Raw genomic sequence first — 55,023 nt, 5'->3', positions numbered from 1 at the left:
GATGGCCTCAGGCCACTCCCCGCTGATCTGCTGCAACAGGCGGCGACTACAGACCGGAAAGAGCCGCTCCTGATAGATAAGATCGTGACAGTAGCCTCGCCCGTGGGGTGAGACTGTGATAAAGCAGTCCGCCACTCTATCGGAGAGTTCGGGGTCTTCCGCCACCATCTCCAGACTCAAATCCAGCTCGGGGTAGAGCTGGCGCAATCCAGCCAACCGCGGGATCAGCCACTTCACCGCAAACGAGCTGTAGACCGCGAGGCGCAGCCGCATCTCGCCACCACCACGCAACTGTTCGCTGCTCTGGGCAATCTGGCTGAGGCCGGCGGCAATCCCTTCGAAGTAGCTCTCCCCCTGGGTTGTCAGCGAGAGCAGCCGACCCTGACGTAGCAGCAAGCGCTCACCCAGAAAATCCTCCAGCAGGCGGATCTGGTGGCTGACCGCACTCTGGCTGACGTTCAGTTCAAGGGCGGCGCGGGAGAAGCTGAGCAACCGGGCCACCACCTCGAAATATTGCACCGCACGCAGGGGAGGAAGCTTCACTATCTAAATATCTCATGTGTGGTCATTTTTTATCATTTTACTGGATATCAACCGGCACGCTACCCTCCCCGAATCTGAAGTGGGAGGTGGTATGAATGCAGTAGGGATCGGCATCCTTTATCTTGTGCTGGGCAATATGGTTGCGGTCTTTTCCGATGCGCTGGTCAAGGTACTGGAGCCGGATCAACCCATCTTCCAGTTTGTCTTTTTTCGCCAGCTCTCGGCCGCCATTCTGCTGATGCCTTGGCTGCTCTGGTCATGGCGCCGCAACCCACCGGTGGCCATCAAGTGGCACCTGCTGCGGGCCCATATCTGGGCGGTCGGCGTCTGCCTGATGGTGGTGGCCCTCACCCGCTTGCCGCTCGCTACCGCCAATGCCCTCTTCTATGCCGCCCCCCTGATGATGGTGCCGCTGGCAGTATGGATGGCAGGAGAAGCGATCTCGCGCCAGAAGGTGCTGACCGCAGTCATCGGATTTATCGGGGTTTTGATCGTGCTGCGCCCGACCGAAGTGAACTGGGCCGCACTGGCGGCGCTCGGGGTGGCGTTGTCGATGGCGCTCAACAATCTGCTGATCAAGCGGATCCCGCTCAAGCAGCCCATCGCCCAGACCCTGTTTTTCACCAACGTGCTGAGCATGCCCTTCATTCTGGCGCTGGCATTATGGGAAGGAGGCGACTGGCAGTGGCAGATGTGGTGGCCCGCCTTCGGCTCCTCGGCGCTGATCATGGTCTATGCGGGATTGTGCGTGGTGGCCTATCGCAAGGCGGAGGCGAGCAAGATCGCCTCGGCGGAGTACACCGGTCTGCTGATGGCCGTCGCCATTGGGGTGTGGCTGTTTGACGAGCAACCGGGCCTGCCGCTGCTGCTGGGCTGTATCTGCATCGTCCTGCCGCTCATCGCCATGGCCCGCAGCAAACCAAAACCGCTGGCCGAGCCAGCGGTCTAATACTCAGGGTCTCCCCAGAAGCGGGGCGACCCTTTGCTGCAGATGGGGGACGATCTCCTGCTCGAACCAGGGATTCTTCCTGAGCCAGAGGGTATTGCGCGGTGAAGGGTGAGGCAACGGCAGCCAGCCTGGGCCATAGTCGGCCCAGCTGTGCACCGTGTCGGTAAGCGATCCCTTGGCCGCCCCCCGCAGGTAATGGGCTTGTGCATACTGGCCGATCAGCAGAGTCAGTTCGATATTGGGTAACAGCATCAGTACCTTGTCATGCCAAGTGGGCGCGCACTCGGGTCTGGGCGGCAGATCGCCCGACTTGCCCTTGCCGGGATAGCAGAGACCCATCGGCATGATGGCGATGCGGGATTCGTCGTAGAAGGTGGTTTTATCGACCCCGAGCCACTGGCGCAGCCTGTCACCGGAGGGGTCATCCCACGGGATACCGCTGGCATGCACACGAGTGCCAGGCGCCTGACCGATGATCAGCAGGCGGGCACTCTCGGCCCCGCGGATCACCGGACGAGGCCCCAGCGGCAGATGAGCCTCACACAGACGGCAGGCCCTGATTTGCTCAAACAACTTATCGATTCGCTGCATGACGTTGATAGTACCAGCATTTCCCTGTTTTCCCTCTTGTGGAAACAGGGCGCGCCCCCTACTATCGCCATGGATGTTTAATTTAATAAACGGATAATGATGAAAAACTGGCTGGGTACCGGCACCGCAACCCTCTCCTTCATCCTGTGGGGGATGCTGCCGCTCTATTATCAATTCATGCCCGAGGTCAACATGTGGGAGCTGATCTCCCACCGGGTGCTCTGGTCTGTGGTGCTGCTGGGGGCCCTGTTTTTGCTGCTTGGCCACCAGGTGCCCTGGGCACAACTGCGCAGCGAGCCGCGCCAGCTCGGCCTCATTCTGCTGGCGGGCCCCGTGATGTCCATCAGCTGGTGCATGTTCACCTGGTGCCTCACTACCGGGCAGGTGCTGACCACCAGCCTCGCCTTCTTTATGACCCCGCTGTTCAATATCGTATTCGCCGTCATCTTCCTCAAAGAGCGACTCACCCCGCAAAAGCATCTGGCGGTCGCCCTGGCGCTGGCGGGTCTCGCCTACATGCTGTTCTGCTACGGCCAGCTCCCCTGGTTCTCCCTCATCATGGGGGCCAACTTCGCCTGCTATGGCCTTATCAAGAAGAAGATCCACTACGACACCGGCACCTGCCTCTATCTGGAAGCCATGGTGCAACTGCCCGTCGCGCTGATCATCATCGGCACGCTGGCGTGGCACGGGGAAGGAGCATTCGTGAACGGGGATCTGGCCGATAAGCTGCTGCTGATGGGCAGTGCCCCCGCCACCCTGCTGCCGGTGGGGCTGTTCTGCTACGCGGTGGCGAGAACCCGGATGAGCACGGTGGGACTGTTGCAATATATCGAGCCCAGCCTCGCCTTCCTGCTCGCCATCTACTGGTTTGGTGAGGCGCCGGACCCCATCAAGACAGTCGGTTTCGCCTTCGTCTGGTCGGGCTTGCTGGTGAGCCTGCTACCACTGCACCGGCTCAAGCGCCGCCCTCAGGGCGTACCGCGATAGGACTCCAGTACCTGGTGCCAGCGGGGATCCCGGTCCATCTGCTCGGCGATATCGTTGAGACGAGCATGGAGATCGGCACGAGATCTGGGCACCAGAATATGGCGGGTATAGCTGGATTGGGGAAAGGGCGAGACAAACAGCTTGCCCTCATAGGCCGGGACATGGGTGAAAAACGCGAGGGCCGACCCGGGCACCAGAGTCACATCGATGCGCCCACGCACCAGCAGATCCAGATTGATCTTCACCTTTTTGGCATCGTGGCGCACCAGCTCCCCCCGGCGGCCGCCTCATCAATCCCCTGATAGCGATAGCCCTCCACCCCGCCAAACACCAGCCCCTTGAGGGAGTCAGGCCCGCGATAGGTGACCGGGTTGTAAATGTTCGAGACCAGCTCGTTGGTGTCGCGCATCACCGGAAAGGTCCAGAGATAGCGCTCGCGTTGGGGATCCCCCACCCAGGCGGGATTGACCCAGACCACCAGACCGTCGAAGTCGGGATCCGACATCTCCAGCGCCAGCCGGGCGCGATTGACCAGCCAGAGCTCGATTCTGGGTTCACCCCCCAGCTTTTCATTGAGATACTTGACCAGCTCGCGGCTCAGCCCTGCATCCACTCCGGTGTTGAAGGGGGGATGCTGATGGTAATCGTAAAGACGGAGCGTCTCCCCCTGAGCCGGGACCGACAACAGTAACCACAACCAGAACCAGACTCTCATCGCACCTCCTTGAGCTGCTTTGAGTTTAGCACAGAGACGTTGAATGAGAGAGTCCGCGACCACCACTCCAGCGCCGCAACCATCCGCCCCTTCCCGCTGGTCTGTCTATATGGTGCGTACCGCCACCGGCCTGCTCTATACCGGGATCAGCACGGATCCGCTGCGCCGCCTGCGCCAGCACCAGAGTGGCAAGGGCGCTCGCGCCCTGCGCGGCAAGGGGCCACTGACGCTGGCGTGGCAACAGGAAGTCGGCGAGAAGGGGGCAGCCCTGCGCATCGAATATCGCCTCAAGCGGCAGCCGAAATCCTTCAAGGAGCAGCTGATCCACAGCCCGGCACTCTGGCAGAGCTGGAGCCCCCAGTGGTTACCCGAAACGACCCGACCTTAAGGGATGCAGGCAAAAAAAGGCCACTCGATGAGTGGCCGGAAAGGGGAAATCAGGGAGCATCACACAACGTCTTGCACAACCTCAGGCGGGTCAGAGGTAGGTATTGGAACGCTTGCTGCGGTTGCTGATCAGCCAGCAAACCGCCAGCACCAGCAGCAACCAGGGAGCCAGCTTGATGATCAGAGCAAGCATGCCGCCCAGCGCCCCAAGCAGCACGAACAGACCGCTCACCAGCAACATGGCTACCAGGGTAAAACCGGTCAGTGCCATGACCAGCAGCACCACCAGCAAGATGAAAAATTCCAGCATAACTTGCTCCTTATCAGTACCTTGTCTGCCGGCTTGGCAACCCTTCGGTCAATCCAGCCAGCGCTTCAATTCATAACGGGGCGGCATCACCAGCACCGCCAGCAGATAGGCGGCCAGTGCCAGCGGCGGCATCAGGATCAGGGCGAGCAGTGCCACCACCCGCACCGTGACTCTGGAGACCCCCAACCGCCTGGCAATACCGGCGCAGACCCCGGTCAGCTTGCGATGCACCAGATCCTTGGGCCAGGGGCTCATGATTACACCTCCGCCTTCTGGCCTTTGAGGCGAGCCAGCTCACGCTCGATCTCGTCATTGAGCTCCAGCTCGCGGAACTGGGCCTCCAGCGAGGGATTCTGCCCCAGGGTGGCCGCCTCCAGCTGGGCTTCCAGCTGATCGACCCGGCCCTGAAAACCGTCAAAGCGCGCCATCAGCTCATGCATACGCTGGTTGTCCACCTGAGCGCGGGCACGAATGCGGCTGTGGGCCGTCTGCTCGCGCAGGGTCAGCAGTTTCTGCTTCTCGCGCGCCTCGGTCAGCTTGGCAGCCAGCCGTTCGCTATCGGCGGTAAGCTGGGCCAGCACCTCGGCGACCCGAGCCTTGTCCTGCTCCAGCTGTTCACATTTTTTGACCTCCGCCAGCTTCTCGGTCAGCGCGGCGCGGGCCAGATCCTCACGTCCCTTCTGGATGGCGAGCTCGGCCTTGGCCGACCACTCCAGGATCTGCGCCTGCAACCCCTGCTGGTGACGCTCCAGCTGTTTCTGTTCGGCAATCACGCGGGCGGCCTGGGTACGCATCTCGACCTGCACCTGCTCCATCTCTTCGATCATCAGGCGCAGCATCTTCTCCGGCTCTTCACTCTTGTCGAGCAGGCTGTGCAGGTTGGCATTTATCACGTCGGTCAGGCGGCTGAATACGCTCATGGTCTGGCTCCTTGTTGATGGGATGGCTATCTCTTCCCATTGCATTACAAGAGCCGTGCCAAGAAAAATTATTGTTGTTTTACATATAGATGGGAATTTAATGAGGAAATTCAAGAAGGGTTTATTGGTGAAAATAGCCAACCTGGTGGTGATTTTTACCAACAAAAAAGGGAGCCTGTGGCTCCCTTGTCGATTCGTCTGCGCTATCCGTCAGGCGGCATGGCTGTGGCCCAGCTTGCTGTCCAGTTCGGCCAGCTTGGCCTCCATCCGGGCGCGGCAGGTATCGGAGAGATCGCGAATGCCGCTGGCACCGTGCTCCTTGCTGCAGACCGGCGCCATCACTTCCACCAGCACTTCGCCGTTGTCCCAGCGATTGAGATCGACCTGACCGAAGTAGCTGGAGCAGACAATGGGCACCACGGGCACTTCAGCCTGTACCGCAGTGTGGAAAGCGCCCGCCTTGAACGGCAGCAGGCCACGTCCCTGGGAGCGGGTCCCTTCCGGGAACATCCAGATGGAGGTGCCGCGGTTCTTGATGCGATCCACCACCTGACCTATGGTGCCGATGGCACGGGAGCGGTTGGAGCGGTCGATCAGCACGTTGCCGGAGAGCCAGAAGATAAGGCCGAACAGCGGCAACCAGAGCAGGCTCTTTTTGCCCACTGCCACCACGCCAGGCTGCACCGCACCGGTCACGGTGAAGATGTCGAAGTTGCTCTGGTGGTTGCAGACATAGACCGCCGGGCCGACCGATTTGACCTCGTCGGCCACCGTCACCTTGACTCGCAGCCCGATCAGCGGGCAGACCGCGTGATACATGCGGGCGAAGACATAGACGTTGTTGGGATGGCGCGGACGAACCAGACAGAGCAGCAGGCCGAACAGGAACCAGAAAATGAGCAGCAGACCAAGCAGCAGCACACGGGCAATTTTGAGCATCGAACACCTCGAGTTTTAACTCGGCGCAGTATACTGATCCCCCTTTTAGCGAACAAGCGTTCGCCAAACAGAACCGACCACCCTCCCCGTCGCGCCACTCACAGTCCTGCACATCAATACGCCGCCGACTTGCCCCACCCGCCATTGGTCGTTAGGATGGCCCCATCTTGATGGACGGGGCGAACATGATTTTGCAACAACGGGTAACGAAACATCTCCTGCTGCTGGTCTGCCTGCTGGTGCTCAATTGTGCGGCCCAGCCGCTGGCCCGGCTTGCCCTGCTCGATCACGCCCTCAGCTGTCAGGCGCAGCCCGTTCCAGGCTCGGCAACGGATCAAGAGGATGCCAAACCGGCCAGCCCGCAGCCCACCAGCTGCCAGCTCAACGGCAAGTGGCTAAGCGCCGCCACCCTGCTCTGCGTCGAACAGCTCTTCTTTGCCGTGGCCGTGCTGCTCGCCCTGCTGGCCCCCCTTTGGCGCTACACACCGCCACTGCCCCCTCCCAGAGTCATCTCGCCGCCCGAGCGGCGTCTGCACCTCACCCTCTGCGTCTGGCGGGAATGAGTTCGGCAGCATTCTTTCGTTAGCTGTCACTCATTTTTGCGAGACCAAAAAGATGTCGAATCTCTTCAAGACGGCCCTGCTACTGGGCAGTCTGCTGTGGCAATCCATGGGATTGGCCAGCGACACGGGCTGGCTCACCAGCCCACAGAATGATCACGCCCGGGTACGGCTGCAGGCCGACCGCGGCACGGCAGATCAGACCCGCATCCTGCTCGATGTCGAGCTGGAGTCAGGCTGGAAAACCTACTGGCACAGTCCGGGAGAAGGGGGCATTGCCCCCCAGATCCTGTGGGATGAGCCGGTCGGTGCCTTTCAGTGGCGCTGGCCGGCGCCACGCCACTTCGAGGTAGCCGGGCTCAGCACCCAGGGTTATCAGGGGGACGTGACCTTCCCTCTGAGCCTCAACTATCCCGCCGGGCAACCGCTCAAGGGGACTCTACGCCTCTCCACCTGCAGCAATGTCTGCATCCTGACCGACTTTCCCTTCACCCTCACGCTGGATGGGCAGGCCCCAGCCGACTTCGATTTTGCCTGGGCGAAGGCGATGAGTACCCTGCCCCAGCAATTGCCTGCCGAAACCCGGGTCGAGCTCGGTTATCAGCACAACCAGCTGCAACTGCGCGCCGAGCGGGCAGAGGGCTGGCAATCACCAGCGCTCTTTATCGACGCTCTGGAGGGGGCCGAGTTTGGCAAACCGGCGCTTGAGGTCGAAGGCAACACCCTGATCGCCCGGGTGCCGGTGAGCGATGGCTGGCAGGGAGATGCGCCGGATCTGCGTGGCCAATCCCTCGGCCTGCTGCTCACCAGTGGCGAACAGGCGTGGCAGGGCAAGGGGACGATCGGCGCGCCACTCGCACTGCCCAACCAGAGTCATTCGCTGTTCTGGCTGCTGGGAGCAGCGCTGCTCGGCGGCCTGATCCTCAACCTGATGCCCTGCGTGCTGCCGGTGCTGGCGCTCAAGCTGGGAACTGTGCTGCAACATCAGGATCGTGAACAGGGAACGGTGCGCAAGCAGTTCCTCGCCGCCAGCGCCGGGATCATCGCCTCCTTCTGGGTGCTGGCGGCCATGAGCAGTCTGCTGCGCGCCACGCAAGGGGCCGTCGGCTGGGGCATCCAGTTCCAGAGCGCCGGTTTTATCGGCTTGATGGTGCTGATCACCCTGCTGTTTTGCGCCAACCTGTTGGGGCTGTTCGAGATCCGCCTGCCCAGCGCCCTCAGCACCCGTCTCGCCACCAGCGGCGGCAACGGCCTCGGCGGTCACTTCCTGCAAGGGAGCTTCGCCACTCTGCTGGCGACCCCCTGCTCGGCACCGTTCCTCGGCACCGCGGTGGCCTTTGCGCTGGCGGCGCCGCTCGGCCAGCTGTGGCTCATCTTCACGGCATTGGGGATTGGCATGAGCCTGCCCTGGCTACTGGTGGCGGCCCTGCCAAAACTCGCCCTCTGGCTGCCGAAACCGGGGCGCTGGATGAACCATCTGCGCATCCTGCTCGGCCTGATGATGCTGGGCTCCAGCCTCTGGCTCACCAGCCTGCTCGACAACCATCTCGGCAGCTATGCCACCGGCTGGCTGATGGTTGCCATGCTGCTGGCACTGCTGGCTGGCATCATCTGGCGTTACGGCATGCGCGGCTTCACGCTGGCGATCGCCCTCGCCGCCCTGATTGGCAGCCCCCTGCTGCTGAGCGGCGCCTTTAGCGCGCAGGGCTCGGCCAGCGTTGACAAGGTGGTCTGGCAGCCGCTCTCCGAACGCGCCATCACAGATGCGCTGGCCCAGAACAAACGGGTCTTTATCGATGTCACCGCCGACTGGTGCGTCACCTGCAAGGCCAACAAATACAACGTGTTGCTGCGCGATGAGGTGCAACAGGCCCTCTCTGCCCCCGATGTGGTGGCCCTGCGCGGCGACTGGAGCAAACCGAACGACACCATCGCCGCCTTCCTGCGTAAGCGGGGCGCGGCGGCCGTCCCCTTCAACCAGATCTACGGCCCGGAGTTGCCGCAGGGGGTCACGCTGTCACCCCTGCTCGACAAGGACGATCTGCTGACCACATTGCACAAGGCTGGCCTGCTTCAGGCTGGCACCACCCGATTTTAAGGAGCAACCATGAAACCGACTCTGAGCGCCCTGACCCTGCTGGCCTCCCTTTCCGCAACCCTGCTGGCCCCGGCCCTGCACGCCGCCCCCTTCACCCCGGAGCAGGAGGCGCGCATCAAGGAGCTGATCCGCGAGACCCTGATCACCAACCCCAAGATCCTCGACGAGGCGGCCGAATCCTGGGAGAAGCAGAACGCGGCAGCCCAGGAGGCGCAGCTTGGCAACTTCATCAAGGGCAACAAGGATGTGCTGTTCAACAGCGCCACCAGCCCGCGTCTGGGAGCCAAAAACCCCAAGCTGACGCTGGTGCTGTTCACCGACTACAACTGCCCCTACTGCAAGCAGTTCGATCCCCAGCTGACCAAGCTACTCAAGGCCTATCCGGACGATCTGGGGCTGGTGATCAAGCTGCTGCCGTTCAAGGGGCAGACCTCCGCCAAGGCGGCCCAATACAGCCTGACCCTGTGGCAACAGGATCCCGCCCGCTTCCTCACCCTGCACGACAAGCTGATGAGCAAGCAGGGGATGCTGACCGAGGCGGATATCAACAAGGCGCTGGCCTCCACCGGCAACGTGGCGCTCAAACCGGCCGCCAAGGCGACCGAGGAGCTGCGCAACAGCCTGCGCATCGGCACCATTCTGGGGGTACAGGGCACACCGGCGACGCTTATCGGCAACCAGCTGGTGCCGGGCGCCATCCCCTATGAGGAGCTGGAGCAGCTGGTGAAGGCCGAACTGGCCAAGCAGGGGTAAGGGATGACCACCCATCCTCAACCCCGCTGGCGCCGCTGGGGCAAGGAGGCACTCTGGCTGCTGCTGATGGCACTGGTCATCTCGACCCTGCTGGATCTGTGGCGCAGCCCAACCCTGCCAGAGGGGGCGATGAGCGCCCCCGTCACCCTGCAGGATGGCAGCAGCACGGATCTCGCTACCTTAAGTCAGGGCAAGCCGCTGCTGGTCTACTACTGGGCCAGCTGGTGCGGTGTCTGCCGTTTCACCACCCCGGCCGTGCAGCAGCTCTGGCAAGAGGGGGAAAACGTGCTGACGGTGGCGCTGCGCTCCGGCAATTCGGAGCAGTTAGGCAAGGGGATGAGCAAGAAGGGGCTTACCTTCCCGACCCACAACGACGGGTCGGGAGCGCTGGCCGCCAAGTGGCAGGTAGGGGTCACCCCGACTTTCCTCGTTATCAAGGATGGGACGCTTGTGAGCAGCACCACCGGCTGGAGCTCGAAGTGGGGCTTGAAGCTGCGGCTCTGGTGGGCGTCGCTCTAGCCACGCAACAACGTTGCCTCAACAGGGCCATCCCACCGGATGGCCCTTTTTTATGCCGACATTTTTATCCCGACATCAGACGGGGAGCTGCATCCCGCGCACCTGCTCCAGCAGGGCGGCCACAGCCGCCGAGCGCAACGCATCGGGGGCGTAGCAGAGCCCCACCCGCCGCTTGAAGGAAGAAGCCGCCAGCTCGGCGACTGTACAGCCGGGCGGACAAAGCGAACGGGGCAACCAGGCGATCCCCGCCCCGGCGGCCACCATAGTCGCCGCCAGTCGCAGCGACCCCGCCCGCCGTGGATAGAGCGGCGCCTGATTACCGAGAATGGCGATCAGCCGCAGGTGGGAGTCGTGGCGCGGGCAGGTGACCCAGGGTTCGTCCGCCAGCTCAGCCGGCGTTAGCGCCCCCTTGCCCGCCAGCGGGTGATCCGGCGGCAACACCAGCACGAACTCCTCCTCCAGCAGAGGGATAAATAGCTCGTCACTGCAACGCAGGGATTCACAGCCCAGCCGCACATCGCCACAACAGCCCTCCTCCAGAGTCAGCAGGATCTCCTCGTGGGCGAGCGCTCCTTGCACCAGCGCCCCCACCACGCCATCACCCAGATCAGCCTCAATCCCCACCGTCACCTCGAGGCAGGGGGAGGTTTCACGGAATTCGCGGGCGAGGGAGTCGGTGTCGGCGATCAGCCGCTTGGCGCGGGGATAGAGCCGGTGCGCCGCTTCGGTCCCCTCCACCCCGCGCGCCTGCCGCACAAACAGGGTCACCCCCAGCTCATCCTCCAGCGTCTTGATGGTGGTGGAGAGGGTGGGCTGGGTAATGAAGAGGCGGGTGGCAGCCGCCGTGATGTTGCGCTCCTCGAAGACAGCAACAAACGCACGCAGGGTTCGCACATCCATAGAATTCACCTATACCAGACAGTCATAAAAGCCATTTTTCACGGCGACACGGGGCAAATATAGTGGCTTACCTGCCACAAGGCATCCAAATTTTCTATATCAGCGTCCATCAACACCGTCAGGAGCCATCATGCGCCATCTCTCTGTCATCGGCCTCGGAGCCATGGGCTCCGCCCTCGCCACCACCTTACTCAAGGCGGGCCATCCGGTCACCGTCTGGAATCGCAGCGCCGCCAAGGCGGCCCCGCTACAAGCGCTGGGCGCGACTCTCGCCCCCTCGGTTGGCGCGGCTATTGCCGCAAGCGATATCACCCTTGTCTGCGTCGATAACTACGCCGTCAGCCAGCAGCTGCTGGACGAGGCGAGCGACGCGGTGGCGGGCAAGCTGCTGGTGCAGCTCTCTACCGGCAGCCCGCAGGGGGCCAGAGCGCTGGAGAGCTGGTGCCACGCCCGCGGCGCCCGTTATCTCGATGGCGCCATCCTCTGCTTCCCGGATCAGATCGGCACCACTGATGCCAGCATCATCTGCTCCGGTGCCAGCGCTGCCTTTAGCGAGGCCGAGCCGGTGCTGCGCCTGCTCGCCCCCACCCTCGACCATGTGGCCGAGGCGGTGGGCGCCGCCGCGGCGCAAGATTGTGCCGTTGCCGCCTACTTTGCCGGTGGTCTGCTCGGTGCTCTGCACGGCGCGCTGATCTGCGAGGCGGAAGGGTTGCCGGTGGCCAAGGTGTGCGCCCAGTTCAGCGAGCTCTCGCCCATTCTCGGTGGCGATGTGGCCCACCTGGGCAAGACGCTGGCGAGCGGCGATTTCGATCACCCCTACGCCAGCCTGAAAACCTGGAGCGCCGCTATCAGCCGCCTCGCCGGTCATGCCACCGATGCCGGGATCGACAGCCGCTTCCCGCGTTTTGCCGCCGATCTGTTTGAGGAAGGGGTGGCGCAAGGGTTTGGCCAGCAGGAGGTGTCGGCCCTCATCAAGGTGCTGCGGGCACGCAATGGAGCGGCACAATGAACGAGCTGACCAACCAACCCCAAATTGCGCTGGTCACCGGCGCCGCTGGCGGGATTGGCCGCCAGCTCTGCATCGGACTGGCCGAGGCGGGTTATCGGGTGATCGCCACCGATCTGGCCCCTCACGCTTTCGACCATCCCGAGATCCACTTTCATCCGCTCGATCTGCGGGATGAGCAGGCCATCGCGCGCCTCTTTACCGAGGTGCGCGAGCAGCACGGCGGCATCCATCTGCTGATCAACAACGGCGCAATCAGCAAGTTCCACACCCGCTTCGAGGAGCTGAGCGCAGCCCAGTTCGATCAGGTGATGACGGTCAATGTGCGCGGCGCCATGCTCTGCGCCCGCGCCTTTGTGCAGGCCAACCGCGGGTTGCCCTATGGCCGCATCATCAATATTGCCTCCACCCGCTGGCAGCAGAACGAACCGGGTTGGGATGCCTATGGCGCCTCCAAGGGGGCGCTGGTCGCCCTCACCCAGTCCCTCGCCAACTCGCTGGCCGACTACCCCATCACGGTCAATGCCATCAGCCCGGGCTGGATCCAGGCAGAGGATTACCACACCCTGACCGAGGCGGATCACCGCCAGCACCCGAGCGGCCGGGTCGGGCGCCCCGACGACATCACCCGCGCCAGCCTCTTTCTGGCGGATCCTCGCAACGACTTTATCAACGGTGCCAATCTGGTGGTCGATGGCGGGATGAGCAAGAAGATGATCTACCACACCTCCGCCTCCTTCTGGGAGGAGTAACCCCTGCGGCGGCAGCCCGATTTGCGCTGCCGCCGCCATCTCACCCCACACTCGCCACTGACCATTTTTTCATCGCCTTCCCGTGCCCGCCCCTTGCACTGGCCAGACCGACTGGCAACAATAGACGCTCAACTGACACCTCTTCATCTCGCCCGTTAATTGATCGCCCAACTCATCGCGTTGGCGGGCTGTTTCCGTTAAAATGACGGGTTTTTGCCGTGCCTGGTTTGCCAATCCCCACCATCAGGCACTCGCAGCGTGAATCCTATGATGCCAGTGATGCAGGATCTGCCATGAACAACTACTTTCGGGTGCTGGGCGTCAAGTCCAACGCCAGCGAAAACGACATCAAGAAAGCCTATCGTCGGCTGTCGAACCAGTACCACCCCGACAAGCTGCACGGGGCCAGTGAAGAAGAGAAAGAGCAGGCAGCCATCAAGCTGCACCAGGTAAAGCAGGCCTATGAAGTGCTGTCCGATCCGAAACAGCGAGCCGCCTTTATCAAGGATTTCAACAACGTCATCGTGACCGACCCCGCCTCCGCCATGCAGGAGATGTGGGATCAGTTCTACCCCTGAAACAGCAGGCAGAAAGAGCAACTATGCAAAAGAGATGGGACCAGGCGCGGCTCAAGTCGCTGCAAAGCGATGCCAGCGAAAACATCGAATCCTACCGGGATCAGGATGACCCCAAGGGGCTGGAACAGTTCACCGACCAGATGAAGAGCCTGCTGCTGGCCGATATGAGCATGCTGGAGTTTATGCCCGAGTATCTGCCGCTGGCCCTCTATGGCCGGGTGCAGTTCCCGGCCAAGGCCAAGTCGCAGTGGAACAAGTGGCTCGCCAGCGGCGAGCAGCCAAGCTGGGACGAGTTCAAGGTAAGCGTCGGCTTCAACAACGCCGCCCTGCCGCTGGTCAAGGCGGTGCGGGCCCAGAGCGAAGATCAGCTGATGGAAGCCTGCGCCGTGCTGTTCCTGCTCGACAACCCGCTGCCGCGCGGTAGCCACCGCGCCGATGACGACTATGAGCTGCGCGACGAAGAAGAGGAAGACGGGGAAGATGCCGACGCCGACTACCATGGCGGCAGTGACCGCTATGGTGATGACGACGGCGATCAGGATATGTACGACGAAGTCCGTTTCTAATTGGGGCAAGGCATGAGCAACAGTCTGATAGAAATTACCGCCATCGAGATCAAAGAGCTGGCCGTTATCGAGCCGAAGCAGGCCAGCGAGAAGTTCGAGCTGATCGCAAAGACCATGTCTGACGACCAGCTGGCAGAAGTGATTGAAAACATTGATATCGTTACCCTGACCCAGATTAACGGCCAGCACGATATCTCCTTCCCCTCCATCATCTCCGAGCTGATGACCCCGGAGCGGATCCGCGACATCGTCTGCCAGCAGCCGCTCTACTGGGAAGAGGCGATCAAGAACAACGCCGACGAGCTGCAACAGCACACCTTCGACTTCCTCAACTACCTGATCCGCACCCAGGATAGCGAAGCCAAGCAGCGCGAGATCCTCGAGTGCGTGGCCGAAGATCCGGCCGGTCTCTTCTACCTCGCCATCCCCTTTATCGAGTTCTATCGCGGCGATCGCTATGAAGAGGACGAAGGCTATCGCGACGTGCTGCACGCCGAAGAGGAAGATCTCGAAGAGTCCTTGCGCTACAGCGAGCGCCAGCAGAGCGAAGATGTCCACGACTACGCGCTGGATGACCCGCGCAGCCTCTTGATGCTCATTCGCGAGCTGGCCCCCGAGGTGGAGAAAGCCATCAAGGCGCTGCTGCGCAACGAGCACTCAACCTGGGACGGCATCATCAACAAGTTTGCCGCCGAGCTGGTGATGCAGGCCAAAGAGAAGAACAAGGTCGAGGAAGACGAGTACGGCGACGTCGACGACATGTTCAGCTTTCTGGATTAAGGAGCCCATTCATGCAGTTAGTCATTCGCGATGCCAACCAGGGCCCCTTTCTGACCCAGGTGCTGCGCTTTGGCCGCGACAACGAACTCTTGAGTCAGCAACAGCTGGCCGCCATCAAGGGCAAGGCGGTGCTGATGAGCCTCAAATTCGCCGACAAGTACTACAACAAGTACAAGATGCACCTGCTGGAGCAGGCCGCCCACGACGTCATCGGCGTGGTGAGCCTCGGCCTGCAGGAGCTCTCGGCGCGGGATCCGGCCAAGGCGCTGGCGCTGCTGCAGGCGCCGGAAGGCCCCATCAAGCCGTTCCAGAAGGGCTGGTCGATGCTCATCACCGTCAGCCCCAAGCAGGCTGGCAACAGCCTATACGGTGACGTGGATGCCCGCCTGCTGGACAAGATCTCGAGCCCGCCCGATGTGGAGGAGTGGCAAGGGTGGCAGGAGTACGAGAAGGCGCTGACCGAGCACAACAAGAGCCGCCTGATGGAACTCATCGACCAGCACTTCTTCGCCTGCGAGAGCGACCACCCCACCATGGAGGACAAGCTGGCCGAAGCGCTGCTCTACCGCATTCTCTGCGGCAAGGGCAGTGGCGCCGCCCCGCTCAAGGTGAAGCAGGATCTCAAGCGCAAACTGGCGCGGGAGATTGAGCTCGACGAGGGCTGGTACGACACCGACTACCTCGCCGCCCAACTCGCCCTGATGCTGAGCGCGCTGCCTGCCGACATGGCCGCCGCCCTGCGTCAGGAGCTGAGCCCGGGCTTTGTGCCCAACCTGCTGCACACCCTCGGCTTTGTGCGCCAGTACCAGCTGCTGCAAAAAGAGAACGCCTCGCCGGAGAAGCTCGACAACATCGAGATGCGCGCCGGTCTCAAGCACCCGCTGCTCGGCTGGCCGCTCTACCACGACTTCTAAGGCAGCTTCGCCACCTATCAGTCGCACCACAACGCCCGGCCTGCCGGGCGTTGTTCTATCCTCCCCTCACCCTCTCCCAAGCAGATAGGTAACACGCGAAAGTCACCCCGGGGCTATCCCTTCTCTTACCGATATTTATTCACTCAATGCCCACAGATGAATAAACAACCTGCGATACAACGGCTTGGCGCCAGCTGCGTTTCGGGACAACAAAGCGCGACGCGGAATCCCGCTACAGCGCCAGAATCAGCACCAAATAGCCGACTGGATCACATCAACCGTGCCGCAGTCGCGTGGTAAATCGAGCTACAACCACGGCTCAATTCCGCATAAAAAGGCGGAATAGATCAATAAAAAGCAATTAATCGCGCCAGATTAAATTTCAGGTATGGCTATTTGCACCGCTTGGCCGCTAAATGACAGACCGGCCTTCAGACCAGCATGGAAGCGCACAAGGCTAGCCGGCAGCAGACCGGTACGCTCTCAGGACGAGTAATGACTTTCTTCTCTCACAGGAGACAGACCGTGAGCGCTTCGAATCAACACCCCACCATTCCCCCCGGCTCCGGGGCGCTGTTCTTTATCCAGACCTTCTCGACCCTGGGGTTTGCCGTGCTCTACTCCACGCTGGTGCTCTACGCCACCAAGCGGCTCGGCTTCAGTGAATCCCAGGCCAACGCCATGATGGGGGTCTTCGGGGCCTTCAACTATGGCCTGCACCTGTTTGGCGGTTATCTCGGCGGGCGCTACCTCAGCAACCGCAACCTGTTCGTGATGGGGATGGTGCTGCAGGTGATCGGCTGCTACTTCATCGCCGAGATGGGGATCACCGGCCTCTACTGGGGGCTCGCCATGTTCCTTACCGGCAGCGGCCTCAACGTCACCTGCCTCAACATGATGCTGACCCAGCGCTTCGCCCCGGATGATCACCGCCGCGAGAGCGCCTTCCTGTGGAACTACGCCGGGATGAATCTGGGCTTCTTTATCGGCTTCACGGTGGCGGGCTACTTCCAGCTCACCGAGGATTACCGCACCCTGTTCCTGTTTGCGACGCTGGGCAACATCATCGCCATCATCGCTACCTTCGCCTGCTGGCCGATTCTGGCGGATATCAGCACCCCGCTGCGCCATATCAAAGGGAGCGGCTTCTACCGCCGCATGCTGGCCGGGATCGCCATTCTGGCCATGCTGGTGCCGGCGCTGCGCCTGCTGCTGACCCACGCCAGCTTCAGCGGCAGCTTCGTGCTGATCCTGGGCGCCGTGGTGCTGGTGCTGCTCTGCGTGATGACCGCCCGCCACCCGGACGCCGCCGAGCGCAGCCGTATGGTGGCCTATCAGATCCTCGCCCTTGGCTCCCTCATCTTCTGGTCGCTCTACCAGCTTGCGCCCATGGGGCTGATGCTCTTCTCCGAGCACAACATCAACCTCAATGTGTTCGGGCTGCGGGTCGCTCCCCAGTGGATCCAGAACATCAACACCCTCGTCATCGTCATCGGCGGCCCCCTGATGGCGCTGCTGTTCAAGCGACTACGCGAACAGGGGTGGAATATCGACATCCCCTCCCAGTTTGCCGCCTCCCTGTTTTGCATGGGGCTCGGCATGCTGGTGCTGCCGATCGGCATCCATCTGGCGGGGGCCGACGGGCTGGTCGCCTTCAAGTGGATCGCCATCAGCTATGTGCTGCAGAGCTTTGGCGAGCTGCTGATCTCCCCCATCGGCTACGCCATGATTGGCAAACTGGCCCCCGCCAGCCTGCAAGGCTTGATGATGGGCTGCTGGATGATGGTGACCGGCGTCGCCTCTGTGCTGGCGGGCTATGTCTCCAGCGCCATGCCGCAGAATATCGGCAGCTCTCCAGTGGCCACCAACCCGGGCTACAGCTCGGTGTTCAATATGCTAGGCTGGGGTTCGCTGGCGGGCGGCGTGGTGTTGCTGCTGCTGGTGCCCCACCTGCGCCAGCTGATCGCCTCCAAGATCACCCCGCTACCGGCAGCGACCGCCATTCCTGTCTGATCGGGCTCGGGCCAGCCATTTCACCAGCCCCTGCCAGTGCGAACGGTTGAATCAGCAATGCTGCTGATAATGCAAAGGGCCCCGCCATCATGGATGGCGGGGCCTTTCTCTTTTGGCTGGATGGATGGCTCTTTTCAGGTTGGCAACCTTGCGCTTGTTATGGTGTTTACCCCTATCGTCGGCTCTCCTCACCCTCTCCCAAGGAGAGAGGGGATCTGCACCTGCCAACCTGAAGCCGTAGCTGTCACACTTCGCTGTCACGCCATACCACTGTCGCTATCAATGGCTGAGATCTGGGCTCCCTTCTCCCACTCTTTGCCATCGATAAGGGGAGAAGGGTCGGGGATGAGGGGGAGCAAGCCATCGACAAGCAGCAGAGCGTTAAATCAAGCAGGAGCACGTAGGGTCGATTAGCGCAGCGTAATCGTCCGCACCGCAATCTCGGTGGCTATGGACATAGAGAAGAGATCAGCTGGAGCACCGGCAGAATTACGGCAACCTGTTTTCGCGATCGTCTGATTACGCTTCGCTAATCAAACCTACGGCCATTAAAATAATAAGAACCATTACTTTAAATGACATTGTATTTATTTTTATTAAAACCACATTAACATTGAAAGTCATTCAATTAATTTACACTTATCACAAAGGGACTTGTTTGCACCCAACCAAATGTGTATGATATGTGCCCATACTGAATGATTTAGTTTCAATGCAATTTAAAACTAAGGCTGTATTTTGAAAAATCTCATTTTTATTTTCTTACTTATATTAACACAAAACACATTCGCAACTTCTCTGACACATATGCTACCTATTGCACCATTAAGTTATGATGTTATTAGCCAAATAGCTCAAGGGTATGAAGGTGTTGATGCAGACATTGAAATATTTAAGAAAAAATCTTTTGAATGTAATGGAGACCTTGACTGCCAAGCTAAAATAACAATACCTCTTTATGATAAGTTCTTTTTTGCTCATGGCTACTCTTACATGAAAACCATGCTTGAATACTCCCTATTTCTTTCAGAACTAAATCCATCTTCAATGCAATCAAACAACCGATATATACTACAAGCGATGGGGAGTTTAAATGAATTTTCTATGTACCCCATGTTATGTATAAAATCTGAAGTGTGTACCGAATGGCTTATTTCGCAAAACTACATGACTACTTCACAGGTAAAAGAATTTCATGAAATCGTAGCGAAATTCAAATAATGACATTCATGATATTATTTAACATCTGATGACAATCATCACTATTAAGGGTGCTTGCGCGCCATTTAATATTTATCTCCACTCCAAAAACTAACCTTGGACGCCTTGACAAGGTTAAGCAGGCGCTGATGGTTGGCCAGCAGAACGGCGGCACCCGGTTTTCGCGATTACCTGATTATACCTACGTCCCTTGCCAATCAAATATTTCACCATATACAGGATAGATACAACTTTGTTGTGGTAAATTACATCAACAATGAATTTATTTTGCAACTATTATATATCTAAAATGGAAAATACTTAATGAGAATGGTTTTATTTGCAATGATATTATCAAGTAGTAACTCTATGGCGACTACCATTGAAGTGCATACACCCAGAGGGGCGAAAGAAGCATATGCTCTTGAAGGTGCTTCAATATATTGCAAGGAGAATAAAAGCTTTTCATTTGAGCAAACTTTAGAAATAAATGCAATGTACTCACACTATAAAGAACAACGTGAACTTGCTGGATTACCATTTGATTACAAGCTAGCCACGCGCGCAGCAAGAGACGTCTTCAATATCACACTCAACCCGCCTCCTACATGGCAAAAATGCATTCAAGCACTGAAAAAATAATTTATAAAGATCGAAAAAAAAGGAAACTACATAAATGAATGTATGCATTAATGTTGAATATAACAAAGACTCTCCAGAATATGTTAGTAATGGTGTGTATTACATAGCAGGGATAACATGGTCTACCCTTTGGGCTTACAAAAAAACAAAGCCATACTTTTCTACCATGAATACACCTACGATAAACTCAAACCATTCAATACTCATGACAAAAATGGGTTACCCTAGTATCAATACAATCCCAGACATAGGTTCATATGAACAAGTCAAAGCCTTTCCTATTATGTCTATTGAATTTTTCCTTAATGATATAAAGACGATTTTATAAGGAAATAAATAAAGGTGGCTTTCGCCACCTTTATATTTTCCATTACCCTTCCTGATTTTCCTCCGCAACCGGTTCGGCACCGGCGGCGGGTTCAATCTCGATGCGATCCACGCGCTGCAAACCGCGGGGCAGCTTGGCGCCACGGCGGCCGCGCTCGCCGCGATAGTAGTCGAGATCAGAGGGCTTGAGGGTCAGCTTGCGCTTGCCGGCAAACAGGGTGACATATTGCCCCTGCGGGATAATGGCGGCCATCACCATAAACTCTTCCCGTGCCTTGACCCGCGCCGACGGAATGCTGATCAGCTTGTTGCCCTTGCCCTTGCCGAGTACCGGCAGGGTGTTGAGCGGGAACAGCAGCATGCGCCCTTCGTTGGAGATGGCCATGCAGAGATCAGTCTCTGGCGAGCCAATCTTCTGGGGTGCCATCACCTGACCCCCTTCCGGCACGGTGAGCAGCGCTTTGCCGTTCTTGTTCTTGCCGATGAGATCGTCATAGGTGCAGACAAAGCCGTAACCGGCATCAGAGCAGATGAGATACGGCTCACCCTCGTTGCCCATCACCAGATGGCGCACTTCCTCCCCTGCCCCCAGCGCAAAGCGGCCAGTGAGCGGTTCGCCCTGACTGCGCGCAGATGGCAAGGTGTGGGATTCGAGGGCGTAAGTTCTTCCCAACGTGGAGAGGAACACCGCCTGCTGGTTGCTGCGGCCGCAGGCGTGGGCCAGATAACTGTCCCCCGCCTTGTAGGAGAGCCCCGCCACATCGACATCGTGGCCCTTGGCGGCGCGCACCCACCCCTTGTCGGAGAGGATGACGGTGACCGGTTCGCTGGGAATAAGCTCTTTCTCAGTCAGCGCCACGGCGGTGGCACGCTCCACCAGCGGGGTGCGGCGATCGTCGCCGTACTTCTCGGCATCGGCCAGCAGCTCTTTCTTGAGCAGGGTGTTGAGGCGACGCTCGGAGCCCAGGATCAGCTCCAGCTTGTCGCGCTCTTCGGCCAGTTCGTTCTGTTCGGCGCGCAGCTTGAACTCTTCGAGCTTGGCCAGGTGGCGCAGTTTCAGCTCGAGGATCGCTTCGGCCTGGGTTTCGCTGATATTGAAGCGCTCCACCATCACCTTGCCCGGCTCATCCTCGGTGCGGATGATCTCGATCACCTCGTCGATGTTGAGGTAGGCGATCAGCAAGCCTTCGAGGATGTGCAGGCGAGCCAGCACTTTGTCGAGGCGGAACTGCAGACGGCGACGCACGGTCTCGCGGCGGAAGATGATCCACTCGCTGAGGATGGTCTTGAGGCACTTCACCTGTGGCCGGTTGTCGAGGCCAAGGATGTTGAGGTTGACCCGGTAGTTCTTCTCCAGATCCGTGGTGGCGAACAGGTGGGCCATCAGCCCCTCCACATCCACCCGGTTGGAGCGGGGGATGATCACCAGACGGGTCGGGTTTTCGTGGTCCGATTCATCGCGCAGGTCGGTGACCATCGGCAGCTTTTTCGCCACCATCTGGGCGGCGATCTGCTCCATGATCTTGGCGCCGGAGGCCTGATGGGGCAACGCTGTGATGACGATGTCGCCATCCTCCTCGCTCCAGACCGCCCGCTGCTTGATGGAGCCCTTGCCGGTCTCGTAGATTTTGCGGATGTCGTCACGCGGGGTGATGATCTCGGCGTTGGTCGGGTAGTCCGGCCCCTGAATGTGCTGCATCAACACATCCAGCCCCGCATTCGGGTTGTCGAGCAGCTCGGCACAGGCGTAGGCCACTTCCCGCGCGTTGTGGGGCGGGATGTCGGTCGCCATCCCCACCGCGATACCGGTCACCCCGTTGAGCAGGATGTGCGGCAGGCGGGCAGGCAGCACTACCGGCTCTTTCATGGTGCCGTCGAAGTTCGGCGTCCACTCCACCGTGCCCTGCCCCAGCTCGGAGAGCAGCAGCTCGGAGAAGCGGGACAGCCGCGCTTCGGTATAACGCATGGCGGCGAAGGATTTGGGATCGTCCGGCGCACCCCAGTTACCCTGACCATCCACCAGCGGGTAGCGGTAGGAGAAGGGCTGGGCCATCAGCACCATGGCTTCATAACAGGCACTGTCGCCGTGGGGGTGGTACTTACCCAGCACGTCACCCACGGTACGGGCGGATTTCTTGTGCTTGGAGAGGGCCGACAGACCCAGCTCGCTCATGGCGTAGATGATGCGCCGCTGCACCGGTTTGAGGCCATCGCCGATATGCGGCAAGGCCCGATCCATGATGACGTACATGGAGTAGTTCAAGTAAGCCTGTTCGGTAAAGGTGCGCATTGGCTGGCGCTCTACCCCGTCCAGACTGAGCTCGATAGCATCACTCATGTGGTTTTCTCTTTCGGTTCGGGAGCCGCCACAGGGCGACTCCGGCTAAATGCTTGCTGGCCCTGTGCGGGCCAGCCGACGGCTTAGATGATGGCGAGGTTGCCCGGATCGATCAGCCACTCCTCATCTAACAAAGGAATGACCTAGATGATGGCAAGGTTCCCCTTCTCCTCTAACCATTCACGGCGATCACCCGCCCGCTTCTTGGCCAGCAGCATGTCCATCAGTTGCAGGGTCTCTTCCCCTTGCTCATCCATGGTGAGCTGCACCAGACGGCGGGTATTGGGATCCATGGTGGTTTCCCGCAGCTGTTTCGGGTTCATTTCACCCAGACCCTTGAATCGGGTCACCATCACCTTGCCCTTCTTCTTCTCGGCCTCGACCCGCTGCAGCACGCCGTTCTTCTCGTCCTCGTCGAGGGCGTAGTAGACCTCTTTACCGATATCGATCCGGTAGAGGGGCGGCATGGCGACATAGACGTGGCCCTTGTTGACCAGGGTGCGGAAGTGCCTCACAAACAGGGCGCAGAGCAGGGTGGCGATATGCAGACCGTCCGAGTCCGCATCCGCGAGGATACACACCTTGCCGTAGCGCAGGCCGCTGAGATCTTCGGAGTCGGGATCGAGCCCGATAGCGACCGAGATATCGTGAACTTCTTGCGAGGCGAGCACCTGACCGGCCTCCACCTCCCAGGTGTTCAGGATCTTGCCGCGCAGGGGCATGATGGCCTGAAACTCGCGATCCCGCGCCTGCTTGGCACTGCCGCCCGCGGAGTCACCCTCCACCAGGAACAGCTCACCCTGCATGGGGTCGGCGCAGTTACAGTCGGTCAGCTTGCCGGGCAGCGCCGGGCCCTGGGTAATCTTCTTGCGCACCACTGTCTTGGCGGCGCGCAGTCGGCGCTGGGCGCTGCTGATACAGATCTCGGCGATCTGCTCCGCCAGCTCGGTGTTGCTGTTGAGGTAAAGGCTGAAGGCATCCTTCACCACGCCGGAGACAAACGCCGAGCTCTGGCGGGAGGAGAGGCGCTCCTTGGTCTGACCGGCAAACTGCGGGTCCTGCATCTTGATGGAGAGGATGTAGGCGCAGCGATCCCAGATATCTTCCGGGGTCAGCTTGACCCCGCGCGGCAGCAGGTTGCGGAACTCGCAGAACTCGCGCATGGCGTCGAGCAGCCCCTGACGCAGGCCGTTGACGTGAGTACCGCCCTGCGCGGTGGGAATGAGGTTCACATAGGATTCGGCGAGGCATTCGCCCCCTTCCGGCAACCAGCAGAGTGCCCAGTCCACCGCCGACTGTTCGGAGCTGAACGAGCCGATAAAGGGCTGCTCCGGCAGGCAGGTGAACTGCTTGACCGCATCGACCAGATAATCCTTGAGGCCATCTTCATAGCACCACTCCAGCTTGATGCCGGTGTTCTTGTCGAGGAACTTGATGGTGAGGCCGGGGCAGAGCACGGCCTTGGCTTTGAGCAGGTGCTCCAGCTTGGTGACCGAGAACTTGGGCGAATCGAAGTAGCTCGCCTGCGGCCAGAAACGCACCCGGGTGCCGGTGTTGCGACGGCCGCAGGTGCCGGTGATGGTCAGCTCCTGCACCTTCTCGCCACGCTCGAAGGCGATGTCATAGACCTGGCCGTCGCGGCGCACCGTCACCTCGACCCGATCGGAAAGGGCGTTCACCACCGAAATACCCACCCCGTGCAGACCGCCGGAGAACTGGTAGTTCTTGTTGGAGAATTTGCCGCCCGCGTGCAGCTTGCAGAGGATCAGCTCCACCCCGCACACCCCTTCCTCCGGGTGGATATCGACCGGCATACCGCGGCCGTCATCGATCACCTCGAGGGACTGGTCTTCATACAGGGTCACCTCCAGGGTACGGGCGTGGCCCGCCAGCGCTTCGTCGACGCTGTTGTCGATGACCTCCTGGCCGAGGTGATTGGGCCGGGTGGTGTCGGTATACATGCCGGGGCGGCGACGCACCGGCTCAAGGCCATTGAGGACCTCAATGGCATCCGCATTGTATTGAGTAGACATGGAGGGCCTTGCGAATTGACGTTTGGGGAGAATCTTACTCGTTGGGAGGGTATTGGACAAACTTGGCTGCGGGAAAGGGTGATCCGGAGGGGATTGTGCCCCTCCCAAGACTGTTTCAGCTCCCCTCGGCGGGGCCCGGCAGCGCCTGTTGCAGCTGGGAGAGCGAACTTTGCAGCCGCCACACCATGCCTGCCAGCTCTCGCGCCGTGCCATCGCCATGGTTGGCCAGCCCCTGACTGATCCGCTGCAGCTCGGCCAGCGTGCGGTCGAGGGAGGCGTGCTGCACCCCCTGCTCGGTGAGGATCCCCTTCAGGCTGCGGATACAGTTGTCGCGCACCAGATAGAGGGGGTGCTCGTCACCGCGCCACTGGCGCAGCTGCCAGACGATATGGCTGCAGTTGAGCAGCACCACGCCCCAGCGCAGCACCCAGAGACGGGCGGTCTGATCCTGACTCTGACCGAGCTGGCTGATGCAGTGGTAGATCAGCGACTCGAACTGGCTCTCGCTCTGGCGCGGGGCTGGCTCCAGTTGCTCCATGAAGTGGCGGCGCAGGGAGCGGATGAGGCGGCGGCTCTTGCGCCGATCCGAGCTGGGTCGCAGCAGCTGAAACGCCAGCGCGGCGCTCATCACCCCCAGCATCTGGGCGAGGCTGCTGTTGATGAACTGCTGATAGTCGTAGCTGGGCGGATTGGTGATGGCGAGAAAGGAGCCGAGCAGCACGATCATCTGGCCCCAGAGGCCCGCCTGCCGCACCTGCTGCTGTTTGCAGAGCTGCATGGTGAGCAGCGCTGGAAAGAGCAAGAGGCAGAAGACCCAGAAGTCGTCGATGCGGATCATCAGGCCAAACTTGACCGCAAAGCAGATGAGGCTGAGCAGCAGGATCGCCCTGAGCATGGTGTTGGCCCCCTGAGCCGGCGCCGGGGTCGCCGAGTAGAGCACGCAGCAGATGGAGAGCATGGTGAGCGCCGAGCTGCCCGCATCCCACTGACTGTTGATCCAGAAGGTGCAGCCGAGCAGCACGCAGAGGAAGGTACGCCCGCCGTTGTAGGCGGCCTCCAGCGTGTCGGTATGGCTGGTGAGAGAGGTGTGACGGGGCGGCGCCGGCCACTCCTGATCGTCGTAGCGGGTCAACCGGTCGAGCCAGCGCTGACACTCCAGATAGCTCCAGCAGAAGTGGCGCAGCCGCAGCAAAAAGGTGCGCAGCCGGTAATCATGCTCGCTGGTCGGCATCAGGGGAGCCAGCAACCTCGCGACCCGATACTTGTCGCACTCCGGTTTGCCAAGCTCGGTCAGCAGGGTGGCGAGCAGCGTCTGAATGCCTTCCGGTTGTTCCGGCCAGTTGTGCAGCATACGGCGCTGGCTGGAGATAAGACTGATGAGCCGCAGCTGGCGATGGAGCAGGAAGTTGAGCGGCCGGTTCTGGCGTCGCAGCCGGTGATGGCTCCAGACAGCCTGAATGCGCAGCACGTTCATGGTGAGGATCTGGCCGATCAGCCCTTCGTGGGAACTGCGAACCTCGGGCGTCATCTCCCCCAGCCAGAGCAGCTGGGCATGTTCCAGCAGGCGGGTCTGGCTCTTGCGCAGGGATTCCAGCAGGGTTTCGCTATCCGAGGTGCTGGGCAGGATCATCATCATCAGACCGCCGCAGAGGATACCGATGATCACCTCGCTCACCCGCGCCTGGGCAATATCGAAGATGTGGTGGAGATCCGCCACATTGACGCAGGAGAAGGCGATGATGGCGGCGGTGTAACCGCCGAGGGCAAAGGCGTAGGAGACGTTGTTCTGATAGTGGTTGGAGATGTAGGTGCACAAGCCCAGCCAGAGGGCGATAAGGAAGCTGAACAGCCAGGGATCGCTGATGCCAAGACCGGTGATCACCACCGCCGCCATCGCCCCCATCAGGCTGCCAACCACCCGCCCCAGACTCTTGCTGATCACCCCGCCCACGGTGGGAAAACTCACCACGGCAGCCGAGCTCATCGCCCAGTAGGGGGAGTCGAGCTGCAGCACGAAGGCCAGCCAGAGCGACAGGCACATGGCCAGCGCATTGCGCAGGGCATAGCGCCACTGCCCACCCTGTCGCCTTCCCCCAGGGGGTGCGCAGCCAGAACGACTCGCTCACCCTACTCGCCAATGGTGATGGTGCAGGTGGTGCCGGCGATCAGCGTCACGTCAGCCGGCACATCCAGCAGCTTGATCCGCACCGGCACCCGCTGGGCCAGCCGCACCCAGGGCACATTGGGTTTGACGTCGATCAGCAGACCGTTGCCGCCATCGACGCTCTGATCGTGGATGGCGCGCCCTATGCTCTCCACCTCGCCGCGCAACCGCTGTTCACCGCTGTATAGCACCACTTCGGCCGGTTTGCCCGGTGCTATGTGGCCGAGCTTGGTCTCTTCAAAGTATCCCTGTACATAGAAAGAGTGAGTATCCACCAGCGCCACCAGCGGCACACCGGCGCTGGCGTAGTTGCCGACCCGGGTCTGCAGGTTGGTGATGTAGCCATCGCTCGCGGCATGCACCCGGGTCTTGGCCAGCGACCACTCCGCCTTCTCCAGATTGGCCTGCGCCACCTGATAGGCCGCCTGCATCGCCTGGGCATTGAGGCGGGCCTCATCCATCGTCTCGGCTGAGATGACGCTGCGCGACAGACCGCTACGGCGGTTCGCCTCATGCTCCGCCTTGTCGAGATCCGATTTCGCCTTGGCCAGCGCCGCCCGGGCATTATCGAGGGCGATCCGGTAGGGCTCGGGGTCGAGCGTAAAGATCTCCTCCCCCGCCTTCACCAGCTGGTTGTCCTTCACCGCTATCTTGATGATCTTGCCCGACACCTCGGGGGTAATGCTGACCAGCTCGGCGCGCACCTTGCCATCCCGGGTCCAGGGCCCCTGCATGTAGTAGTTCCACAGCCACCAGCCCGCCGCCAGCGCCAGCGCACAGACCAGCAGGGTGGAGAAGTATTTAAGGGTCGCGAGAGGTGATTTAGCCATGTAACAGCATCCATAGAGCGCCGCTGACGGCGAGGATAAAGAGGGAGAGATCCATCAGCAAGGGGTGCCAGACATCTCCGCCATAGAGCCAGTCACGCAGCAGATGGTGCACCGGCAACCAGCAGAGCAGGCCGAGCAGCACCGCTTTGAACAGCGGCGGAAAGTAGAGAGAGGCGCCCAGTACCAGATCCGGCAGCGCAGAAGGAGTTGTCACAAACGTGCTCCCTGTTGGCAGTGAAGTTCAGAAGAGTCAGGCCATCCCCTGCCCCGGGAGAGGCAAAGTAAACAGGCCGCTAAAGATTAACACTGCCCCGCAGGGCGCAACAGAAACATATGAGCCCCTTTTGTTCAGACCTGTCGATCCGCTGGATGATGCACGCCATCGCGCGTCGGCACCTCCCCCAGCTCGAACGGGTTGACCCCTTCGAGACAGGCGAGGTTGTAGCCATACTCGGCTGGGTTGGAGCGACGCTGGTGGTGGGTATAGATGCCGCAGATGCTGCAGAAGTAGTGTTTGGCGGTGCGGGTATTGAACTGGTAGCAGCGCAGCACCTCCTCCCCTTGCAGAATGCGGATGCCGGACAGCGGCACCGAGGCGACGATAGCGCCCCGACGTCGGCATAACGAGCAGTCACAGCGGCGCGGATCAACCACCCCATCCGGCAGGGTCAGCTCCAGCACCACGGCGCCGCAGTGGCAGCTGGCCTTGTGTTTCTCTTGAATTGGGGTATTGCCGATACGCTTGATCATCCTGCCTCCTTGCAGACGGGTTCACTTCCTCAGATGTCAATCAAACAGGGTATCGCGCCGCCCCTGCAGCAAGTGCTCATGGAGGGTGCGCAACTGGGAGGCCACCACCCGATGGCAGGAGAGCGGGGGCAAGTCGTCGATGGGGAAGTAACCCGCCCCTTTGGTTTCATCGGTTTCGCCCAGCAGCTGGCCGCCGGCCACCTCGCACAGAAAGAAAGCCTTGTGCGCGTGAGGCAGCTGGGGCGGATGAGGATGTTTTAGCTTGTCGAACAGGGCCAGCAGTTGCACCGCACGGCACTCAAGGCTGGTCTCCTCCACCACTTCACGCACCACGGCATCCGCCGGCGAGTCACCGATATCGCACCAGCCACCGGGCAGAGTCCAGCAGTCGTCGCTGCGCTCCTGTACCAGCAGGATATGGCCCGCATCGTTCTGAATGAAGGCCCGCACATCGAGCTTGGGGGTGGGATAACCGCGATCGAGGGCAATCCAGTCGCTGATGGCTTCCGGCGCCAGCTCGCTCTGGCTGGCGATAAGGGCCACGGTGGCCGCTCGCAGCGCCTCGAAACGGCCGATATCGAAGGGGTCTTTGGAGTAGGTGAGGCCCGCTTGCGCCGTGACCAGTACCTGTTCCAGAAAGGCGGCCAACGGCGGTTGCATGATTAAAGCCCGAGGAAACGGATGATCTGGGCGGGGTAGCGCTCGAACGCCACAAAGGCGTGGTTGCCACCGCACTCCAGCGAGAGGCGGGCAAAGCGGTATTCATCCAGCGCCTTGCGATAGTCGAGCACCTCATCTCCCTGCTGTTGCAGGATCCAGAGTCGCTCCGGCGCCGTCACCGGTACCGCCAGTGCCCGCAGCTCATCCATATGTTCAGGCAGCAGTACATACTGCTCACCCGTATAGGGATTGGTCTGGGGGCCGAGGTAGTCACAGAGCAGCTCGTGCGGGCGCACCGCCGGATTGATCAGCGCAGCGCGGCAGCCGTACCGCTCGCTCACCCGGGTCGCCATAAAGCCGCCGAGGGAGCTGCCCACGGCGCCGAGCTTGAATTCACTACCATAACGACGCTGCAGATCGGCAATGGTCTGCTCGATAGCCGCCCAAGCCGCCGCTGGCGTATTGGGCTGGGCTGGAATGACCACCTCGATGTCGGGCCGATTGGCGGCCACCCAGGCAGCCATCTGCTGCGCCTTGGCGGAGCCCGGTGAGGAGTTGAAACCGTGCAGATAAAGGAGAACCGACTTCATGCAATGTTCTCCTCAATAACCGGTGGCGTTGGGGTCGGGCACAAACTGCCCCACCGGTAGGCGCCACACCTCGCTGGCCACCCGCCCATCCGGATAGAGGGTGAGATAGCGCCAGCCCGGGCCGGATTCATCCAGCGCGAAGCCATCAGAGAGCGGTTTGAACTGGATGCAAGTCGATGGGCTGGCAATCAGCCGCACCCCGCGGTGCACCTCGTCAAACTCCTGATGAACGTGGCCGAACAGGATGGTCTTCTGCTGCGGATGACGGGCCAGCACGGCAAACAGATCGTCGGCATTCTTGAGATTGTGTTGATCCAGCCAGGCACAGCCCACCGGCACCGCCTGATGGTGCAGGGTGATAAGGGCGTGGCGATCAGGATATTGGCGCAGGGCACGGTCGAGGGCGGCCAGCTGGTGATCGCCAATCATGCCGTGGGGTTTGCCGCGCACCTGGGTGTCGAGCAGTATCACCTGCCAGTGGTCGCCCACCAACTGTTTGGATTCGCTGATCCCGGCGGCATGGAGATATTCGGTCATCAGCGGGCTGTCATCGTGATTGCCGGGCAGCCAGTAGATGGGGCGGCCCAGGGGCGCCATCATGGAGGCGAAACGCTGATAGGATTCCGGGCTGTGATCCTGCGACAGATCGCCGGTCGCCAGAATCACCTCGTAGGGGTGTTCATTGGCCTGCACCTGTTCCAGCACGGCGGCCAGACTCTCTGCGGTGCGCACAGCCAACAGCCGCCCTTCGGCACTCGCGAAGAGGTGGGTGTCGGTAATTTGCAACAGGCGCACACTGCCGTCCTGCGCCTGGGGGAGCTCTGTTTCCAAAATCACGCTTCTTTTTATTTGTTCAACTGGAGATATTGATCGGGCTGGTACCATGTCTGAGACAAAATTTTAGCCATTCGGCCAGAAACAGATTTACCTGCTCCTTTTCGTCCCGCTGGTGCATCTTTTTATTGGGATAATCATAACGTGGTTGCAAACGGGAAATCTGTTGCGCTGCACACACTTCCGCCATCCGCACATCATGATACAAACGAATCTCTATCTGAGCTTGTAAATATTCGGGCAATTCGGGGTTGTGCTGGCTCAGGATCACCTGATTGGTGAAGCGACTCTCGCCAATGATGGTGAGCTGGAACTGCAGATCGTTGCCGACCCGATAGCGGCGCTCGGCGCCGACTTCCCCATCAGGCGGCAGCAGTTTCATCAATGCCATGTAGTTGACCTCGCAAGTTCTCTGCAAAGACATCAAATCCGGCACATAACGTTTGGTCCGGGATTGAACTAACGGCATCGCAAAGCTCCATCAATCAACACCCGTGAGTAGTTGACCTCGCAGGTACGCTGCAAGGACATCAGATCAGGCACATAGCGCCTGCTCTGTTGCAGGGTCAGCGCCACCTCAGCGATCCGCCAGCCAGCGGGCGCGCAGCTCGCCATGGTTGAGGGCCAGCCACTGCAGGGCGATGACCGAGGCGGCGTTGTCGATGCGCCCCTCTTTGAGCCAGGCATAGGCCTGCTCGCGGCTCACCACGTGCACCCGGATATCCTCGCCCTCATCAGCCAGACCGTGCAGACCACTCGCCTTGCTGGCATCCACCTCGCCCACAAAGACCTCGATCCGCTCGGTGCTGCCGCCCGGGCTCACCAGATAGCTGATGGCATGCTCGCAGCGGGCCACCTCGATCCCGGCCTCTTCCACCGCTTCGCGGCGCACCACCGCCTCGGCGGTCTCTCCTTCGTCAATGATGCCGGCCACCAGCTCCAGCAGCCAGGGGGTCAGGCTGGTCTCCATGGCGCCGATACGGAACTGCTCCACCAGCACGATCTGGTCGCGCACTGGATCATAGGGCAGCAGCGCGGCAGCATGGCCCCGCTCGAACAGCTCGCGCACGATGGGCTGGTTCCAGCCGCCCGCAAATAACCGATGCTGCAGACGATAGACATTCACCTTGAAGAAGCCGTTATATCCAGCTGATTTTTCAATGATTTTCACATCATCGGCGGCGTAATGCCGATCTTGCGGCAAGGGTTGCTGCGACATCCGGGGCTCCCGTCAGCTTGACTTGTATCAGTTTGACCATAAAATCCGAGGAACATGAATGAACGTTCATTCACTCGGCGTGCCATGGTAATGAGGGGTGGATTTTAGCAGCCACAGACCATTTGGCTAGGCGCGCGGGGAGAAAACTGCGTCCGGTTCTTGACGTTCCCGTCACCGGACCTGAGACTCTTAGCATTAAATTTTGCTTATAGTAGAGTGATTAAGCTGCAATCAAGCTTGGTCGGTGACAATATTTGCCTCTCCAGCAACCAGTTTGGGTTACTACATAAGGTTAAAACGATCTATGAAAAGAACACTTTTGTCAGTCATGGTGTTGCTGGGCGTCAGTGCCGGTGCCCATGCCGAAAACCTGCTCGACATCTACCAGCAAGCCCAGATCAAAGACCCGCAGTTGCTGCAGTCCAAAGCCGTTCGCGACCAGGCCTTCGAGAAGATCAACGAATCCCGTGCTCCTCTGCTGCCCCAGATCGATCTGGGTGCCGGGCTCAATTATCTGCAAAACAAGAACGATACCCAGAGTAATACCAAAGCCAAGGGTGAAGTGACGCTGTCGCAATCCCTCTATCGTCGCAGTAACTGGGTCAATCTGGATATCAGCGAGAAGCAGGCTACCCAGTCAGATGTTGCCTACAACCTCGAAATCCAGAACCTGATGGTGCGCACCGCCAAAGCCTACTTTGATGTGCTCAAGGCGATGGATACCCTGGAGTTCGTTCGTGCCAACAAGGTTGCGGTAGAGCGTCAGCTGGAGCAAACCCAGCAGCGTTTCGAAGTGGGCCTGACCGCCATCACCGACGTCCATGAAGCCGAAGCCTCCCGCGACCAGGCGCTGGCTGACGAGATCAATGCCGAAAACTCGCTGGACAACAGCTACGAGACCCTGCGCGAGCTGACCGGTATCGATCATCGCAATCTGGACGTGCTGAACACAGATCGTTTCAGCCCACAGAAGACCGCCTTCGGCTCCGACAAGTGGCTGGAGCTGGCGCTGGACAAGAACCTGCAACTGCACAGTGCCCGCATCAGCAAGGACATTGCCAAGGAGCAGATCGATCTGGCCAAGACCGGCCATGAGCCGACGCTGGATCTGGATGCCGGACTGCAAACCAGCAATACCGATTACAAGCTGGATAGCATGCCGGGCGGCAATGACAATCAGGCCAATATCGGTCTGACCTTCAAGCTGCCCATCTACAGCGGTGGCGCCACCAGCTCCAAGGTGAAACAGGCTCAATACAACTACGTAGCGGCCAGTGAACTGCTTGAGAAGAACTTCCGTTCGGTGCAGAGCACAGTGCGCTCCTCCTACAACAACGTGAACGCCAGCATCGGCTCGGTGCGCGCCTACAGCCAGTCTGTGGTCTCCGCCGACAGCGCCCTGAAGGCGACCGAAGCCGGTTACGAAGTGGGTACCCGTACTATCGTCGACGTGCTGGACTCCACCCGCAAGCTGTACGAGGCCAAGCAGAAACTCTCCGAAGCCCGTTACAACTACATCCTCAATATCCTGAGCCTGAAACAGGCTGCCGGTATTCTGGAAGCGCAGGATCTGGTGGAAGTAAACCAGGGCCTGATGCCTGCCACGGCAAAAGCCAAAGGCTGATAGCCGCTATCGAACATGAAAAAGGCGACCGCAAGGTCGCCTTTTTGTTATCCGTATTTCTGCCTGCTTGCTACGGCCGATAATGAGCCCCGCCAGATTGCGGAGCCAGCAGAACGTTAGCCGCGCTCACGGATCGTCTTGATGATGTCGGTGGTGGAGCAGCCATCCTCGAAGTTGAGAACGCGCACCTCGCCACCATTGGCGGTCACCTCGGCGTAACCGGCGATATCTTCCGGCTTGTAGTCACCGCCCTTGACCAGCAGATCCGGCAGGATCTCGGCGATCAGGCGCTGCGGGGTATCTTCACCAAATGGCACAACCCAATCCACCGCGCCCAGCGCAGCCAGCACCGCCATGCGGCGCTCGGTCGGGTTGACCGGACGACCCGGCCCTTTCAGACGGCGAACCGACTCGTCGGTATTGACCGCCACGATCAGGCGATCCCCCAGCTTGCCGGCGTTGGCCAGATAGGAGACGTGGCCGGCGTGCAGGATGTCGAAGCAACCGTTGGTCATCACCACCTTCTCGCCACGCAGACGGGCGGCACGAACCGCCACTTTCAGCTGGGCTTCGGACATGACGCCAAAGCCTGTCTCCTGCTCGGTGTAGAGGGCGTTGGCCAGCTCGACCGGGCTGACGGTAGAGGTACCCAGCTTGCCGACCACAATACCGGCAGCGGTATTGGCCAGCGCACAGGCTTCGTCCAGGCTCTTGCCTGCCGCCAGCGAGGTGGCCAGGGTGGAGATGACGGTATCACCGGCACCGGTCACATCGTAAACCTCGTGAGCCTGAGCCGGCAGGTGCAGCTCTGGCTGACCTTCGCGGATCAGGGTCATGCCGTTCTCGGAACGGGTGACCAGCAGAGCATCCAGCTCGAAGCGCTTGACCAGATCCAGCCCCTTGGCGACCAGCTCCTCTTCGCTCTTCACCTTGCCTACCACGGCCTCGAACTCGGACATGTTGGGGGTCAGCAGGGTGGCACCGCGATACTTCTCGAAGTCGGTCCCCTTGGGATCGACCAGCACCGGAATACCGGCGGCACGGGCGCGCTGGATCATGCCGGGCACGTCGTTGAGAGCCCCCTTGCCATAGTCGGAAAGGATCATCACGTCGCTATTCGGCAGCGCCTGCTCGACCTTGCTCATCAGCAGGGTGGCATCGACGGAGTGGAAGGGCTCTTCAAAGTCCAGACGCAGCAGTTGCTGGTTGCGGGACAGCACCCGCAGCTTGGTGATAGTCGGGAAGTCGGCCAGACGAACGAAATCACAGGCGACCTTGACGCCGGCCATCTGACCGGCCAGCGCATCGGCCGCTTCATCCTGACCGGTCAGGCCAAGCAGCACAGCGTGAGCGCCAAGGGCGGCGGAGTTGAGGGCCACGTTGGCCGCACCACCCGGGCGCTCCTCAATGTGTTCAACCTTGACCACGGGCACCGGCGCCTCGGGGGAGATCCGACCGGTAGGGCCATGCCAGTAACGGTCCAACATGACATCGCCAACGACCAGAACGCGGGCTTTTTCAAAATCGGGCAGGGTGATCTTCATCTGTATCGACTCTCAAAACCTGAAAAATCAGCGGGCGATTTTATCACACTCTTTTATCCGGTGTAGAAAAAGCCGACCGCAGTTGCCGCCGCTGTCACGCTAACCGGACGCAGGCTACCCCTCTGACCAGCACACAGCCATTCGCCCCCGCCCCCCCTTTTCGGCTAGAATCCCCCGATTGTGTTTGCGAACAAGAGATTAGCCATGGCCCATGACAACGCTCCCCGCCTGGAGCCCCGCCTGTTTCATCCCCGTTACTGGGCCAGCTGGTTCGGCCTCGGCCTGCTCTGGCTGCTGACCCTGCTGCCGTGGCGTAGCCAGATGTGGCTGGGCCGTCAGCTCGGTCGTCTCGCCGCCAAGATATTGAAGTCCCGAGTAAAGATTGCCCGTCGCAATCTGGAGCTGGCGATGCCCGAGCTGACCCGGGATGAGCGGGAGAAACTGCTTAAGGCAAACTTCGAGAGCGTGGGCTGCGCCGTGTTCGAGGTGGGGATCGCCTGGTTCTGGCCAGACTGGCGGATGCGCAACCTGATGAAGGTGGAAGGGGAAGAGCACGTCATCGCCGCCATGGAAAAAGGTCAGGGCATGCTGCTGCTCTCCTGCCACTTCCTGACGCTGGAACTCAACGCCCGCTGTTTCGGGCTGGTACGGCCAGGGGTCGGGGTCTATCGCCCCAACACCAACCCGGTGCTGGAGTATGCCCAGTACCACGGGCGCTGTGCCTCCAACAAATATCTGGTGGACCGGATGGATGTGAAGGGGATGATCAAGGCGCTGCGCAACGGCGACGCCCTCTGGTACGCGCCGGATCACGACTACGGCTCCCACGCCAGCGTGTTCGTGCCCTACTTCGCGGTGGAGCAGGCCGCCACCATCACCGGCACAGCCACCCTGGCGCGGGTGAAGAACACCGTCACTCTGCCCTGCTACAACATCCGCACCAGCGAGGGTTACACCCTGCATATCGGGGCGCCGCTCGCCGACTACCCCAGCGGTGACGACATGGTCGATGCCGCCCGCGCCAACCGCGAGATTGAAGCCGCCGTGCGCAAGGCACCAGAGCAGTACATGTGGCTCCATCGCCGCTTCAAGACCCGCCCCTCCCCCGAAGATGCCGGATTCTACTAAGCCACAGCCCCGACAGGGCTCAGATCGCAAAAACCGACAAACCGCCTGCTGGCGGTTTGTTTATATCTGCTATCAGCCCTGCGCGGCAAGCAAGCGCCCCGAACATCTGCCGCTCGATAACATCCTGCATGTTGGCGCCCATTCCCACCAGCCAGCAGCAAAAGAGACCTCATCGCCGACCGTAAAAACTGAAAGCGGGTTACAAATTTATTGATTCATTGATAAGCAATGGAGTGTTTCGATAGATCCATCGTCAATACCCGCTGATGAGTAATTGAGTGATTTGTCCCATTCGAATACAAAAAATGAATTTGTGATGCAAATCACCTTTGCATGAAGGAGCGGCAAAGCTGAATTGGTGATCTAAACCACAAAAAATGGTCATTCAAAACAGAAAAGATCGAAATGTAGCCGAATTACAGCATAGGAATGTGATGTGGGTCACTGGTTATGGAGGGGGTATCGCTGGGTATCTGAGAGCTGGATCACAAGACACCCCGTTTTCAGCCTAATTTGATCGCAAGCTGGTAGATTGAAGTTGCTTAGACGACCGGGATGGCGGTTCGGCAAAACCGGCCATCCCGACTACCACTTTTAATCAAACAGGCTTAAAACGGGGTCCCGACATGTTATCACCGGATACCAAAGTCAAGATACAGAATTTTGGACGCTTCCTGTCCAATATGGTCATGCCCAACATAGGCGCCTTTATCGCCTGGGGCTTTATTACCGCCCTCTTCATCCCCACCGGCTGGCTGCCCAATGAAACCTTGGCCAAGCTGGTCGGCCCCATGATCACCTACCTGCTGCCGCTGCTGATTGGCTACACCGGCGGTAAACTGATGGGCGGTGAGCGCGGCGGCGTGGTCGGTGCCATCACCACCATGGGTGTCATCGTGGGGACCGACATCCCCATGTTCATGGGCGCCATGATGGTCGGCCCGCTCGGTGGCTGGGCCATCAAGCGCTTCGACAAGGCGATGGACGGTCGCGTCAAGAGCGGCTTCGAGATGCTGGTCAACAACTTCTCCGCCGGGCTTATCGGCATGCTGCTGGCGATCCTCGCCTTCTTCGTGATTGGCCCCTTCGTCAAGGTGCTCTCCGGCCTGCTGGCCGGTGGCGTCGGCTTCCTGGTGGAAAACCACATGCTGCCGCTCACCTCCATCTTCGTCGAACCGGCCAAGATCCTGTTCCTCAACAACGCCATCAACCACGGCATCTTCTCGCCGCTGGGGATCCAGCAAGCCACCGAGCACGGCAGCTCTATCTTCTTCCTGATTGAAGCGAACCCGGGCCCGGGCATGGGCGTGCTGCTGGCCTACATGGTGTTCGGTCGTGGTGCGGCCAAGCAGTCTGCGGCTGGCGCCTCCATCATTCACTTCTTCGGCGGCATCCACGAGATCTACTTCCCGTATGTGCTGATGAACCCGCGCCTCATTCTGGCGGTGATCGCCGGTGGCATGACCGGGGTCTTCACCCTGACCCTGTTCAACGCCGGTCTGGTCTCCCCCGCCTCACCGGGCTCCATCTTCGCCGTGCTGCTGATGACGCCGAAAGCGTCCCTGATCGGGGTCGCCCTCTCCATCATCAGCGCTACTCTGGTCTCTTTCCTGGTCGCCGCCGTGTTCGTTCGCGCCCAGCAGCCGGAAGCGGACGAGGCCGATGCCCTCGGTGAAGCCACTCGCAAGATGAAAGCCATGAAGGGCGGCAAGCCCGAAACCGCAGCGGCCAAGAAGCCGGGCGGCGAACTGATGGCGGTACGCAATATTGTGGTCGCCTGCGATGCGGGCATGGGTTCCAGCGCCATGGGCGCCGGCATGCTGCGCAAGCGGGTACAGGCCGCCGGGCTCGATATCAGCGTCACCAACCGCGCCATCGATCAGCTCGACGATCAGGTGGACTGGGTCATTACCCACAAGGATTTGACCGAACGGGCCCGTCGCCATGCGCCACATGCCCACCATATCTCGCTCACCAACTTCCTCGACAACGGCCTCTATCAGGAGCTGGTACAGCGTCTGACTCAAGCCGCCAACGATGATGTCGCCAACCCGCAGCTGCTGGTGGCGGCCAACGACGACAGCTATGAGCCGCAAGCGGCTGAAGTCTTTACCCTGAGCCGTCATGACGTGCATCTGGGACTGAAAGCGGACAACAAGGAGGCCGCCATCCTGACCGCTGGCCGACTGCTGGCCGAGCGCGGCTACGTGGCCCCCGACTACGTCAACGCCATGCTGGAGCGGGAACAACTGGTCTCCACCTACCTCGGCGAATCCATTGCCGTGCCGCACGGCACCATCGCCGCCAAGGAGTTTGTGAAGCGTACCGGCATCGTCATCTGCCAGTACCCGGCCGGGGTCGCCTTTGGCGAGGCTGCCGATGAGGTAGCACGGCTGGTGATCGGTATCGCCGCCCGCAACGACGAACACATGCAGGTGATAACCCGCCTGACCAATGCACTGGATGAACCCGGTCTCATCGACCGGCTGGCCAGCACCACGGATCCCCAGGCCTTCCTGGATCTGCTGGGTGCCGAACAGGCTGCGTAATCATCTTTCATCGTCTTTGGTTCAAGAGGTTAATATCATGAAAACATTGCATTTTGGTGCTGGTAACATCGGTCGCGGCTTTATCGGCAAAGTGCTGGCGGATGCCAGCCATCAGGTCACCTTCGCCGACGTCAACGACACGCTTATCGATCAGCTCAACCACCGTCAGGAGTACAAGGTCCATGTAGTAGGGGCGGATCAGAAGCTGGATGTGGTGCGCAACGTGGCGGCGGTGAGCTCCGCCGGTCACGAGGTGATCGCCCGCATCATCACCGCCGATCTGGTCACCACCGCGGTCGGCCCCAACATTCTGGACAAGATTGCCAGCACCCTGGCCAAGGGGCTGCAGGCCCGCTTCGATGCCGGCAACCTGACTCCGCTCAACGTCATCGCCTGCGAAAACATGGTGCGCGGCACAAGCCACCTCAAGCGGGAGGTACTCAAGTACCTGCCGGTCGCGTATCATGCCACGCTCGAATCCTGTATCGGCTTCGTCGACTCGGCGGTGGATCGCATCGTGCCGCCCGCCGCGGCTGCCAACGATGATCCGCTGGAAGTGACGGTCGAGAGCTTCAGCGAGTGGATCGTCGACCAGACCCAGTTCAAGGGAGAGCTGCCACAGGTGGCGGGCATGGAGCCCACCGACAATCTGATGGCCTTCGTCGAGCGCAAGCTGTTCACCCTCAACACCGGCCACATCGTCACCGCCTATCTCGGCAAGTTGCGGGGCTACCGCACAGTGCGCGAGGCGATCGAAGATCCGGTGATCCGCAGCAAGGTGCGCCGCGCCATGGAGGAGAGCGGTGCCGTGCTGGTGAAACGCTACGGCTTCGACCCGCGTCTGCACGCCGCCTACATCGAGAAGATCCTGGCCCGCTTCGCCAACCCCTATCTGGTGGACGAGATTGACCGGGTCGGTCGTCAGCCGCTGCGCAAGCTGGCGGCGGGGGATCGACTGGTGAAGCCGCTGCTGGGCACCCTGGAGTACGGCCTGCCGAGCGATCAGTTGCAGGAGGGGATCGCCGCTGCGCTCCACTATCGCAATGCCGATGACCCGCAGGCGGTGGAGCTGCAAGCCCTGCTGGCGGAGCTGGGCCCGGCCAAAGCGCTGGCCCGCGTCACCGGACTGGATGAAGAGAGCGAGGTGGTTCGCGCCATCGTCGCCCGTTACGAAACCCTGTAATGACCCTGCTTGCGGCGCATTCAGCCACCACTGATAGCGCGCCAAGCGCTTGAATGGCAAGGGAATGTGCCCCATATGATAAAAACCGGGAGAGAGGCTGACTCTCTCCCTGTCAGCTGGACCCAATGCACCTATGACCACACACCAGGAAGATGAAGTACTGGAACGACTGAACGAGCAGGATGGCCCCCGCGGCTTCTTTCTCGAAGCCGTGACCATCCTGGAAGAGGCGGTCGACTCCCTGATGCGACGCGCGTTTCGTCAGGAGGAGTATGCCGTCAAATACGCCATCGAACCCCTGCTCAACCAGAGCGGCCCCCTCGGCCAGCTGGAGGTGCGCCTCAAGCTCATCTTCGCCCTCGGCCTCATCTCCCTCGAGCGCTATCAGGATATCGAAGCCTATATCAAGATCCGCGACTTTCTGGTGCGCGACCCCAAGGATTACCGCTTCAGCGACAAGCCGATCCGCGATCTGCTCGACCGCCTGCACGGGGTCAATCAGGGCGGCATGATGAAGCTGGAGCCCCCCGCCAGCGAAGAGGATTGGGCCTTCTACCAGATGCAGCTCAACCGGCTCGATCAGATGGTGCGCTCCGCACTGGTACTGACGCTGGCCGACTGTGTCGGCGAGCTCCACAAGGAGAGCCCCATCTAATCCGGCCCCAAGGCCACCCCATCACCACGGTTGGCGTCTGGCTGGCGCCCTTCACACCACCGCCAGCCACCATGACGCCGACTGTCGCACATATCCCCATCCCGGCCATGATGCACGCTCCTTTGGGTGTCAATCTGACCAACTTAGCCACTACACTAGCTCCATACTCACTGCCTGAATCGAGGTCTGCATGATTGCCCTCTCTCTGGCCGGGATCGCCCTGGTCTCCGTACTGGCCCAATGGCTCGCCTGGTCGCTGCGGGTGCCCGCCATCCTGTTTCTGCTGCTCACCGGCCTGACTCTGGGCCCGGTCAGCGGCCTGCTCGACCCCGATGCCCTGCTCGGGGATCTGCTGTTTCCGCTGGTCTCCCTGTCGGTAGCCATCATCCTGTTCGAGGGGGCGTTGACCCTTCATCTGGCCGAGCTCAAGGGGATCGGCAAGGTGGTGCGCAATCTCTGCTCCACCGGCATGCTGGTCAGCTTCGCCGTCATCGGCAGCGCCGGTTACTTCCTGCTGGGGCTGGACTGGCGGGTCGCCACCATGCTCGGCGCTGTGCTGGTGGTAACGGGCCCGACGGTGATCGCCCCCATGCTCAACGTGATCCGCCCCACCCGGGAGGTGGACCGCATCCTGCGCTGGGAGGGGATCGTCATCGACCCTATCGGCGCCCTGTTTGCGGTGCTGGTGTTCGAGGCGGTGCGCCTCGGCAGTCAGGGGGATCTCATCAGCCATACCCTGCTGGCGCTGGGCAAGACAGTGCTGGTCGGTTCCCTGATCGGGGTGTCGGCAGGCTGGCTCACCACCCTGCTCATTCGCAAGGACTGGCTGCCGGTCAGCCTGCACAAGTTCGGCGTGCTGGCGCTGGTGCTGGTCACCTTCAGCCTTTCCAACTGGCTCAGCCACGAGTCCGGCCTGCTGGCGGTGACCGTGTTCGGCATCTGGCTCGCCAATCAGGAGGGGCTGGATCTGGAAGAGGTGCTGGCGTTCAAGGAAGATCTCGCGGTCATCCTTATCTCCAGCCTGTTTATCCTGCTGGCGGCCCGCCTCGATCTGGCACAGCTCTGGCAACTCGGCCCCATGGTGCTGGCGCTGCTGTGCGTGGTGCAATTCGTGGCGCGTCCGCTCTGTATTCTGGTCTCGACCTGGGGCTCGGATCTCTCCTGGCGGGCTCGCGCCCTGCTGAGCTGGATCGCCCCGCGTGGCATAGTCGCGGCGGCAGTCAGTGCCTCGTTTGCCATCAGCCTGCATCAGGCCGAGATCCCCGATGCCGACAAGCTGGTGCCGCTGGTATTTGCGGTGATCATCTCCACCGTGGTGTTGCAGAGCCTCACCTCGGCGCCGCTGGCCAGCCTGCTCAAGATGCGCCAGAGCGCCCCCAACACCTGGCTCATCATAGGGGCCAACTCGGTGGCGCGGGCCATAGGCCGGGCGATGGCGGATCAGGGTGTGCCGGTGCAACTCTGCGATCCCGCCTGGGAGTTCTGCAAACAGGCGCGGATGAGCAACCTCCCCTGCTACTTCGGCAACCCCCAGTCGGAACATGCCGAGCTGCACCTGCCGCTCACCAGCATCAGTACCGTGCTGGCACTTTCCCCCAACCGTCACAACAACGCGCTCGGGGTGCTGCACTTCGCCCACCTCTACGGCGAGGAGCAGGTCTACTCCCTGCGATCCAGCGAGCAGCACGGCAAGGCCAACCGGGAGAGCGCCACCTTCCGCGCTCGCCAGAACCTGTTCGGCCCCGACATCAACTATGCCAGGCTGAGCGGCCTGCTGAGCCGGGGGGGCCAGATCAAGGCGACCCGCCTGAGCGAGGCGTTCGACTGGGCCCAGTATCAGGCCGCCAATCCCGGCGCCATCCCGCTGTTTATCATGGATGGCAAGGGCAAGCCCCAGATCGTTACCGGCCCCGTCACTCCGCAGGCGGGTGAGCTGCTGATCGCCCTGCAGCCGCCCAGAGAGCAGGGCGCCGAATGAACGAAGCCAACCATAATCCGCTGATCGCCCCTCTGCTGGTGCTATTGCAACAGGCGGCGGGCAGCTACAAGGTGCATGAACTGATGGCTGCTCTGCGCCAGCAGGGGGCAATTCCGGTACTGGCCGACGATGAGCAGCTGCAGCTGTTTCGGGTCAACTTCCTGATCATGAACGCCCTCTACCAGTTGCAGGCCGAGCTCTGGCAAGAAGGATGGTGGCTGGTGATCAGCACCCTGGATATCCGGCTCGAACCGCTGGCCGGGAATCAGGAGGCCAACCACGGCTTTGCTGTTGGCGAAAATCTGCGTAGCTACTATCTCGACTGGCAGGTGTTCTGGCAGACCGATCGTGCCGAAGTTGAGGCCCTGCTCAACCACTTCTGGCGCGCTTATGACGGGGAGGGACACAAAGCCGAGGCGCTGGCCCTGTTCGAGCTGAATGAGGGGGCGAGTCAGGAGGCGATCCGCCGCCGCTGGCGGGAGCTGGCACTGCAGCACCATCCGGATCGGGGTGGCAATGCCGAGACCTTTGTCCGCATCCGCTGGGCATGGGAGGTCCTGCGGGGATGATCCCGTTGCCGCACCACTGTTGCCGCACATAAAGGGCAGGCATAGACTGGAGCTGGATATTCCCCACAGGAGAGCATCATGACAGTCAGTGAACTTCGTAAGCTCTATCAGCAACAGATCCTGCAAGAGGCCGAAATACTCCACGACGTGGCCATTCCCGGCTGGCTCATCGAATTCAGAGGCAAGGATGGCGCCCTCTACGAGCTGACCGACACCCTCGGCTGCCCGGTCAGTTTCGGTAACGTCGAGCAGGCCCGCGAACATCTGCATCAGGTGGCCGACTGCCCGGTTCAGGTGGAGCACCTCTACCGCTTCTTTGAACGCTAGCTCCATCCACCGCACAGTAAAAAGGCTCCCGAGGGAGCCTTTTGTTATTCCGGTTGCTTTCTATTCCGGTTGCAGCGGTTCCGCCACCTTGCCCTCCAGCTTTCTGACCGGCTTTTGCAGGATCAGGTTGGCCGGATAGGTAACCAGATCGCCGTTGTCATCACGCACCCGCACATAGAAGAGGCCGATCTCGGTGATGACGCCGGTGACCGAATCATCCTTGTCGAGAATGCGGATCCGGTCGCCAATCTTGTAGGGGAAGGCAAAGAAGATGGTGATGCTGGCGGTGATGTTGGAGAGGATCGACCACTGGGCGACCATGGCGACCCCCAATACCGCAAAGAAGGAGGAGGCGAGCACCACCAGTCGGGAGAAGTCGAGCCCCCACACCCCGGCCAGCACCAGCAGGGTGGCGCAGCCGAGCAGGAAGTGGAACACATGGGCCACGTAGAGCACCCGGTTCTCGCTCACCTGCCTGCTCTGACCGAGCGCCAGCAGGCTCTTGTGAATAAGCCGCCGGATCAGGGTATGACCCAGCAACAGCAGCAGGGTCAGGCCAATTGATTGCCACATGGGTTATGCCTCCTTACCACCAGCGCCGATGTTTGAGCCAGATAGCCAGCCCGCTTGCCAGCGCCACCAGCGAACCACAGAAGACCCAGAAGGCGGTCGGATTCTCGGCCCCGGGGATACCGCCGAGGTTGATGCCAAACAGGCCGGTCAGGAAGCTGGCAGGTAAAAAGAGCAGCGCCATCACCGACATCTGGTAGGCGCGGCGGTTGGTCGCCTCCGCCATCAGATTGTTGATCTCGTCTGCCAGCACGGCGGTGCGTGCCACCCCGGCATCGAGGTCATCGAGCCAGCGCCGCAGCCGATCGGCGATATCGAGCAGACGACGGCGGTCATCCTCATCCAGCCAGCTGATCTTCTCGTTGGCCAGCCGCGCCACCAGATCCCGCTGGGGGGAGAGGTAACGACGGATCATGATGAGCTGCTTGCGGATCAGCGCCAAGCGGCCATTGGCGGGCATGTCGCGCATCAGCACCATCTCCTCCAGATCGAGGATCTTGTCGTGCAGCTCCTCGACAAACTCCCCCGCCCGGTCGGTCAGGGCATCGCAGATCTCCACCAGCCAGTCGGCCGGGGTATCGGCGCCGCCCCCCAGCTTGAGCTGGTTGAAGACATCCTGTTCGGAGAGCAGCGGACGACGACGGCTGCTGATGATGAGATCCGGGGTGATGAAGATGCGCAGCGCCACCATCTCTTCGGGCCTGTGATCCTTGTTGTGGTTGATGCCGCGCAGGATCAGCAGCACCGTCTCCCCCATCCGCACCAGCTTGGGACGATTGCTCTGGCCGAGCAGCGACTCCCTGGCCGCCTCGCTGAGCAAGGGGGTCTGCAACAGCCAGCGCGCCGAATCGGGATTGCCGTAATCCAGATGCAGCCAGCCGGGATGCGCTGCCGGGACTTCGCTTCCCGCCATCAGCGGCGCCATGCCACCCTTGCCATCCAGGGTCAGGGCATAAATCACTTCACCGGGCACCCGATCCATCTCGTCTCCTTCTCGTTTCATGTGCTGGCCCCAGCTTACACCAAAGGCGGGGCCGACTCAGCCCCGCGCCGGGAAGGGGAGGCCTGTGTTAACATGACCGCTCTCGTTTTCCATCCGCTTTCACTACAGGAAACCATGCCATGCCCATCTGGGTTGATGCCGATGCCTGCCCCATTCCGGTCAAGGAGATCCTCTACCGCGCCGCCCACCGCGCCCAGGTCGTCACCACCCTGGTGGCCAATCAGGGATTGCGGGTGCCCCCCTCGCCCTTCATCAAAACCCAGCAGGTGGAGAAGGGATTCGATGTGGCAGATCATGTCATCGCCCAGCAGGTTCAACCCGGCGATCTGGTGATCACCGGCGACATCCCCCTCGCCTCCTGGGTGATCGATGCCGGTGGCGAGGCGCTCAATCCCCGCGGCGAGATCTACACCCGCGAGACCATCAAGGCGCGGCTCGGCATGCGCAACTTTATGGAAGAGCTGCGCTCGGCTGGCGTGCAGACCGGCGGCCCGGCCCCCTTCAATGCCGCCGACAAACAGCGCTTCGCCAACGCCCTCGACAAGTGGCTGGTCAAAGGCAAGCTGTAAAGAGACCCTAAAGGCGTCCAACATGGGCGCTTTTTCGCCGTAACATCCTGATTTTTAAAATAAGAGCTGACCACAACCGTCAGGCTGGTAAGATGCGCCGCCATCTTGTCCACGCCGTAATCATCATGACCGCCCAAGGGCACCTGCTCTTCTCCGTAACCTGCACCCTGATCGCCCACAAACTGCAGCTCACTCCAGCGCTGGCCGATGCCAGCCTGTGGCAGACCATCCCTGCCGCGCTGGCCAGCGCCCTGTTGCCCGACCTCGACCACCCCAAATCGGTGCTGGGGCAGCGCCTGCCGTGGATCTCGAAACCTCTGTCGCGGCTGTTCGGCCATCGCGGCTTCACCCACAGTCTGCTGGCGGTCGCTGCCGCTGTCTGGGGGCTGAACCAGAGCCTGCCGCCGGACACCCTGCCCATGGGGGTCAAGGATGCGCTTATCGTCGGCTACCTCAGCCATCTGCTGGGGGACTGGCTCACCCCGGCGGGCATTCCGCTCTTCTGGCCCATCAAGCGCCGTTACCGCCTGCCGGGCTGGCCGCTGCGCAGTGGCGGCGCCATCGAAACCGGCTTTTGCACCCTCACCCTGCTGGTTGCCGGCTGGTGGTGCGGCTGGCGGCTGTAAGCCAGAAATAAAAAAGCCCCTGACGAGGTCAGGGGCCCAAGCAGTGGTGCGAACCACTAGAGGATCAGATCATGATGCCTGCGATAACGGCAGAGAGCAGGCTGACCAGGGTAGAACCGTAGACCAGCTTCAGGCCGAAGCGGGAAACCATGTTGCCCTTCTCTTCGTTCAGCGCTTTTACCGCACCGGCGATGATGCCGATGGAGCTGAAGTTGGCAAAAGAGACCATGAAGATGGAGAGAATGCCGACGGTGCGCGGAGAGAGCTCGGCAGCCACCTTGCCCAGATCCATCATCGCCACGAACTCGTTGGTCACCAGCTTGGTCGCCATGATGGAGCCCGCTTGCAGCGCTTCACCACTAGGGATACCCAGGATCCAGGCGATCGGGTAGAAGAGGTAGCCCATGACGAACTGGAAGTTCACGCCAAATGCCATCTCGAACAGGTAGTTGATCAGGGCAATCAGGGCGATAAAGCCCACCAGCATGGCACCCACGATCACGGCAACGGTGAAACCGGCCATGATGTACTCGCCCAGCATCTCGAAGAAGTTCTCTTTCTTCGGGGTGTGGTGCTCGTCACCTTCGGCAATGGCCTTGATGTCGGTTACGGAGTTATCCGGCTCGTAGGGGTTGATCAGAGAGAGCACGACGAAGGTACTGAACATGTTGAGCACCAGCGCAGCAACCACGTAGCGCGGCTCGATCAGCTGCATGTAGGCACCGACGATGGACATGGAGACGGTAGACATGGCCGTCGCAGCCAAGGTGTACATCTGCTTCTCGTTCAGGTGCGGCAGGATGTTCTTGAGGGCGATGAAGTTCTCGGACTGGCCGACGATCATCGAGCTGATGGCGTTGAAAGACTCCAGCTTGCCCATGCCATTGATCTTGGCCAGCACGGTACCGATACCGCGGATCACCAGCGGCAGCAGGCGGATGTACTGCAGAATACCGATCAGCACGGAGATGAAGACGATGGGCATCAGCACCATCAGGAAGAAGGAGAAGGCCCCTTCGTTGACCAGACCACCGAACACGAAGTCGGTACCCTGTTTAGCAAACTCCATCAACTTGGTGAAGCCGGCGGCAAAGCCCCCCACCACCGCCAGACCCACTTCCGAGTTCAGCATGAACCAGGCCAGCGCCAGTTCGACCACCAGCAGCTGGCCGATATAACGCAGTTTGATCTGTTTCCAGTTGTGGCGGTTAGCCAGCAGAGAGAGAGCGAGGACCATCACCAGTCCGAGCACAAAGTGAACGTATTCCATACCTGTAGCACCTGAGTAAATTGTAATTTTTGACCGGCGCCATCATAGACATTTGCACATTTAAAAATCAGATAGCCATCACAATCCCGCGCAATATTATGGAGGCAGGATAATACAAACGTTTTTAAATTAATTGTGCAATGAACTGATATTAATCGCGCAACATGAAAATATAAATTCTTTTAAAAACATAGCATTGAGTAAGGTCTGCGCCGTTTTCATGTTCTTTGAAAATATTTCATCAGCATTTTCGCAACATTCCCTGTGGCGCAGTAACTGTTCGTGGAATATTTCCCAGTCATTATATTAAAATACCGAAAATAGAAAACGTTTATCCGCGATAAATAATTAGATGTGTGTTTGAAAAATAGTCCTTATTACATTGTCAGTGATTGCCCGCGATCGGTTTGGCAACAAATGAACCTTTCATGGCCCCTCGTGACCAGCCGTTCAAAAATCCGCCACATCCGGTGCCACATTCTGGTATGATGCGCGGCCTTAGCGCTCGCGCATCCCCGTTTTCTCCGAAATAGAGTCCTTTTGTGAACAACAGCGAATTTAGCAGCCTCAATCTCTCCCCCGCCCTGCAAGAGAACCTCACCAGCCTGGGTTACCTGCAGATGACCCCGATCCAGGCCCAGAGCCTGCCCCTGGTGCTCGATGGCAAAGACCTGATCGCCAAGGCAAAAACCGGCAGCGGCAAGACCGCCGCCTTCGGCCTCGGCCTGCTGGCCAAGCTCAACGTCAACCGCCTCGAAGTGCAGGCGCTGGTGCTCTGCCCAACCCGCGAACTGGCGGATCAGGTGGCCACCGAGATCCGTCGTCTGGCGCGCGCCCTGCCCAACGTCAAGCTGGTGACCCTGTGCGGCGGCACCCCGACCGCACCTCAGTCCGCCACTCTGAGCTTTGGTGCCCACATCGCCGTCGGTACCCCGGGTCGCATTCTCAAGCATCTGGAGCAGGGTACGCTGGAGCTCTCCGGCCTCAAGACGCTGGTGCTGGATGAAGCGGATCGCATGCTGGACATGGGCTTTGGCGAAGATATCAACCGGGTCATCAGCTATGCCCCCCAGCAGCGTCAGACCCTGCTCTTCTCCGCCACCTATCCGGAAGGGATCGCCCAGATGAGCCGCGGCGTGCAGCGCAATCCGGTCGAGGTGAGCGTGGAGTCCCTGCACGAGGGGAGCGCCATCGAACAGAAGCTCTACGAAGTGCCTGCCGGCCAGCGCCTCGACGCCCTCACCTGGTTGCTGAGCCACTACCAGCCAAGCTCCTGCGTGGTGTTCTGCAACACCAAGCGCGCCTGTAACGACGTGGCCGACCATCTGGCCGCCAAGGGCTTCTCGGCGCTGGCGCTGAATGGCGATCTGGAACAGCGCGAGCGGGATCAGGTGCTGGTGCGCTTTGCCAACGGCAGCGCCACCATTCTGGTGGCCACCGACGTGGCGGCCCGTGGTCTCGACATCAAGGAGCTGGGCGCCGTCATCAACTACGAGCTGACCTATGATCCGGAAGTGCACGTGCACCGCATCGGTCGTACCGGTCGTGCCGGCCAGCAGGGTCTGGCCCTGAGCCTCTATCAGCCGAACGAGGCCCAGCGCGTCAACTTTATCGAAGAGTACCAGCAGGCTCCGATGCCGCTGGGTGATCTCGACAGCATCGGCCGCGACATCAAGCCGATCGCCCCGCAGATGGTGACCCTCTCCATCGATGCAGGCCGCAAGACCAAGGTGCGGGCCGGTGACATTCTGGGCGCCCTGACCGGAGAAGGCGGCATTGCTGGTGCCGATGTGGGCAAGATCCAGATCTCCGAGCAGTACTCCTACGTCGCCGTGAAGCGCAGCGTGGCGAGCGCCGCCCTCAAGCGGTTGCAGGAAGGCAAGATCAAGGGTCGCAGCTACCGCGCCCGCAAACTGGGCTAAGGTTCTTTGCAAGCCGTTAGCCAGACCACAGGCGCCTGACAGGCGCCTGTTTCATATCTCCGATGCCGCCATGCGGCAAGACAGGCACCATGACCCAAGCAATCCAAACCGATGTAAGCTGCCAGAACTGCGAAGCCTGCTGCTGCCGCCTCGAAGTGATGCTCTTTACCGATACCGGCGTGCCGGACCGTTATGTACTGGAACGGGATGGCGAGATACCGGTCATGCGCCGGCTGGACGATGGCTGGTGTGCGGCGCTCGACCGCAACACCATGATGTGCCGTATCTACGAGGTGCGACCGCTGATCTGTCGTGAATTCGAAATTGGTGAACCCGACTGTGTTGACGAGCGGGACAAGTGGTTTATCAAGCTGGAGTAAAACCCGTCCACGCGGTGAGCGGAGTGGTCAAGCGCTCGCAGGTTCACAGGGAGCGATGTTGAGCTGCTCCCCCAGCCACTGGATGGCCGCTGCCTCCTGCTCGAAGTAACGTACCGCCCGAAAGGGTAATCCCTTGAAGATGTTATCTGCCAGATAGCGCTTGAAGCCCCCCACGAAGACCACCGCCAGAAACTGACAGCCACTCTCGGCACACCAGCCAAACTGGCGACGAAAACGGGCCAGCACCTCGGGCCCGGCCGCTTCAAACTCGGTCGCGACCTCGACAATCCCCCAGGGGCCATCCATCAATCCGGCTAGTTCGTGACGAAAACGCGCCTCATAGGCCATGGCACCTGCCAGATTGAAGGGGCCACTCGGGCGGCAGATCAGCATCTGGCCCCTGCGTTCCATGTCGAATTGCCCGTGTGGCTGCATGACTGCTCCCATTCCGTTACCACCACCATCGCCTGCAAATTGTTACCACAAGGTAATAATTTAAAGGTAATAATTTATAAGGAAAAGTCCAGCAGCAAACAGGCTTTCCCCAACGCGTAATCATCCTATCCTGCAAACCGTCGGCACCTCATGTTACCGACACCCCGCACTGAATCGATCTCAAGATGTGTGATTGCAGTTAACGAAACGTTACTGCTATTGTCCGCGCCGCCACAAACATTCCACCAGCCGAAAGGTTCCCCCCCCAACAAGGATGTGCAATGAAAAACAGGGACTCGAGTCATTACCAACGGATCTGGCGCTGGCACTTCTACGCAGGTCTCTTTGTCGCCCCTTTTCTGATCCTGCTGTCACTGACCGGGATCGTCTATCTGTTCAAACCCCAGCTCGACAACCTGATGTATCCCGAGCTGATGAAGGTCGCTCCCGCCAGCCAGCCCCTGAGTGCCGACCAACTGCTGGCCAAGGTGATGATGACCATGCCCGATGCCAGCCTGCGTAAGTACCTGCCGCCTGCCGCTCCCGACCTGAGCGCTCAGTTCATCGTCAATCGGGGTGAACAGGAGCTGACCCTGTTTATGGATCCCGCCAGCGGCGCCCTGCTCGGCACCATGGATAACAAGTGGAATCTGCAAGCGGTGGCTCGCTCCCTGCACGCCGACCTGCTGCTCGGCACCACGGGGGATCGGCTGATCGAGCTGGCCGCAGGCTGGGGACTTGTACTGCTGCTGAGCGGTCTCTACCTCTGGTGGCCACGTAAGGGGCCCGGGGTGGGCGGCATCCTCTGGCCCAGAGTGAACCAGCGCGGACGCCTCTGGTGGCGGGATCTGCACGCCGTGGTCGGCTTCTGGGGAGCCGGTTTCCTGCTGCTGTTGCTGTTGAGCGGCATGACCTGGACCGGTTTCTGGGGCGATCAGTTCGCCGCGGTCTGGAACCGCTTCCCGGCCGCCATGTGGAACGAGGTGCCCAAATCGGCGCCGCTGGCCCGCACCCTGAATCAGGCCCATGAGCAGACCGTCCCTTGGGCGGTGGAGAACACCCCGATGCCCAGCTCGCAGCCGGTCGATGAGGGGCACGATCACGGCGCCATGAACCACGGCGAGCACGAGGGAGTGGTGATGGCCAGTCAGCGCATTGCGCTGCAACAGGTGGTCGAGATCGCCCATGAGCGGGGAGTCCAACCGGGTTACAGCATCACACCGCCGGTCGGCGCCACCGGTGTCTATACCATCGCGATCTTTGCCGATGATCCGCGCAACGATGCCACCCTGCATATCGATCAATACAGCGGCAAGGTGCTGGCCGATGTGCGCTGGCAGGATTACGGCACGGTCGCCAAGACAGTGGAGAGCGGCGTCATGCTGCACATGGGCAAGCTCTACGGCTGGCCCCATCAGCTCGCCATGCTGATCATCTGTCTGATGGTGCTGGCCAGTGCCGTGAGCGGTCTGTGGATCTGGTGGTGCCGCCGCCCGCAGGGCCGTCTCGCCGCACCGCCGCAGCCTGCCAAACTCCCGCCGATACGCGGTGCCATCGCCCTGCTGATCCTGCTGGGGATCGCCTTCCCGCTGGTGGGCGCCTCCATGGTCGCCATCTGGCTGCTGGATACCCTGATTTTCTCCCGCCGCCCCCTCAGGGTGGCGCGCGCCAGCTAGTCGATAACATCATTAACCAGCATAGAGGGCTCCCGCTTGGGAGCCCTCTCTGTTTCATGGCCGCCGACTATCACTCCTGCTCGACCAACAAGAGAATTTTCTTGGCCTTCTCGAAGTGATCGAGCTTGTGGGTCCGGATCCACCAGGTCGCCGCCTCCATCAACAACTCGGGATCGTCATTGCGATTGGCAAAAAAAGCATAAAAGGAGAGCCCGACCGTCTCCCCCTTCTGGGCGATTTTCTGCTGGCATACCTGAATGATTTTCTGTTTGAGTGATGCACGCATGGCAGTCTTCCTGTCTGACTGATTCAGTACCAACGCGTAGCATCGGCACACAAAAAGGGCTCCCGCCTCGGGAGCCCGTTTCACATAACAACAAGCCGGTCGTTCATCAGGAGAGCGCTAACCCGATGGAGAGCAGCAGGCTGAACAGAAACGCGCTGATGGCGGTCTTCTTGAGGGAACCGGTCAGCACCTCGCCATCGTAGCTTTCGCGAAGGGTCTTGGCCGCATCGCTGAGAGGCTTCATGGCGGGCAGGAAGATCCACGGCCAGAAGCTGGCGGGCTGGATCAGGATAAAGGCGATGGTTGCGAGCAACGCCGCCCCCAACAGTACCCAGTGATAAGCGATGGCGCGGTTGCGGCCAAGGCGCACCGCCAGAGTGATCTTGCCGCTGGCGGCGTCGGTCTCGATGTCGCGCACATTGTTGATATTGAGCACGGCGGTGGCCAGCAGGCCACAGGCGGTGGCAGGCAATAGCAGATCCCACTCCAGCGTCTTGGTGAAGAGGTAGTAGGAGCCGAGCACCCCGAGCAGGCCGAAGAAGAGGAACACCGAGATGTCGCCAAACCCGCGATAGCCGTAAGGAGTCTTGCCGACCGTGTAGGTCACCGCCGCCACGATGGCCGCGCCACCCAGCACCACAAATGCCAAAATCTGCAGCCACTGGCCACCGAAGGCGCAGCCCAGCAACAGCAGGCCACTGGCCACCGCCGCCAGCGCAGTCAGCCCCATCGCCACGCACATCTGCTTTTTGGTGATAAGGCCGGAGACCACCGCCCGCTGCGGGCCGATCCGCTCACCGTTGTCGGCGCCGGAGACCGCATCGCCGTAATCGTTGGCCAGATTGGAGAGGATCTGCAGCAGGATGGCGGTCAGCAGGGAGAGCGCCATGATGGTGCCATCGAAGGCACCACGACTGGCAGCCAGCCCCGAGCCCAGCAGGATGGAAGAGCAGGCGAGCGGCAGTGTTCGCAAACGCGCCGCCAGCAACCAAACAGAGAAGGTATTTGTCATTTTGTGATGGCCAAACAATCGGATATTGATCGTGTTAAGGGTTATCGAACCGGATTTGGGTATACTTGGCCCCGGAGAGTGAAGCTCCCGCGGGCGATTTACATGGACGAATGGGCAGATAATATATAGGAAATCATCGCCCTTTGGCATAAACCTACGGCATCCAGCTACCGGATCGCTCGTTACTACCCGGCTCAGACAAGAATCCATGTTGGCTCAGACCCATATCAAGCAACAACTGGACGCCCTGCGTCACAGCAACGTCAGCGGCTTCGTACGGTTGCGAGTGGCGATCGAAATCCGCTCCTTTCTGGGCTGGCTCGCGGCGCAAACCCTCTATCCCCGCATCTACTGGCAGGCCCGTGGAGAGGCTCGTCCCGAGTATGTCGCGCTGGGCGCCATCCATGAACTGACCGAGCCGCACGCCATCAAGCAGGTGTGCACTAACACTGCCAACCAGCATCATGACGACAGCCCTCGCTACTATGGCGGACTGGCGTTTGACCCGGACCAATCCGGCTGGCAGGGGTTTGGCCCCTGCCGTTTCGTGCTGCCCCGCATCGAGCTGGTGCGCCGTGGCGAGTGCGTCAGTCTCTGCCTCAACCTCTGGCTGGATGAAAACAATCTCGAGGCCGAACTGCAGGCGGCAGAAGCCGCCCTCGATGCCCTGCGCCCGGAGTCCCCGCTACCTGCCCTGCAAAAGCAGCCCTGGCAGCGACAGGATTGCCCCGGCCCCGCCCAGTGGCAAACGCTGGTGGAGCGCGTCACAGCCCCCGATTTTCAGGCCCACACCCCCAAGGTGGTGCTATCGCGGGAGAGCGTGCTGACCAGTCCGAACCACGATGCGGATATCAATCCCTGGGCCATGCTCGACCAATGGGCCCGCCACGCCCAGGACTGTTTCCACTTCGGTTTTCAATTCTCCCCCGAGCAGGCCTTTATCGCCTGCTCCCCCGAGCGGCTCTACCGCCGGGAAGATCGCCACCTCTTTACCGAGGCGCTGGCGGGCACCATTCGCCGCTCCGGCGATGAAGAGGTCGATGCCCAACTGGCCGCCGAACTGCTGGCCGACAGCAAGAACCGGCTGGAGAACCGACTGGTACACGCCGACATCCTGAGCCGTCTGGCACCACTGACCCACGATGCCACCCTGACCGAACCGCGCATTCTCAAACTGCGGCTGCTGCAACACCTCAAGTGCGATATCGAAGCCGAGCTCAAACCCGGGGTCTGCGACTGGCAGTTGCTCGACGCCCTCCACCCGACGCCGGCGGTGGGCGGCGCTCCGCGCGAGGCAGCGCTCGCCTTTATCCGCGAGTTCGAACCCTACGATCGGGGCTGGTACGCCGGCGCCTGCGGCATGCTGAGTCGAGAGACCTCCGAGTTCTCGGTCGCCATTCGCAGCGCCCGCATTCAGCCGGGCAGCGTAACCCTGTTTGCCGGTGCCGGCATTGTCGCCGGTTCCGAGCCTGTCGCCGAGTGGGCCGAACTCGACAACAAGATCGCCAATGTGCTCTCCCTGCTGGGATAGTCATTCACCCTTTTCACGCTACGAGAGCCCCTATGCCCACCTGTAAAGAGCCTGCCAGCGAAGAGTTTGCCTGCACACCGTTTTCGAGCCAGCACGCCACCTTCAACCACGTCTGGTCCTCCCTCTTGCTGGAGGAGCTCTTTCGCCTCGGGGTGCGCGACATCGCGCTGGCCCCCGGCTCCCGCTCTGCGCCGCTGACCATGGCCGCCGCGGCCCATCAGGGCTTTCGTCGTCACTTGCACTTTGACGAACGCGGCCTCGGCTTTATGGCGCTCGGGCTGGCCAAGGGGAGCAACCGGCCGGTGGCGGTGATCATGACCTCGGGCACCGCGGTAGCCAACCTCTGGCCCGCCGTGGCAGAGGCCCAGCTCACCGGCGTGCCGCTGATTATTCTCTCCGCCGATCGTCCTCACGAGCTTATCGACAACGGCGCCAATCAGGCGATCGACCAGCAGGGGATCTTCGGCCGCTACTCCGTCTATCAGCAGAACCTGCCGAGCCCCACCCCGACCATTCCGGCGGCGTTTGTGCTGAGCTCGGTGGATCAGGCACTGGCCAAACAGGCGCTCACCCCCGGGGTGGTGCACTTCAACTGCATGTACCCGGAGCCCCTCTACCCGGGCGAGCACTATCAGGATTTCTCCGACTATCTGGCTCCCCTCGGTGACTGGCTCGGCTCGCACAAGCCCTGGAGCCCGTGGCAGCAAAGCGCGCCGAGCTGCCCCCCTCAGGCGGAGTGGGAAACCTTTCGGCAACAGCGCGGCATTATTGTCGCCGGCAGGATCACTGACCCCGAACAGGCACAGGTGGTCGCCG

At 60.7% G+C, this 55,023-nt stretch carries 55 protein-coding genes and 2 pseudogenes (2 of these 57 only partly in view); 31 read left to right on the top strand and 26 right to left on the bottom strand.

Translation table 11 applies throughout. The features are described 5' to 3' along the window. Positions 1–543, bottom strand: the 5' portion of a protein-coding gene (locus tag ACTG2U_RS16105) for a LysR substrate-binding domain-containing protein (RefSeq protein ID WP_040067029.1). 348 nt of this gene lie to the left of the window's left edge; only the first 543 of its 891 coding nucleotides appear in the window; it begins with the start codon at positions 541–543; the stop codon falls past the left edge of the window. Positions 544–634: 91 nt separating this feature from the next. Between ACTG2U_RS16105 and ACTG2U_RS16100 the strand changes: the two genes are divergently transcribed. Beyond that, positions 635–1,492 (top strand): DMT family transporter, encoded by an 858-nt coding sequence (locus ACTG2U_RS16100; RefSeq protein WP_040067030.1) that lies wholly within the window; start codon positions 635–637, stop codon positions 1,490–1,492. Positions 1,493–1,495: 3 nt separating this feature from the next. Here the strand turns inward: ACTG2U_RS16100 and ACTG2U_RS16095 are convergent, their stop codons facing one another. Beyond that, complete coding sequence (locus tag ACTG2U_RS16095; protein WP_439974756.1) at positions 1,496–2,083, bottom strand: uracil-DNA glycosylase family protein; 588 nt, start codon at positions 2,081–2,083, stop codon at positions 1,496–1,498. Positions 2,084–2,182: 99 nt separating this feature from the next. Here ACTG2U_RS16095 and rarD point away from each other — a divergent pair, with 99 nt between their 5' ends. Then, entirely contained in the window at positions 2,183–3,073 is an 891-nt protein-coding gene (rarD, locus tag ACTG2U_RS16090) for an EamA family transporter RarD (RefSeq protein WP_439974755.1), read from the top strand. Here the strand turns inward: rarD and ACTG2U_RS16085 are convergent. Continuing rightward, positions 3,055–3,788: pseudogene (locus ACTG2U_RS16085) on the bottom strand (substrate-binding periplasmic protein). The gene rarD and the pseudogene ACTG2U_RS16085 sit on opposite strands and share 19 nt — an antisense overlap. A 43-nt stretch (positions 3,789–3,831) precedes the next feature. Between ACTG2U_RS16085 and ACTG2U_RS16080 the strand changes: the two are divergent. Further along, positions 3,832–4,176 (top strand): GIY-YIG nuclease family protein, encoded by a 345-nt coding sequence (locus tag ACTG2U_RS16080; protein WP_439974754.1) that lies wholly within the window; start codon positions 3,832–3,834, stop codon positions 4,174–4,176. 90 nt (positions 4,177–4,266) lie between these two features. On the opposite strand, the gene pspG is transcribed toward ACTG2U_RS16080, so the two are convergent. From pspG to ACTG2U_RS16060, 4 genes are all read right to left on the bottom strand, one after another. Then, complete coding sequence (gene pspG / locus ACTG2U_RS16075) at positions 4,267–4,485, bottom strand: envelope stress response protein PspG (protein ID WP_005335871.1); 219 nt, start codon at positions 4,483–4,485, stop codon at positions 4,267–4,269. A gap of 48 nt (positions 4,486–4,533) precedes the next feature. Further along, positions 4,534–4,740, bottom strand: coding sequence for a PspC domain-containing protein (locus ACTG2U_RS16070; protein WP_005335873.1), 207 nt, complete (start codon positions 4,738–4,740; stop codon positions 4,534–4,536). 2 nt (positions 4,741–4,742) lie between these two features. Beyond that, on the bottom strand, positions 4,743–5,405 hold the full coding sequence (gene pspA / locus ACTG2U_RS16065) for a phage shock protein PspA (protein WP_058057954.1): 663 nt from the start codon (positions 5,403–5,405) through the stop codon (positions 4,743–4,745). 210 nt (positions 5,406–5,615) lie between these two features. Then, on the bottom strand, positions 5,616–6,344 hold the full coding sequence (locus ACTG2U_RS16060; RefSeq protein ID WP_019446682.1) for a 1-acylglycerol-3-phosphate O-acyltransferase: 729 nt from the start codon (positions 6,342–6,344) through the stop codon (positions 5,616–5,618). A gap of 185 nt (positions 6,345–6,529) precedes the next feature. Between ACTG2U_RS16060 and ACTG2U_RS16055 the strand changes: the two genes are divergently transcribed. From ACTG2U_RS16055 to ACTG2U_RS16040, 4 genes are read left to right on the top strand one after another with little or no spacing between them, the layout of a single operon-like run. After that, positions 6,530–6,907, top strand: coding sequence for a hypothetical protein (locus tag ACTG2U_RS16055; protein WP_439974752.1), 378 nt, complete (start codon positions 6,530–6,532; stop codon positions 6,905–6,907). A 52-nt stretch (positions 6,908–6,959) separates the two neighbouring features. After that, positions 6,960–9,002, top strand: a complete 2,043-nt coding sequence (locus ACTG2U_RS16050; RefSeq protein WP_439974751.1) for a protein-disulfide reductase DsbD family protein — start codon at positions 6,960–6,962, stop codon at positions 9,000–9,002. Positions 9,003–9,011: 9 nt separating this feature from the next. Beyond that, on the top strand, positions 9,012–9,755 hold the full coding sequence (locus ACTG2U_RS16045; RefSeq protein WP_439974750.1) for a DsbA family protein: 744 nt from the start codon (positions 9,012–9,014) through the stop codon (positions 9,753–9,755). Between the two features lie 3 nt (positions 9,756–9,758). Further along, positions 9,759–10,274, top strand: a complete 516-nt coding sequence (locus ACTG2U_RS16040) for a protein disulfide oxidoreductase (RefSeq protein ID WP_439974749.1) — start codon at positions 9,759–9,761, stop codon at positions 10,272–10,274. 75 nt (positions 10,275–10,349) lie between these two features. On the opposite strand, the gene ACTG2U_RS16035 is transcribed toward ACTG2U_RS16040, so the two are convergent. After that, positions 10,350–11,174, bottom strand: coding sequence for a LysR family transcriptional regulator (locus ACTG2U_RS16035; protein ID WP_439974748.1), 825 nt, complete (start codon positions 11,172–11,174; stop codon positions 10,350–10,352). Positions 11,175–11,304: 130 nt separating this feature from the next. Between ACTG2U_RS16035 and ACTG2U_RS16030 the strand changes: the two genes are divergently transcribed. From ACTG2U_RS16030 to ACTG2U_RS15990, 9 genes are all read left to right on the top strand, one after another. Continuing rightward, positions 11,305–12,183 (top strand): NAD(P)-dependent oxidoreductase, encoded by an 879-nt coding sequence (locus tag ACTG2U_RS16030; RefSeq protein ID WP_421266924.1) that lies wholly within the window; start codon positions 11,305–11,307, stop codon positions 12,181–12,183. Further along, entirely contained in the window at positions 12,180–12,932 is a 753-nt protein-coding gene (locus ACTG2U_RS16025) for an SDR family NAD(P)-dependent oxidoreductase (RefSeq protein WP_439974747.1), read from the top strand. The genes ACTG2U_RS16030 and ACTG2U_RS16025 overlap by 4 nt, the downstream gene beginning before the upstream one ends. A gap of 293 nt (positions 12,933–13,225) precedes the next feature. After that, on the top strand, positions 13,226–13,510 hold the full coding sequence (gene atcJ, locus ACTG2U_RS16020) for a cold adaptation protein ActJcold adaptation protein ActJ (protein ID WP_005343121.1): 285 nt from the start codon (positions 13,226–13,228) through the stop codon (positions 13,508–13,510). A 23-nt stretch (positions 13,511–13,533) separates the two neighbouring features. After that, positions 13,534–14,076 (top strand): cold adaptation protein AtcA, encoded by a 543-nt coding sequence (gene atcA, locus ACTG2U_RS16015; protein ID WP_439974746.1) that lies wholly within the window; start codon positions 13,534–13,536, stop codon positions 14,074–14,076. Between the two features lie 12 nt (positions 14,077–14,088). Continuing rightward, positions 14,089–14,856: a cold adaptation protein AtcB gene (gene atcB / locus ACTG2U_RS16010; RefSeq protein WP_005335887.1), complete on the top strand. Its 768-nt coding sequence runs from the start codon at positions 14,089–14,091 to the stop codon at positions 14,854–14,856. A gap of 11 nt (positions 14,857–14,867) precedes the next feature. Then, on the top strand, positions 14,868–15,770 hold the full coding sequence (gene atcC / locus ACTG2U_RS16005; RefSeq protein ID WP_204382557.1) for a cold adaptation protein AtcC: 903 nt from the start codon (positions 14,868–14,870) through the stop codon (positions 15,768–15,770). A gap of 525 nt (positions 15,771–16,295) precedes the next feature. Next, the gene (locus tag ACTG2U_RS16000; protein WP_439974745.1) at positions 16,296–17,783 is read left to right on the top strand and encodes a peptide MFS transporter; all 1,488 of its coding nucleotides are present in this window, start codon (positions 16,296–16,298) and stop codon (positions 17,781–17,783) included. 738 nt (positions 17,784–18,521) lie between these two features. After that, on the top strand, positions 18,522–19,004 hold the full coding sequence (locus ACTG2U_RS15995; RefSeq protein ID WP_182938302.1) for a hypothetical protein: 483 nt from the start codon (positions 18,522–18,524) through the stop codon (positions 19,002–19,004). A gap of 348 nt (positions 19,005–19,352) precedes the next feature. Further along, positions 19,353–19,625: a hypothetical protein gene (locus ACTG2U_RS15990; RefSeq protein ID WP_439974744.1), complete on the top strand. Its 273-nt coding sequence runs from the start codon at positions 19,353–19,355 to the stop codon at positions 19,623–19,625. 370 nt (positions 19,626–19,995) lie between these two features. Here ACTG2U_RS15990 and parC read toward each other — a convergent pair whose 3' ends face one another. The 11 genes and pseudogenes from parC to nudF form a co-directional block, all read right to left on the bottom strand. Then, positions 19,996–22,290, bottom strand: coding sequence for a DNA topoisomerase IV subunit A (gene parC, locus ACTG2U_RS15985; protein WP_182938304.1), 2,295 nt, complete (start codon positions 22,288–22,290; stop codon positions 19,996–19,998). Positions 22,291–22,433: 143 nt separating this feature from the next. Then, on the bottom strand, positions 22,434–24,323 hold the full coding sequence (gene parE, locus ACTG2U_RS15980) for a DNA topoisomerase IV subunit B (protein ID WP_182938305.1): 1,890 nt from the start codon (positions 24,321–24,323) through the stop codon (positions 22,434–22,436). Between the two features lie 115 nt (positions 24,324–24,438). Continuing rightward, positions 24,439–26,449, bottom strand: a pseudogene (locus ACTG2U_RS15975) (FUSC family protein). A 1-nt stretch (position 26,450) separates the two neighbouring features. Beyond that, positions 26,451–27,317, bottom strand: coding sequence for an efflux RND transporter periplasmic adaptor subunit (locus ACTG2U_RS15970; protein ID WP_005343109.1), 867 nt, complete (start codon positions 27,315–27,317; stop codon positions 26,451–26,453). After that, on the bottom strand, positions 27,310–27,552 hold the full coding sequence (locus tag ACTG2U_RS15965) for a DUF1656 domain-containing protein (RefSeq protein ID WP_033113020.1): 243 nt from the start codon (positions 27,550–27,552) through the stop codon (positions 27,310–27,312). The genes ACTG2U_RS15970 and ACTG2U_RS15965 overlap by 8 nt, the downstream gene beginning before the upstream one ends. Positions 27,553–27,665: 113 nt before the next feature. Then, positions 27,666–28,067 (bottom strand): GFA family protein, encoded by a 402-nt coding sequence (locus ACTG2U_RS15960; RefSeq protein WP_156853641.1) that lies wholly within the window; start codon positions 28,065–28,067, stop codon positions 27,666–27,668. 36 nt (positions 28,068–28,103) lie between these two features. Further along, positions 28,104–28,727 carry an NUDIX hydrolase gene (locus tag ACTG2U_RS15955; RefSeq protein ID WP_439974743.1) on the bottom strand — a complete coding sequence of 208 codons (624 nt, stop codon included), beginning with the start codon at positions 28,725–28,727 and terminating at the stop codon, positions 28,104–28,106. A 2-nt stretch (positions 28,728–28,729) separates the two neighbouring features. After that, on the bottom strand, positions 28,730–29,317 hold the full coding sequence (locus ACTG2U_RS15950) for a YqiA/YcfP family alpha/beta fold hydrolase (protein WP_307896195.1): 588 nt from the start codon (positions 29,315–29,317) through the stop codon (positions 28,730–28,732). Positions 29,318–29,329: 12 nt separating this feature from the next. Then, entirely contained in the window at positions 29,330–30,148 is an 819-nt protein-coding gene (gene cpdA / locus ACTG2U_RS15945; protein WP_041202814.1) for a 3',5'-cyclic-AMP phosphodiesterase, read from the bottom strand. Between the two features lie 22 nt (positions 30,149–30,170). Next, entirely contained in the window at positions 30,171–30,620 is a 450-nt protein-coding gene (locus ACTG2U_RS15940) for a DUF1249 domain-containing protein (protein WP_042052480.1), read from the bottom strand. A 108-nt stretch (positions 30,621–30,728) separates the two neighbouring features. Further along, a complete protein-coding gene (nudF, locus tag ACTG2U_RS15935) occupies positions 30,729–31,370 on the bottom strand; it encodes an ADP-ribose diphosphatase (RefSeq protein ID WP_439974742.1) in 642 nt (213 codons plus the stop codon). 304 nt (positions 31,371–31,674) lie between these two features. Here nudF and tolC point away from each other — a divergent pair, with 304 nt between their 5' ends. After that, positions 31,675–32,994 carry an outer membrane channel protein TolC gene (gene tolC / locus ACTG2U_RS15930; RefSeq protein ID WP_139443424.1) on the top strand — a complete coding sequence of 440 codons (1,320 nt, stop codon included), beginning with the start codon at positions 31,675–31,677 and terminating at the stop codon, positions 32,992–32,994. Positions 32,995–33,110: 116 nt separating this feature from the next. Here tolC and hldE read toward each other — a convergent pair whose 3' ends face one another. After that, positions 33,111–34,538: a bifunctional D-glycero-beta-D-manno-heptose-7-phosphate kinase/D-glycero-beta-D-manno-heptose 1-phosphate adenylyltransferase HldE gene (gene hldE / locus ACTG2U_RS15925; RefSeq protein ID WP_005335903.1), complete on the bottom strand. Its 1,428-nt coding sequence runs from the start codon at positions 34,536–34,538 to the stop codon at positions 33,111–33,113. 204 nt (positions 34,539–34,742) lie between these two features. Here hldE and lpxL point away from each other — a divergent pair, with 204 nt between their 5' ends. From lpxL to ACTG2U_RS15890, 7 genes are all read left to right on the top strand, one after another. Continuing rightward, positions 34,743–35,666 carry an LpxL/LpxP family Kdo(2)-lipid IV(A) lauroyl/palmitoleoyl acyltransferase gene (gene lpxL, locus ACTG2U_RS15920; RefSeq protein ID WP_005343098.1) on the top strand — a complete coding sequence of 308 codons (924 nt, stop codon included), beginning with the start codon at positions 34,743–34,745 and terminating at the stop codon, positions 35,664–35,666. Between the two features lie 626 nt (positions 35,667–36,292). Beyond that, the gene (locus ACTG2U_RS15915; RefSeq protein ID WP_439974741.1) at positions 36,293–38,215 is read left to right on the top strand and encodes a PTS mannitol transporter subunit IICBA; all 1,923 of its coding nucleotides are present in this window, start codon (positions 36,293–36,295) and stop codon (positions 38,213–38,215) included. 37 nt (positions 38,216–38,252) lie between these two features. Next, a complete protein-coding gene (locus tag ACTG2U_RS15910) occupies positions 38,253–39,398 on the top strand; it encodes a mannitol-1-phosphate 5-dehydrogenase (protein ID WP_047436917.1) in 1,146 nt (381 codons plus the stop codon). A gap of 133 nt (positions 39,399–39,531) precedes the next feature. Beyond that, positions 39,532–40,053 (top strand): MltR family transcriptional regulator, encoded by a 522-nt coding sequence (locus ACTG2U_RS15905; RefSeq protein WP_047436914.1) that lies wholly within the window; start codon positions 39,532–39,534, stop codon positions 40,051–40,053. Between the two features lie 190 nt (positions 40,054–40,243). Next, positions 40,244–42,031 (top strand): cation:proton antiporter, encoded by a 1,788-nt coding sequence (locus ACTG2U_RS15900; RefSeq protein WP_439974740.1) that lies wholly within the window; start codon positions 40,244–40,246, stop codon positions 42,029–42,031. Beyond that, complete coding sequence (locus ACTG2U_RS15895) at positions 42,028–42,600, top strand: DNA-J related domain-containing protein (RefSeq protein ID WP_236381966.1); 573 nt, start codon at positions 42,028–42,030, stop codon at positions 42,598–42,600. The genes ACTG2U_RS15900 and ACTG2U_RS15895 overlap by 4 nt, the downstream gene beginning before the upstream one ends. Positions 42,601–42,678: 78 nt before the next feature. Further along, complete coding sequence (locus ACTG2U_RS15890; RefSeq protein WP_103251429.1) at positions 42,679–42,927, top strand: hypothetical protein; 249 nt, start codon at positions 42,679–42,681, stop codon at positions 42,925–42,927. A 60-nt stretch (positions 42,928–42,987) separates the two neighbouring features. On the opposite strand, the gene ACTG2U_RS15885 is transcribed toward ACTG2U_RS15890, so the two are convergent. After that, positions 42,988–43,500 carry a mechanosensitive ion channel domain-containing protein gene (locus ACTG2U_RS15885; protein WP_005354921.1) on the bottom strand — a complete coding sequence of 171 codons (513 nt, stop codon included), beginning with the start codon at positions 43,498–43,500 and terminating at the stop codon, positions 42,988–42,990. A 13-nt stretch (positions 43,501–43,513) separates the two neighbouring features. Beyond that, a complete protein-coding gene (gene zntB, locus ACTG2U_RS15880) occupies positions 43,514–44,479 on the bottom strand; it encodes a zinc transporter ZntB (protein ID WP_021231682.1) in 966 nt (321 codons plus the stop codon). Between the two features lie 140 nt (positions 44,480–44,619). Here zntB and ACTG2U_RS15875 point away from each other — a divergent pair, with 140 nt between their 5' ends. Further along, complete coding sequence (locus tag ACTG2U_RS15875; protein ID WP_005335916.1) at positions 44,620–45,069, top strand: YaiI/YqxD family protein; 450 nt, start codon at positions 44,620–44,622, stop codon at positions 45,067–45,069. A 125-nt stretch (positions 45,070–45,194) separates the two neighbouring features. Further along, positions 45,195–45,695 carry a metal-dependent hydrolase gene (locus tag ACTG2U_RS15870; RefSeq protein WP_041234360.1) on the top strand — a complete coding sequence of 167 codons (501 nt, stop codon included), beginning with the start codon at positions 45,195–45,197 and terminating at the stop codon, positions 45,693–45,695. Between the two features lie 64 nt (positions 45,696–45,759). Here the strand turns inward: ACTG2U_RS15870 and ACTG2U_RS15865 are convergent, their stop codons facing one another. Then, entirely contained in the window at positions 45,760–46,965 is a 1,206-nt protein-coding gene (locus ACTG2U_RS15865) for a NupC/NupG family nucleoside CNT transporter (RefSeq protein WP_005363118.1), read from the bottom strand. Between the two features lie 542 nt (positions 46,966–47,507). Here ACTG2U_RS15865 and dbpA point away from each other — a divergent pair. After that, entirely contained in the window at positions 47,508–48,887 is a 1,380-nt protein-coding gene (dbpA, locus tag ACTG2U_RS15860; RefSeq protein ID WP_042053613.1) for an ATP-dependent RNA helicase DbpA, read from the top strand. Positions 48,888–48,976: 89 nt separating this feature from the next. Continuing rightward, positions 48,977–49,267 (top strand): YkgJ family cysteine cluster protein, encoded by a 291-nt coding sequence (locus ACTG2U_RS15855; protein WP_439974739.1) that lies wholly within the window; start codon positions 48,977–48,979, stop codon positions 49,265–49,267. 27 nt (positions 49,268–49,294) lie between these two features. Here ACTG2U_RS15855 and ACTG2U_RS15850 read toward each other — a convergent pair whose 3' ends face one another. Further along, a complete protein-coding gene (locus tag ACTG2U_RS15850; RefSeq protein WP_069554668.1) occupies positions 49,295–49,702 on the bottom strand; it encodes a hypothetical protein in 408 nt (135 codons plus the stop codon). 281 nt (positions 49,703–49,983) lie between these two features. Here ACTG2U_RS15850 and ACTG2U_RS15845 point away from each other — a divergent pair, with 281 nt between their 5' ends. After that, positions 49,984–51,378, top strand: a complete 1,395-nt coding sequence (locus ACTG2U_RS15845) for a PepSY-associated TM helix domain-containing protein (RefSeq protein WP_439974738.1) — start codon at positions 49,984–49,986, stop codon at positions 51,376–51,378. Between the two features lie 70 nt (positions 51,379–51,448). Here the strand turns inward: ACTG2U_RS15845 and ACTG2U_RS15840 are convergent, their stop codons facing one another. Together ACTG2U_RS15840 and ACTG2U_RS15835 are read right to left on the bottom strand one after the other, a co-directional pair. Then, on the bottom strand, positions 51,449–51,664 hold the full coding sequence (locus ACTG2U_RS15840; RefSeq protein WP_005363132.1) for a DUF6500 family protein: 216 nt from the start codon (positions 51,662–51,664) through the stop codon (positions 51,449–51,451). 106 nt (positions 51,665–51,770) lie between these two features. Further along, positions 51,771–52,676 carry a 1,4-dihydroxy-2-naphthoate polyprenyltransferase gene (locus ACTG2U_RS15835; protein ID WP_005363134.1) on the bottom strand — a complete coding sequence of 302 codons (906 nt, stop codon included), beginning with the start codon at positions 52,674–52,676 and terminating at the stop codon, positions 51,771–51,773. Positions 52,677–52,884: 208 nt separating this feature from the next. Here ACTG2U_RS15835 and ACTG2U_RS15830 point away from each other — a divergent pair, with 208 nt between their 5' ends. Both ACTG2U_RS15830 and menD read left to right on the top strand, forming a co-directional pair. Beyond that, positions 52,885–54,207, top strand: a complete 1,323-nt coding sequence (locus tag ACTG2U_RS15830; RefSeq protein WP_439974737.1) for an isochorismate synthase — start codon at positions 52,885–52,887, stop codon at positions 54,205–54,207. A gap of 32 nt (positions 54,208–54,239) precedes the next feature. Further along, on the top strand, positions 54,240–55,023 hold the 5' portion of the coding sequence (menD, locus tag ACTG2U_RS15825) for a 2-succinyl-5-enolpyruvyl-6-hydroxy-3-cyclohexene-1-carboxylic-acid synthase (protein ID WP_439974736.1). The gene runs 974 nt beyond the window's last position; 784 of the gene's 1,758 nt are visible here — the first part of the coding sequence; the start codon lies at positions 54,240–54,242; its stop codon lies beyond the right edge, outside the window.

Source organism: Aeromonas sp. 95A, assembly GCF_051919235.1.
Lineage (GTDB): Bacteria > Pseudomonadota > Gammaproteobacteria > Enterobacterales > Aeromonadaceae > Aeromonas > Aeromonas veronii.
This window is presented reverse-complemented; position numbering and strand designations above follow the sequence as displayed.

Excerpts from the sequence above, each read along its gene's own strand:
- ACTG2U_RS16100 (WP_040067030.1), top strand. The coding sequence starts at position 635 with ATGAATGCAGTAGGGATCGGCATCCTTTATCTTGTGCTGGGCAATATG.
- ACTG2U_RS16095 (WP_439974756.1), bottom strand. The coding sequence starts at position 2,083 with ATGCAGCGAATCGATAAGTTGTTTGAGCAAATCAGGGCCTGCCGTCTG.
- rarD (WP_439974755.1), top strand. The coding sequence starts at position 2,183 with ATGAAAAACTGGCTGGGTACCGGCACCGCAACCCTCTCCTTCATCCTG.
- ACTG2U_RS16080 (WP_439974754.1), top strand. The coding sequence starts at position 3,832 with ATGAGAGAGTCCGCGACCACCACTCCAGCGCCGCAACCATCCGCCCCT.
- pspG (WP_005335871.1), bottom strand. The coding sequence starts at position 4,485 with ATGCTGGAATTTTTCATCTTGCTGGTGGTGCTGCTGGTCATGGCACTG.
- ACTG2U_RS16070 (WP_005335873.1), bottom strand. The coding sequence starts at position 4,740 with ATGAGCCCCTGGCCCAAGGATCTGGTGCATCGCAAGCTGACCGGGGTC.
- pspA (WP_058057954.1), bottom strand. The coding sequence starts at position 5,405 with ATGAGCGTATTCAGCCGCCTGACCGACGTGATAAATGCCAACCTGCAC.
- ACTG2U_RS16060 (WP_019446682.1), bottom strand. The coding sequence starts at position 6,344 with ATGCTCAAAATTGCCCGTGTGCTGCTGCTTGGTCTGCTGCTCATTTTC.
- ACTG2U_RS16055 (WP_439974752.1), top strand. The coding sequence starts at position 6,530 with ATGATTTTGCAACAACGGGTAACGAAACATCTCCTGCTGCTGGTCTGC.
- ACTG2U_RS16050 (WP_439974751.1), top strand. The coding sequence starts at position 6,960 with ATGTCGAATCTCTTCAAGACGGCCCTGCTACTGGGCAGTCTGCTGTGG.
- ACTG2U_RS16045 (WP_439974750.1), top strand. The coding sequence starts at position 9,012 with ATGAAACCGACTCTGAGCGCCCTGACCCTGCTGGCCTCCCTTTCCGCA.
- ACTG2U_RS16040 (WP_439974749.1), top strand. The coding sequence starts at position 9,759 with ATGACCACCCATCCTCAACCCCGCTGGCGCCGCTGGGGCAAGGAGGCA.
- ACTG2U_RS16035 (WP_439974748.1), bottom strand. The coding sequence starts at position 11,174 with ATGGATGTGCGAACCCTGCGTGCGTTTGTTGCTGTCTTCGAGGAGCGC.
- ACTG2U_RS16030 (WP_421266924.1), top strand. The coding sequence starts at position 11,305 with ATGCGCCATCTCTCTGTCATCGGCCTCGGAGCCATGGGCTCCGCCCTC.
- ACTG2U_RS16025 (WP_439974747.1), top strand. The coding sequence starts at position 12,180 with ATGAACGAGCTGACCAACCAACCCCAAATTGCGCTGGTCACCGGCGCC.
- atcJ (WP_005343121.1), top strand. The coding sequence starts at position 13,226 with ATGAACAACTACTTTCGGGTGCTGGGCGTCAAGTCCAACGCCAGCGAA.
- atcA (WP_439974746.1), top strand. The coding sequence starts at position 13,534 with ATGCAAAAGAGATGGGACCAGGCGCGGCTCAAGTCGCTGCAAAGCGAT.
- atcB (WP_005335887.1), top strand. The coding sequence starts at position 14,089 with ATGAGCAACAGTCTGATAGAAATTACCGCCATCGAGATCAAAGAGCTG.
- atcC (WP_204382557.1), top strand. The coding sequence starts at position 14,868 with ATGCAGTTAGTCATTCGCGATGCCAACCAGGGCCCCTTTCTGACCCAG.
- ACTG2U_RS15990 (WP_439974744.1), top strand. The coding sequence starts at position 19,353 with ATGGCGACTACCATTGAAGTGCATACACCCAGAGGGGCGAAAGAAGCA.
- parC (WP_182938304.1), bottom strand. The coding sequence starts at position 22,290 with ATGAGTGATGCTATCGAGCTCAGTCTGGACGGGGTAGAGCGCCAGCCA.
- parE (WP_182938305.1), bottom strand. The coding sequence starts at position 24,323 with ATGTCTACTCAATACAATGCGGATGCCATTGAGGTCCTCAATGGCCTT.
- ACTG2U_RS15970 (WP_005343109.1), bottom strand. The coding sequence starts at position 27,317 with ATGGCTAAATCACCTCTCGCGACCCTTAAATACTTCTCCACCCTGCTG.
- ACTG2U_RS15960 (WP_156853641.1), bottom strand. The coding sequence starts at position 28,067 with ATGATCAAGCGTATCGGCAATACCCCAATTCAAGAGAAACACAAGGCC.
- ACTG2U_RS15955 (WP_439974743.1), bottom strand. The coding sequence starts at position 28,727 with ATGCAACCGCCGTTGGCCGCCTTTCTGGAACAGGTACTGGTCACGGCG.
- ACTG2U_RS15950 (WP_307896195.1), bottom strand. The coding sequence starts at position 29,317 with ATGAAGTCGGTTCTCCTTTATCTGCACGGTTTCAACTCCTCACCGGGC.
- ACTG2U_RS15940 (WP_042052480.1), bottom strand. The coding sequence starts at position 30,620 with ATGCCGTTAGTTCAATCCCGGACCAAACGTTATGTGCCGGATTTGATG.
- nudF (WP_439974742.1), bottom strand. The coding sequence starts at position 31,370 with ATGTCGCAGCAACCCTTGCCGCAAGATCGGCATTACGCCGCCGATGAT.
- tolC (WP_139443424.1), top strand. The coding sequence starts at position 31,675 with ATGAAAAGAACACTTTTGTCAGTCATGGTGTTGCTGGGCGTCAGTGCC.
- hldE (WP_005335903.1), bottom strand. The coding sequence starts at position 34,538 with ATGAAGATCACCCTGCCCGATTTTGAAAAAGCCCGCGTTCTGGTCGTT.
- lpxL (WP_005343098.1), top strand. The coding sequence starts at position 34,743 with ATGGCCCATGACAACGCTCCCCGCCTGGAGCCCCGCCTGTTTCATCCC.
- ACTG2U_RS15915 (WP_439974741.1), top strand. The coding sequence starts at position 36,293 with ATGTTATCACCGGATACCAAAGTCAAGATACAGAATTTTGGACGCTTC.
- ACTG2U_RS15910 (WP_047436917.1), top strand. The coding sequence starts at position 38,253 with ATGAAAACATTGCATTTTGGTGCTGGTAACATCGGTCGCGGCTTTATC.
- ACTG2U_RS15905 (WP_047436914.1), top strand. The coding sequence starts at position 39,532 with ATGACCACACACCAGGAAGATGAAGTACTGGAACGACTGAACGAGCAG.
- ACTG2U_RS15900 (WP_439974740.1), top strand. The coding sequence starts at position 40,244 with ATGATTGCCCTCTCTCTGGCCGGGATCGCCCTGGTCTCCGTACTGGCC.
- ACTG2U_RS15895 (WP_236381966.1), top strand. The coding sequence starts at position 42,028 with ATGAACGAAGCCAACCATAATCCGCTGATCGCCCCTCTGCTGGTGCTA.
- ACTG2U_RS15890 (WP_103251429.1), top strand. The coding sequence starts at position 42,679 with ATGACAGTCAGTGAACTTCGTAAGCTCTATCAGCAACAGATCCTGCAA.
- ACTG2U_RS15885 (WP_005354921.1), bottom strand. The coding sequence starts at position 43,500 with ATGTGGCAATCAATTGGCCTGACCCTGCTGCTGTTGCTGGGTCATACC.
- zntB (WP_021231682.1), bottom strand. The coding sequence starts at position 44,479 with ATGGATCGGGTGCCCGGTGAAGTGATTTATGCCCTGACCCTGGATGGC.
- ACTG2U_RS15875 (WP_005335916.1), top strand. The coding sequence starts at position 44,620 with ATGCCCATCTGGGTTGATGCCGATGCCTGCCCCATTCCGGTCAAGGAG.
- ACTG2U_RS15870 (WP_041234360.1), top strand. The coding sequence starts at position 45,195 with ATGACCGCCCAAGGGCACCTGCTCTTCTCCGTAACCTGCACCCTGATC.
- ACTG2U_RS15865 (WP_005363118.1), bottom strand. The coding sequence starts at position 46,965 with ATGGAATACGTTCACTTTGTGCTCGGACTGGTGATGGTCCTCGCTCTC.
- ACTG2U_RS15855 (WP_439974739.1), top strand. The coding sequence starts at position 48,977 with ATGACCCAAGCAATCCAAACCGATGTAAGCTGCCAGAACTGCGAAGCC.
- ACTG2U_RS15850 (WP_069554668.1), bottom strand. The coding sequence starts at position 49,702 with ATGCAGCCACACGGGCAATTCGACATGGAACGCAGGGGCCAGATGCTG.
- ACTG2U_RS15845 (WP_439974738.1), top strand. The coding sequence starts at position 49,984 with ATGAAAAACAGGGACTCGAGTCATTACCAACGGATCTGGCGCTGGCAC.
- ACTG2U_RS15840 (WP_005363132.1), bottom strand. The coding sequence starts at position 51,664 with ATGCGTGCATCACTCAAACAGAAAATCATTCAGGTATGCCAGCAGAAA.
- ACTG2U_RS15835 (WP_005363134.1), bottom strand. The coding sequence starts at position 52,676 with ATGACAAATACCTTCTCTGTTTGGTTGCTGGCGGCGCGTTTGCGAACA.
- ACTG2U_RS15830 (WP_439974737.1), top strand. The coding sequence starts at position 52,885 with ATGTTGGCTCAGACCCATATCAAGCAACAACTGGACGCCCTGCGTCAC.